Annotated in this window: 53 protein-coding genes and 1 tRNA gene (1 of these 54 running past the window's edge); 38 read left to right on the forward strand and 16 right to left on the reverse strand. The window is 56.8% G+C overall.

Going from position 1 to position 57671, the window contains the following annotated elements; translation table 11 throughout:
* Window positions 1–217, forward strand: a 217-nt coding sequence (locus tag VEG30_15620) for a hypothetical protein (GenBank protein ID HXZ81357.1), incomplete at its 5' end; no start/stop codon positions are given.
* Between the two features lie 26 nt (window positions 218–243).
* Here the strand turns inward: VEG30_15620 and VEG30_15625 are convergent.
* Window positions 244–816 (reverse strand): hypothetical protein, encoded by a 573-nt coding sequence (locus VEG30_15625; GenBank protein ID HXZ81358.1) that lies wholly within the window; start codon window positions 814–816, stop codon window positions 244–246.
* 876 nt (window positions 817–1692) lie between these two features.
* On the opposite strand from VEG30_15625, the gene VEG30_15630 reads away from it, so the two are divergent.
* The 4 genes from VEG30_15630 to VEG30_15645 are packed head-to-tail and all read left to right on the forward strand — an operon-like array spanning window position 1693 to window position 6524.
* A complete protein-coding gene (locus VEG30_15630; GenBank protein HXZ81359.1) occupies window positions 1693–2370 on the forward strand; it encodes a response regulator transcription factor in 678 nt (225 codons plus the stop codon).
* A gap of 32 nt (window positions 2371–2402) precedes the next feature.
* Window positions 2403–4184: an ATP-binding protein gene (locus tag VEG30_15635; protein HXZ81360.1), complete on the forward strand. Its 1782-nt coding sequence runs from the start codon at window positions 2403–2405 to the stop codon at window positions 4182–4184.
* Between the two features lie 22 nt (window positions 4185–4206).
* Window positions 4207–5778: a hypothetical protein gene (locus tag VEG30_15640; protein ID HXZ81361.1), complete on the forward strand. Its 1572-nt coding sequence runs from the start codon at window positions 4207–4209 to the stop codon at window positions 5776–5778.
* Window positions 5775–6524 (forward strand): carboxypeptidase regulatory-like domain-containing protein, encoded by a 750-nt coding sequence (locus tag VEG30_15645; protein ID HXZ81362.1) that lies wholly within the window; start codon window positions 5775–5777, stop codon window positions 6522–6524. The genes VEG30_15640 and VEG30_15645 overlap by 4 nt, the downstream gene beginning before the upstream one ends.
* Window positions 6525–6704: 180 nt before the next feature.
* Here the strand turns inward: VEG30_15645 and gluQRS are convergent, their stop codons facing one another.
* From gluQRS to VEG30_15660, 3 genes are all read right to left on the reverse strand, one after another.
* Window positions 6705–7550: a tRNA glutamyl-Q(34) synthetase GluQRS gene (gene gluQRS, locus VEG30_15650; GenBank protein ID HXZ81363.1), complete on the reverse strand. Its 846-nt coding sequence runs from the start codon at window positions 7548–7550 to the stop codon at window positions 6705–6707.
* 59 nt (window positions 7551–7609) lie between these two features.
* On the reverse strand, window positions 7610–8131 hold the full coding sequence (locus tag VEG30_15655) for a peroxiredoxin (GenBank protein ID HXZ81364.1): 522 nt from the start codon (window positions 8129–8131) through the stop codon (window positions 7610–7612).
* A gap of 133 nt (window positions 8132–8264) precedes the next feature.
* Window positions 8265–9206, reverse strand: coding sequence for a hypothetical protein (locus VEG30_15660; protein ID HXZ81365.1), 942 nt, complete (start codon window positions 9204–9206; stop codon window positions 8265–8267).
* Window positions 9207–9419: 213 nt separating this feature from the next.
* Between VEG30_15660 and VEG30_15665 the strand changes: the two genes are divergently transcribed.
* From VEG30_15665 to VEG30_15685, 5 genes are all read left to right on the forward strand, one after another.
* Complete coding sequence (locus VEG30_15665; GenBank protein HXZ81366.1) at window positions 9420–10295, forward strand: response regulator; 876 nt, start codon at window positions 9420–9422, stop codon at window positions 10293–10295.
* Window positions 10296–10323: 28 nt separating this feature from the next.
* Window positions 10324–11118 (forward strand): cyclase family protein, encoded by a 795-nt coding sequence (locus VEG30_15670; GenBank protein ID HXZ81367.1) that lies wholly within the window; start codon window positions 10324–10326, stop codon window positions 11116–11118.
* A gap of 208 nt (window positions 11119–11326) precedes the next feature.
* Window positions 11327–12934 (forward strand): bacillithiol biosynthesis cysteine-adding enzyme BshC, encoded by a 1608-nt coding sequence (bshC, locus tag VEG30_15675; protein ID HXZ81368.1) that lies wholly within the window; start codon window positions 11327–11329, stop codon window positions 12932–12934.
* A gap of 90 nt (window positions 12935–13024) precedes the next feature.
* On the forward strand, window positions 13025–14431 hold the full coding sequence (locus tag VEG30_15680) for an MFS transporter (GenBank protein HXZ81369.1): 1407 nt from the start codon (window positions 13025–13027) through the stop codon (window positions 14429–14431).
* A gap of 202 nt (window positions 14432–14633) precedes the next feature.
* On the forward strand, window positions 14634–14771 hold the full coding sequence (locus VEG30_15685) for a hypothetical protein (protein ID HXZ81370.1): 138 nt from the start codon (window positions 14634–14636) through the stop codon (window positions 14769–14771).
* A 49-nt stretch (window positions 14772–14820) separates the two neighbouring features.
* Here VEG30_15685 and dinB read toward each other — a convergent pair whose 3' ends face one another.
* Window positions 14821–16077, reverse strand: coding sequence for a DNA polymerase IV (dinB, locus tag VEG30_15690; GenBank protein ID HXZ81371.1), 1257 nt, complete (start codon window positions 16075–16077; stop codon window positions 14821–14823).
* Between the two features lie 235 nt (window positions 16078–16312).
* Between dinB and VEG30_15695 the strand changes: the two genes are divergently transcribed.
* The 3 genes from VEG30_15695 to VEG30_15705 all read left to right on the forward strand — a co-directional run bounded on the left by VEG30_15695 (window position 16313) and on the right by VEG30_15705 (window position 18060).
* Complete coding sequence (locus VEG30_15695; protein HXZ81372.1) at window positions 16313–16765, forward strand: antitoxin Xre/MbcA/ParS toxin-binding domain-containing protein; 453 nt, start codon at window positions 16313–16315, stop codon at window positions 16763–16765.
* Window positions 16765–17223 (forward strand): RES family NAD+ phosphorylase, encoded by a 459-nt coding sequence (locus VEG30_15700; GenBank protein HXZ81373.1) that lies wholly within the window; start codon window positions 16765–16767, stop codon window positions 17221–17223. Before VEG30_15695 ends, VEG30_15700 begins: the two co-directional genes overlap by 1 nt.
* A gap of 156 nt (window positions 17224–17379) precedes the next feature.
* Window positions 17380–18060, forward strand: coding sequence for a transglycosylase domain-containing protein (locus VEG30_15705; protein HXZ81374.1), 681 nt, complete (start codon window positions 17380–17382; stop codon window positions 18058–18060).
* 3 nt (window positions 18061–18063) lie between these two features.
* Here the strand turns inward: VEG30_15705 and VEG30_15710 are convergent, their stop codons facing one another.
* Together VEG30_15710 and VEG30_15715 are read right to left on the reverse strand one after the other, a co-directional pair.
* Complete coding sequence (locus VEG30_15710; protein ID HXZ81375.1) at window positions 18064–19524, reverse strand: hypothetical protein; 1461 nt, start codon at window positions 19522–19524, stop codon at window positions 18064–18066.
* Between the two features lie 131 nt (window positions 19525–19655).
* Complete coding sequence (locus tag VEG30_15715) at window positions 19656–21650, reverse strand: mechanosensitive ion channel domain-containing protein (protein ID HXZ81376.1); 1995 nt, start codon at window positions 21648–21650, stop codon at window positions 19656–19658.
* Window positions 21651–22071: 421 nt separating this feature from the next.
* Between VEG30_15715 and VEG30_15720 the strand changes: the two genes are divergently transcribed.
* On the forward strand, window positions 22072–24870 hold the full coding sequence (locus VEG30_15720) for a HEAT repeat domain-containing protein (protein HXZ81377.1): 2799 nt from the start codon (window positions 22072–22074) through the stop codon (window positions 24868–24870).
* Between the two features lie 439 nt (window positions 24871–25309).
* On the opposite strand, the gene VEG30_15725 is transcribed toward VEG30_15720, so the two are convergent.
* On the reverse strand, window positions 25310–26869 hold the full coding sequence (locus VEG30_15725; protein HXZ81378.1) for a M20/M25/M40 family metallo-hydrolase: 1560 nt from the start codon (window positions 26867–26869) through the stop codon (window positions 25310–25312).
* Window positions 26870–27085: 216 nt separating this feature from the next.
* Between VEG30_15725 and VEG30_15730 the strand changes: the two genes are divergently transcribed.
* Window positions 27086–27694: a DinB family protein gene (locus VEG30_15730; protein ID HXZ81379.1), complete on the forward strand. Its 609-nt coding sequence runs from the start codon at window positions 27086–27088 to the stop codon at window positions 27692–27694.
* Between the two features lie 79 nt (window positions 27695–27773).
* Here VEG30_15730 and VEG30_15735 read toward each other — a convergent pair whose 3' ends face one another.
* The gene (locus tag VEG30_15735) at window positions 27774–28199 is read right to left on the reverse strand and encodes a hypothetical protein (GenBank protein HXZ81380.1); all 426 of its coding nucleotides are present in this window, start codon (window positions 28197–28199) and stop codon (window positions 27774–27776) included.
* Between the two features lie 123 nt (window positions 28200–28322).
* Window positions 28323–29501 (reverse strand): tetratricopeptide repeat protein, encoded by a 1179-nt coding sequence (locus tag VEG30_15740; protein HXZ81381.1) that lies wholly within the window; start codon window positions 29499–29501, stop codon window positions 28323–28325.
* Between the two features lie 358 nt (window positions 29502–29859).
* On the opposite strand from VEG30_15740, the gene VEG30_15745 reads away from it, so the two are divergent.
* From VEG30_15745 to VEG30_15775, 7 genes are all read left to right on the forward strand, one after another.
* Entirely contained in the window at window positions 29860–30444 is a 585-nt protein-coding gene (locus VEG30_15745; GenBank protein HXZ81382.1) for a hypothetical protein, read from the forward strand.
* Between the two features lie 20 nt (window positions 30445–30464).
* A complete protein-coding gene (locus VEG30_15750) occupies window positions 30465–30647 on the forward strand; it encodes a hypothetical protein (GenBank protein ID HXZ81383.1) in 183 nt (60 codons plus the stop codon).
* Window positions 30648–30722: 75 nt separating this feature from the next.
* Window positions 30723–31232: a GNAT family N-acetyltransferase gene (locus VEG30_15755; protein HXZ81384.1), complete on the forward strand. Its 510-nt coding sequence runs from the start codon at window positions 30723–30725 to the stop codon at window positions 31230–31232.
* Between the two features lie 54 nt (window positions 31233–31286).
* Entirely contained in the window at window positions 31287–32264 is a 978-nt protein-coding gene (locus VEG30_15760; GenBank protein HXZ81385.1) for a glycosyltransferase family 2 protein, read from the forward strand.
* A 211-nt stretch (window positions 32265–32475) separates the two neighbouring features.
* Window positions 32476–33672, forward strand: a complete 1197-nt coding sequence (locus VEG30_15765) for a pyridoxal phosphate-dependent aminotransferase (protein HXZ81386.1) — start codon at window positions 32476–32478, stop codon at window positions 33670–33672.
* Between the two features lie 145 nt (window positions 33673–33817).
* Window positions 33818–34933 (forward strand): D-glycerate dehydrogenase, encoded by a 1116-nt coding sequence (locus tag VEG30_15770; protein ID HXZ81387.1) that lies wholly within the window; start codon window positions 33818–33820, stop codon window positions 34931–34933.
* A gap of 12 nt (window positions 34934–34945) precedes the next feature.
* Window positions 34946–35536, forward strand: coding sequence for a nicotinamidase (locus VEG30_15775; protein ID HXZ81388.1), 591 nt, complete (start codon window positions 34946–34948; stop codon window positions 35534–35536).
* A gap of 143 nt (window positions 35537–35679) precedes the next feature.
* Here VEG30_15775 and purQ read toward each other — a convergent pair whose 3' ends face one another.
* The 4 genes from purQ to VEG30_15795 all read right to left on the reverse strand — a co-directional run bounded on the left by purQ (window position 35680) and on the right by VEG30_15795 (window position 38171).
* Window positions 35680–36369 (reverse strand): phosphoribosylformylglycinamidine synthase subunit PurQ, encoded by a 690-nt coding sequence (gene purQ, locus VEG30_15780; protein HXZ81389.1) that lies wholly within the window; start codon window positions 36367–36369, stop codon window positions 35680–35682.
* 108 nt (window positions 36370–36477) lie between these two features.
* Complete coding sequence (locus VEG30_15785; GenBank protein HXZ81390.1) at window positions 36478–37080, reverse strand: periplasmic heavy metal sensor; 603 nt, start codon at window positions 37078–37080, stop codon at window positions 36478–36480.
* Window positions 37081–37101: 21 nt separating this feature from the next.
* Window positions 37102–37584: a hypothetical protein gene (locus VEG30_15790; protein ID HXZ81391.1), complete on the reverse strand. Its 483-nt coding sequence runs from the start codon at window positions 37582–37584 to the stop codon at window positions 37102–37104.
* A complete protein-coding gene (locus tag VEG30_15795; GenBank protein HXZ81392.1) occupies window positions 37581–38171 on the reverse strand; it encodes a sigma-70 family RNA polymerase sigma factor in 591 nt (196 codons plus the stop codon). The genes VEG30_15790 and VEG30_15795 overlap by 4 nt, the downstream gene beginning before the upstream one ends.
* A gap of 350 nt (window positions 38172–38521) precedes the next feature.
* Between VEG30_15795 and VEG30_15800 the strand changes: the two genes are divergently transcribed.
* The 12 genes from VEG30_15800 (at window position 38522) to VEG30_15855 (ending at window position 50100) form a co-directional block, all read left to right on the forward strand.
* On the forward strand, window positions 38522–40225 hold the full coding sequence (locus VEG30_15800; GenBank protein ID HXZ81393.1) for a nitrite/sulfite reductase: 1704 nt from the start codon (window positions 38522–38524) through the stop codon (window positions 40223–40225).
* A 13-nt stretch (window positions 40226–40238) separates the two neighbouring features.
* Window positions 40239–40856, forward strand: coding sequence for a bifunctional precorrin-2 dehydrogenase/sirohydrochlorin ferrochelatase (locus VEG30_15805; GenBank protein HXZ81394.1), 618 nt, complete (start codon window positions 40239–40241; stop codon window positions 40854–40856).
* Entirely contained in the window at window positions 40853–41629 is a 777-nt protein-coding gene (gene cobA / locus VEG30_15810) for a uroporphyrinogen-III C-methyltransferase (GenBank protein HXZ81395.1), read from the forward strand. The genes VEG30_15805 and cobA overlap by 4 nt, the downstream gene beginning before the upstream one ends.
* Before the next feature lie 2 nt (window positions 41630–41631).
* Window positions 41632–41707: transfer RNA gene (locus VEG30_15815), tRNA-Cys, on the forward strand.
* Between the two features lie 34 nt (window positions 41708–41741).
* A complete protein-coding gene (locus tag VEG30_15820) occupies window positions 41742–41870 on the forward strand; it encodes a hypothetical protein (GenBank protein ID HXZ81396.1) in 129 nt (42 codons plus the stop codon).
* A 31-nt stretch (window positions 41871–41901) separates the two neighbouring features.
* Complete coding sequence (locus VEG30_15825; GenBank protein ID HXZ81397.1) at window positions 41902–42987, forward strand: putative sulfate exporter family transporter; 1086 nt, start codon at window positions 41902–41904, stop codon at window positions 42985–42987.
* Window positions 42988–43201: 214 nt separating this feature from the next.
* Window positions 43202–44983, forward strand: coding sequence for a hypothetical protein (locus tag VEG30_15830; protein HXZ81398.1), 1782 nt, complete (start codon window positions 43202–43204; stop codon window positions 44981–44983).
* A 128-nt stretch (window positions 44984–45111) separates the two neighbouring features.
* Window positions 45112–45591 carry an AI-2E family transporter gene (locus VEG30_15835; GenBank protein HXZ81399.1) on the forward strand — a complete coding sequence of 160 codons (480 nt, stop codon included), beginning with the start codon at window positions 45112–45114 and terminating at the stop codon, window positions 45589–45591.
* A 369-nt stretch (window positions 45592–45960) separates the two neighbouring features.
* On the forward strand, window positions 45961–46707 hold the full coding sequence (locus VEG30_15840) for a YebC/PmpR family DNA-binding transcriptional regulator (protein ID HXZ81400.1): 747 nt from the start codon (window positions 45961–45963) through the stop codon (window positions 46705–46707).
* 137 nt (window positions 46708–46844) lie between these two features.
* Window positions 46845–47453: an acyloxyacyl hydrolase gene (locus VEG30_15845; protein ID HXZ81401.1), complete on the forward strand. Its 609-nt coding sequence runs from the start codon at window positions 46845–46847 to the stop codon at window positions 47451–47453.
* Window positions 47454–47483: 30 nt separating this feature from the next.
* Window positions 47484–48956: a glutamate formimidoyltransferase gene (ftcD, locus tag VEG30_15850; GenBank protein HXZ81402.1), complete on the forward strand. Its 1473-nt coding sequence runs from the start codon at window positions 47484–47486 to the stop codon at window positions 48954–48956.
* 208 nt (window positions 48957–49164) lie between these two features.
* Window positions 49165–50100, forward strand: coding sequence for a hypothetical protein (locus tag VEG30_15855; GenBank protein ID HXZ81403.1), 936 nt, complete (start codon window positions 49165–49167; stop codon window positions 50098–50100).
* A 91-nt stretch (window positions 50101–50191) separates the two neighbouring features.
* Here VEG30_15855 and VEG30_15860 read toward each other — a convergent pair whose 3' ends face one another.
* Window positions 50192–51331, reverse strand: a complete 1140-nt coding sequence (locus tag VEG30_15860) for a beta-propeller fold lactonase family protein (protein ID HXZ81404.1) — start codon at window positions 51329–51331, stop codon at window positions 50192–50194.
* Between the two features lie 31 nt (window positions 51332–51362).
* Complete coding sequence (gene aroF / locus VEG30_15865; GenBank protein ID HXZ81405.1) at window positions 51363–52439, reverse strand: 3-deoxy-7-phosphoheptulonate synthase; 1077 nt, start codon at window positions 52437–52439, stop codon at window positions 51363–51365.
* A 258-nt stretch (window positions 52440–52697) separates the two neighbouring features.
* Here aroF and VEG30_15870 point away from each other — a divergent pair, with 258 nt between their 5' ends.
* From VEG30_15870 to VEG30_15885, 4 genes are all read left to right on the forward strand, one after another.
* Window positions 52698–53681, forward strand: coding sequence for a deoxyribonuclease IV (locus tag VEG30_15870; GenBank protein ID HXZ81406.1), 984 nt, complete (start codon window positions 52698–52700; stop codon window positions 53679–53681).
* Window positions 53682–53813: 132 nt separating this feature from the next.
* A complete protein-coding gene (gene leuS, locus VEG30_15875; protein HXZ81407.1) occupies window positions 53814–56375 on the forward strand; it encodes a leucine--tRNA ligase in 2562 nt (853 codons plus the stop codon).
* Window positions 56376–56579: 204 nt separating this feature from the next.
* Window positions 56580–57272, forward strand: coding sequence for an anti-sigma factor antagonist (locus tag VEG30_15880; GenBank protein ID HXZ81408.1), 693 nt, complete (start codon window positions 56580–56582; stop codon window positions 57270–57272).
* 283 nt (window positions 57273–57555) lie between these two features.
* Window positions 57556–57671, forward strand: partial view of an MdtA/MuxA family multidrug efflux RND transporter periplasmic adaptor subunit gene (locus tag VEG30_15885; protein HXZ81409.1) — the beginning only. 1009 nt of this gene lie beyond the right edge of the window; only the first 116 of its 1125 coding nucleotides appear in the window; the start codon lies at window positions 57556–57558; the stop codon falls past the right edge of the window.

Consider the following 57671-nt stretch of genomic DNA (forward strand, 5'->3'; position numbering starts at 1 on the left):
AGACGGACAACCAACGCTCTGCGCATACCTCAACTTTGCTCCGATGTCTTCCCCTGGATATTTCTTCACGGAAATGGGTTGGGAACTGGCCGCGATGGTAAGCAGCAAAAAAAACAACCAGCCGGTGCGCATAGACTATCCTCCTTCGGCCATAGGTTTGGGTGGAGCTGTTTGCTCCCTGACCAGCCATGCTGAGATGAACTTCGTCTTGACTTAACTAATACGGGCGATGTTTGCACTGACTCAAAACACGTAATTCGGCCCAAAGGTAATCCTCAAATTGTGATTTGCTCCGTGGTTGAAGTACATCTCATCCCCAAGATCCAGTCTAAAGCCCCATTTTCCGGCATAGGCCTCAAAACCCGTTCCGGGATAGAAAACTGCGTTGCGATGCTGAGCCCGGATGTCGTTGACTTGGGTATTGGTGCTGCCGAACGGTGCAGTGGAACTGGGATTGATGTTTACCAGTCCGCCTTTGGCCGTTAGAAAGACACGCAGAGGCCCAGCCCCTACACTGTAAGCGGCCCCTCCAAGAATATGGAATGCGTGCAGACGTGATTGCACACTCGAGCTAGCTCCTGTGGCCGGGTCGACTACTGCTTCTCGGAACGTACGATTGAAGTCGTAGGCCGTTTCGCCTTCCACTGAAAGCCGCCTATTCACAAAGAATGCCCCGCGAAGGCCAACCCCTCCGAGCTTCGCCGGCGTGAAACCGAAGTACTGTCCGAAAATCCCGACCTCCAGGTTGGTTTGGGCAGAAGCGGCAGGAGAACAGAATGAGAGCAGGATTAACAGGTAAATTGACTTTCTAGCCATTGAGCGTTCTTACTCCTCTTTTTGAATGCACGACCGGATATTAGAGCGACCACGAATTATAGATGGCGGCCAAGCATTCAAGATGTGTGAGGAACGCCTCGCACTTTCGTTAACCGTAGTGGTTATTTGGCGTGCACTCGGGAATGACAACGACGACAGAGAACAATTAGATTTGATTCCGAATCATCTCCCGACTGCGCACGCGGCTTAAGGTGATGGACATCCAGATAAGAAAAGCTTCCGCAGTACTGACATCGCCAGCAATCCCGGTTTAGAACTTGCAGCCGCAATTGGCGATACGAATCAGGATCAAGCCTACGGCGAGAATTCTTGGTCAATCATTCGCTCATGATGCTAATTGCAGATGTTCAAGCAGTCTCATCTGTTGGGCAGCGGGTAAGAACTTTAAGAGGCGTCGTGTCGATGCCAAGAGTACATCAGAGTTATCGTCGTTAAGACTTGCCCCGGCCAGGAAGTCTGCACAAATCATCTCCAGGCAGTAGCCTCGAGACTTATCTGAGCGGAATAAAAGGTTTTTGGACCTTTCTTGCTCTGACCCAAAAAGAGAAACGCGAACCAAATGGGACCGAGGATTGTGCCAGTGCGCCCCCCGGTTCTTGACCTACAGTCAGAGTCGCGCCCTGCTGAGAACCGAATCTTGGCTTCCTAACTTTTGTCTCCAACTTGTAAAAGGATTCCCTCGCGGGGCAGCAGACTCATCGGGGGCTCGGGTGTAGATCCTATGTTTTCAATACGTTACACATCTGACGTCGTCGGGCGACATTGTCTCGGTGAAGCAAAGCATGCGACTGCCGTGAGTATTGCTCATCTATACTTCCAGCGTTGACTCTGCAGTCATCTACTGGCAGGCAGGTTATGGAAAAGATCCTGGTGATAGAAGATGATCGGACGGTTCAGAAGGCCCTGAAGAGGCTTTTTGAAGGGGCAGGCTACCGCGTAGACACGAGGTTCGATGGGTCCGAAGGTTTGGAAGCATTTCATGCGCTTCCTCCCTCGGCGGTGGTACTTGATCTGCGTCTGCCTGGGCGGCCAGGGCAGGAAGTTTGCCGGGAGATCAAGCAGCAGTCACCCGCCCTGCCCATCATTGTGCTGAGTGCGACCACGGATGTGACCGACAAGGTTCTGCTACTAGAGTTGGGGGCCGACGACTATGTCACCAAGCCCTTCAGCCCGCGCGAACTCTTGGCGCGAGTGCAGGCGGCCATCCGCAGGTCGAATCGGTCGGTGGTTAGCGACGTCTTTGGGTTTGGCGATGTGGCGGTGGACTTCGCCAAGATGGACGTAACGCGTGAAGGGCGCGCCGTGATTCTGACCGCCCAGGAATTCAAGCTGCTGAAGTTCCTGGTCAAGAACCAAGAGCGGGTGTTTTCGCGCGAGGAACTGCTTAATGAAGTCTGGGGTTACGAGAACTATCCTTCGACCCGCACCGTGGACAACCATGTGTTGCGATTGCGGCAGAAGCTGGAGAAGGAACCTGCCGATCCAATTCATTTCCGCACCGTACATGGTGTGGGCTACAAATTCGTGCCGTAAGATCTGAGTAGAAAGAGCGAGCGGGAAAACCGGTGAAACTGCGCACAAAGTTCCTTTTGTCTCTGCTGCTGGTTTCTTCGGCGCTCACCTGCGCCACCCTGTTAGTGGTTCGCCGGGCATTCCAGGTCCAGATCAGAAAGATGCTGGTTGAGGACCTCCACGGAGCGGTTCTCACTTTTCAGAATTTCGAGCACGATCGGCAGCAAAACCTCATCCGGTCGGCGGAACTGCTTGCCAGCCTGCCCAATCTCAAGGCTCTGATGACGACGCACCATGCCGCGACCATTCAGGACGCATCCGGCGAACTATGGCCGCTGGTGGGTAGCGACCTTTTCGTGCTTTCCGATCCCGAAGGGCATATCGTAGCTTTGCATAGCGCAGCCAGTGGAGTTAGCTCGCAAGCCGCCGAGGAATGGCTGCGCCGATCGTTGGTGAGTTCCCAGGAAGGGAACTGGTGGTTCATCGGAGGTCACCTGTTTGAGGTTTTCTTGCAGCCGATCTATTTCGGGTCGGCCACGGACTCGCATCTGTTGGGTATTCTTTCAGTAGGGTACGAGGTCAACGACCGGGTGGCGCGGGAAGTGGGCGCGATTGCAGCCAGTCAGGTAATTTTCAGGTATGGCGACACTCCCGCGGCGAGTACGCTCGGGGCGAGCGAGCGTGGCGAGGTGGTATCGGTTTTGGCCCGATATCGGTCGGGCGGTTCCGAGCCTTGTGACATAACGGTCGGTCGGGAGCGCTTTTTGTCGACCTCCGTAAACCTGGGGAAATCGTCGGTTCCGGTGAGCCTGGTGGTCCTGAAGTCATTCGACCAGGCGACGCAGTTTCTGCGCACCGTCAATCAACTCTTGTTAGGGTTGGGATTGGTAGCTATCCTGGTCGGCTCTGGCCTTGTGTTCTTTATCTCCCACACCTTCACGCAGCCGTTGGAGGATCTGGTCGGCGGTGTTCGTGCGCTGGAGAAGGGCGATTTCCATTACCCGCTAGGGACTGGCGGCAATGATGAAGTGGCAGAGCTTACCAGTGCTTTCGATCGGATGCGGCAAAGCATTCTAGTCGCGCAGCAGCGGCTGCTGGAAGCAGAGCGCCTGGCGACGATAGGACAGATGGCTAGCTCCATATCGCACGATCTGCGGCATCGATTGACCGCGATCGTCGCCAATGCCGAATTTTTGGCAGAGGCCGGACTGGATTCGGGCCAGCGCCAGGAACTGTATCAGGAGGTGAGCGCGGCGGTCCACCAGATGACCGACTTGTTGGAGTCGCTACTGGAGTTTTCACGAACTCCGGAATCGTTACATCCAGAATTGGTATCCATTGAGGATGTAGTCAGGCGTTCGATCGCGGCAATTCGAACCGATCCGGCATATCAACACGTGGTCATCACGGTGGAAGCCGCCGGTGAGGTCCAGGGTTGGTTCGACCCGAAGAAGCTGGAGCGTGTCTTTTACAACCTGCTGCTCAATGCCTGCGAGATGCTGCCGCATGACTCAGGGCGGATTGATGTGCGCATTGAGCGCCAAGCGGAGAGCGTTCAGATTTCCGTAGCCGACAATGGCCCAGGTATTCCGGCCCATTTGCAGGATAAAGTATTCCAGCCGTTTGTGAGCTATGGTAAGCAGAACGGCTCCGGTCTGGGCCTCGCCATCGTGCAGAAGATCTGCCAGGACCATGGCGGCGAGGTTTCACTGAAGAGCGCCGCGCCCGGCGGGACGACGTTCAAGATTGTGCTCCCGATCCAGGTGGGGCGATCTGGGGAACAGCCGCCCTCTGCCGTCCCCGTGTTGCGCGGGGAACGCCAGGCCCAATCCTAGTCTGGCTGTATGGAGGCGCCGAATGGATCAGAAGAATGCATTCGGGCTCGCCAGGAGTGTGTCGCTAACGCTGATGCTCCTGGGAGCTGCACTAACAGTGTGGGGCGAGAGTCCGGAAGCTCAGAGTGGGTCAGAGGCACCGACTTCGCTGACCAGCGCGATTCACGACCTGGAAGCGCAAATCCAACAGCTGCGGACGGATCTGCAAGAGGTGCGGCAAGATGCAGCCCGCTCCCATGCTGACACGGTGGAACTGCGCCGTGAGCTGGAGGCTACCAGGACCGAGTTGATCGCGATTTCTGCGCATCCGCAACCTAGCATTAGGGATCAGGAAGCTCGCTCCAGAGAAGCGGACGCCGCTGAGAGCAGCAGCTCTCTGGAGTCCGTGAAAGAAGACGTCCAGCTCCTGCGGGCTAAGGTCGACGAGCAGTATCAGACCAAGGTGGAGAGCGCTTCCAAGTACCGTGTGCGTCTATCAGGACTTGTGTTGCTGAACTTGTTCGGTAACGTGGGAACGGTGGATAACATCGAAAACCCGGCTCTGGCTGAGCCGCAGAGCATCGGGAAATCGAATGGAAGCTTCAGCGGGACGCTTCGCCAGACCCAGCTTGGACTGGAAGTGTTTGGGCCGACCATCGCCGGAGCACGGCTGAGCGGGAACGTCCAGATGGACTTCGCCGGCGAATTTGCGCCAGTTCCCGGGGGCATCAACATGGGCCTGATGCGGTTTCGAACGGGCTTCGCGCGTCTAGACTGGGCGCGCACATCGATCATAGCTGGACAAGACAGGTTGTTCTTTATTCCCGAGTCTCCGACATCCTTTGCCTCGCTGGAAACTCCTGCGCTGGCCTATTCGGGAAATCTCTGGGCTTGGACGCCTCAGGTCAGGGTAGAACATCGTTTCCGCGCCGGGTCGAGCTCCGACATCACGGTTTCAGCAGGACTCCTGGATCCTGTTACCGGCGAGCCGCCCGGTACGGGGTATACCCGTAAGCCGGAGCCGGGCGAAGCGAGTGGTATACCTGCCTTTGCTGGACATGTCGCCTGGTCACATTCTGTGTTTGACAGGCAGCTGACCATCGGAGGTGCGGGATATACGAGCCGGCAGGATTGGGGATTTGACCGCATTGTCCAGGCATGGATGGGTAGTGCGGATTGGAATCTTCCCCTGCGTCAATGGCTGGAACTGAGTGGATCGTTCTATCGCGGCAACTCCATCGGAGGCCTCAATGGGGGACTTGGACGGAGCGCGCTATGGAGCGGCTTCCTCTCCAACCCCGCAACGTATGTTGCCGGGTTGGACACGATTGGAGGGTGGGCGCAATTGAAAATTCGTCCGGCACCGAAGTGGGAGCTTAATACGGCTTTTGGCCAAGACAATCCATTTGCTTCCCAACTGCGCGCATATCCGGGGTCGCCGTCCTACCTGGATACTTCCTTGGCGAGGAATCGTACTGCCTTCACGAACGTGATTTACAGACCTCGCTCGGACCTGCTGTTTTCCGCAGAGTATCGCCACCTCACCAGCTTTCCAATACAGGGGGCAGCCGAATCGGCCAATCACATCAATCTAGCGATGGGAGTACTGTTTTGAGGGGGCGTAGAGCACCGCGATTTCTGACAATACTGGCATGGATGGGCATAGCCGGAACACTGCAAGTTTTGGCCCAACAGGTCACGGTGACGGGGCGCGTGGACGTGAGGGAAGAAGGCGTTGCCAGCGGGCGATCCGACAACTCGGGTGTCCTCGTGTGGCTGGAGACTGCCGGCAATACTAGTCTGCCAGGGAATGCCTGGAGTCAAGCGGGCGGCGACCGCCACCTACGCCTCACGCAACGGAACAAGACTTTCGAGCCACACCTGCTGATCGTGCCTGTAGGGGCGACAGTGGAGTTTCCCAACCGTGACCCTTTCTTTCACAACGTCTTCTCCTTGTTCGAAGGCAAGCGATTTGACCTTGGTCTCTACGAAGCCGGCACCTCGCGCAATGTGCATTTTGACAAGCCCGGCATATCGTACATCTTCTGCAACATCCACAGCCAGATGAGCGCGGTAGTGGTTGCGTTATCCACGCCCTACTATGCGATCTCCGATAAGAGCGGGCAGTTTGCCATCGCGAATGTATATCCGGGCCGATATGTGCTGAGGCTTTGGGCGGAAGGCGCTGCTCCGGAGGCGCTGGAGGGACTGTCCCGGGCAGTCAGGGTTGGCGACGAGAATCGTACTCTTGGAGTGCTTAAGCTGTCCGTCTCACCTCTGGTGACGCTGACGCACAAGAACAAGTACGGGCGCGACTACGATCCGCCTACACCCGATAGCCCTGCCTATACACAGCCCTAGTGCATCAATGCAGACTGCCGTAATCAGGCTGTGACGATCTTTTTACGTTCCTGTGACAATTGATTGCGGGCCGCTGGGTAGTATGAACATAATTTCCAGTTGTACAGGTGCACCTTAGGCCGCCGCGATGATTCGCCTCTCGCGGCGGTTCTGTTTTATTGAGACAGCAAAATCATTTTTCTATATTTTCCATTCGTTGCGAAGACTTTCTGGAGAGACGCCGCTCGCCCGCAGAGTTCTGAGACTGAGCGAATCGTGACGCTTTGCCAGGCGCTGTCCTCGTGCATCGGTCAGCAGATCGCAATGGTAGTAGTCAGGGGCGCGAAGATCCAAGGCGCTGAACAAGAGCAACTGTCGGGCGGTCGATTTCAGGAGGTCGCAGCCGCGCACGACCTCAGTGATTCCCATGGCCGAATCATCCACCACGACAGCCAATTGATAGGCGGGGACATCGTCGCGGCGCCAAACGACGAAATCTCCAAAATCCACGCCTGCCGTGAACTGCTGTTCATCCTGAAGGCCATCATTGAAACGAACCATTTGCCTGTCGGGAACCCGAAAGCGCCAATTTACGCCTGCCGGACCGCTGGCATCGGTCGTGTTGGAACGGCAGGTTCCAGGATAGAGTGCTTCATCATTGTCAGCGTGCGGAGCCTGAGCTGCCTCTGAGAGATCCTTGCGCGAGCATGTGCACGGATAGATTGCGTCCAGTTGGCGCAGCTTCTGCCAGGCCTTGAGGTACCAGGCTCGTCTTTCGCTCTGTGAATAGGGTGCAACCGGACCGCCGCAATCCGGACCTTCCTGCCAGCGGATCCCAAACCAGCGGAGATCTTCTAACATGGCGGTGGTGTACTCCCGCTTGGAGCGCTGAGGGTCGAGATCCTCATTCCTGAGGATCAAAGTTCCACGATTCGCGAGCGCCCTCTGGTAAGCGATCCAGAAAGTCCGAGCGTGTCCAAGATGAAGGTATCCGGTAGGGGAAGGGGCAAGTCGTCCGCGATACCTCGAGGACAGGGTGGGCTCCATTTTCCGATGAGGCGTTGTCGGCAATCGTGATGTTAGTACAGGCGCGCCAGCATGATCTCCTAGTGCGTGGGAGCACCTTGCAGTTGGGCTAATGCTGCCAGGACCTCGTCACTGTGCTTCCTGGGATCAACGCTGGTGAACACCTTTACGATCTTTCCTTGGGGATCGACGATAAAGGTGTTGCGGGAAGAGAATTTGATCACGGCGAGGTTGGTCAGTGAGCCGTACAGCTTGGAGACTTGCTTGTCCTTGTCAGACAGCAGCTTGAAGCTGAGGCCCTCCTTGGCACAGAAGCCCTTGTGCGAGTCGACGGAGTCCACGCTGATTCCGAGGACAACCGCATGCTTCTCCAGATATTTCTGCTGATCGCGCTGGAAATTGTGGGCTTCAATGGTGCAGCCGCTGGTGAAATCCTTGGGATAGAAGTACAGCACGACCCAACTTCCCCGGAACTGGTTCAGACTGGTGGGCTTGCCCTCCTGCGACATCAGGGTGAAACCGGGTGCGGTGGTGCCGGCTGCGGGTACAGAATCTGTAGAGAGAAAAAGAGGAAGCATAGCCAGAACTATAACGTGCATCATGATATTGGCATACGAGCAACCCGCGATTGGCAAACACGGGTTCGCTAATTCGCCCGCGTGCTTTACGTTTCCCTTTCGTCGCTGTGCGATCAGGGTGAGCCAACCCCTAAATCGAGTGGAGAGCCCGGCTTCGCTATTCCTTTTTTGCCGGGTGATAGCCGGCCTTGATCGCGTCAGCTTCGGTCATGAACTTGCCATTCTTGGTGTTGCCGTACCAGCGGCCTCCTTTGTGATAGACCCCACTGTCCAGGTTGACCCAAACCATGCCGGGCTGAGGCGGCGTTTGCGCCTGTGACGAAGCTGGCTTGGTCTTTGCGCTGGGCCCTGTCGAAGCGCCTCCAGTGGAGCCGGTCTGGGTAGAGGCTGCAGTTGCACTGGACTTGGGTGCAGGACTTGAAGTGGGCCGCGGTGTCGAGCTCGCTGGCGTGCTGGCAGTGCTAGAAGGAGTAGTGTCGCCTCCGGTGGTCTTTTTGGATTTCTTCTTGGACGTGGTAGTCGCCTGGTCATTAGAAGCGGGCTGATTGGAAGCAGCAGAGCTAGAACCAGTGCTACCAGCGGCTGCATTTTCGGCTGCAGCCGTCTTCTTGGACTTCTTCTTGGAGCCAGCGGTTTCGGCGGTGGTAGATTGAGTCGAAGCAGACGATGTGCTCGCGGCAGCGGTTGTGCCCGAAGAGGTCTCGCTCCCCGTAGTCTTCTTGGACTTCTTCTTCGAAGTGGTGGTAGCGGTCTGATCGGCCGTCGTCTGGCTGGAACCAGCAGACGTGGAAGCAGAAGTGCCGCTATCTTCACTCTTTGCCTTCTTGGAAGACTTCTTGCCGGTCGTTGACTCCGTCGCAGTTGGGCTGGTGGACGAACCCGATTGCGCACTGGTGTCGTCAGAGGCTTTCTTCTTTTTCTTCTTGCTGGTTGTTGCCGTGCCGGTATCGGTCGTGGATTGGGTAGTGCTGGATTGGGAAGCGGTCTGCGGATCAAGCACATTCGTGTTGCCGGACTTTCCGAGTGCAGGTGTGATTAGGAGGATCAGAGCCGAAACCATCACCACGGTCTTGGTCAGCATCTTCTTGAGAGGGGACATCCTGTGCCTCCTGGCAAAGATGATTTCGAAGCGCCTCGAAATGGCGCGGAAATTGGGTGCATATCTTAGTACGAGTATGATTTTCAGGCCAGTGCAAGCCTGAACGGCTATTTGTGTGATCTCCGTGCAAGCAAGCGTTTGCGGCTTGGCCGTCAAATACATATATTGTTTGGTTCGCTTGGCCGGACGCTCCCGTGTGCCCAAGGATAGACGATGAGCGGAAGTGAGAAGTCGCGCAATCGGATTCTGATTGCCGATGACGATGAAGCCATCCGCGATTTTGTTACGGCGGTATTGCAAGGCGACGGAGAGCTGGAAATTACGGTCTGCGCGACAGGGACAGAGGTTGAGGCGCAGCTGAAATCCAAAAGCTTCGACGTAGTGCTGCTCGACGTCTGGTTTGGTGATCGAAATGGCCTGGAGTTGCTGGCTGAGAATAAGGCTGACCTGGCAACATCACGTGTAATCATGATGACCGCAGACAGTACTTCGCAGACACTGCTTCGTGCTATCCGCGAAAATGCTTTCCAATACATCCGGAAGCCTTTCAGCCCGGATGAGCTGCGTGAAAAAGTGGAGGCAGCGCTGGCAGCAACGGCTCCCGACCGAATTGAAGTCATTTCGGCGCTCTCTGATTGGGTGGAGGTCCTGGTTCCTTGTTCACGTGTAGCGGCAGCGCGCATTCAGGACTTCATCATGCAGGTGAAGATGGATCTAAAGCCTGAGTTGCGCGAGATCGTGTCTTACGTGTTTCACGAACTGCTGCTGAACGCGATCGAATGGGGAGGCAAGCTTGATCCCACGCGCAAAGTGAGGATCGCGTTCCTTCACACACCGCGAATGGTGCTATACCGCATTCAGGATCCAGGGTCGGGCTTTAGTTTTGACAATATTCCGCACGCGGCGGTCAGCAACGAGCCGGATGATCCACTACGCCACTCGCGTGTTCGGGAAGAAGCGGGCATGCGTCCGGGCGGACTCGGACTGATGATGGTGAAGTCAATGGCTGACGAGTTGCTCTATAACGAGGCGCACAACGAAGTCGTGTTCGTGAAATACCTGGACAGGACGCCCGAAAGCACGAGCTGACGGGGGAGAGGGGGCGGGAAGCCAAATCATGCAGGACTATGGCAAAACTGCGGTTGCTTTTCTTCTGCTCCGCGTCATTGTGCTTGCCTTCTTAGTTCTGATTCCAAGCACCCCGGCTGAGGCGCAGCTCAACCAGAGAATTCCTTCGAGCGGTTGGATTGATGTCTCAGTAGCTGTCGATCCCGCGAAAATTCCGGTCTACGCTGGCGATCCGGAGCCGCAGTTCACGTTGGTTAAGTCGATGGCGAAAGGGGACAAGCTGAACCTCTCCGATTTGCATATGGGCGTGCACACCGGTACGCATATTGATGCTCCGCTGCATTTCATTGCCGATGGTGGGTCGGTCGATCGAATACCGCTGGAGAATCTGATTGGGCCGGCGCTGGTAATTGAATGCTCGCGAAGTGCAGCGATTGTGGATGCCGCGGAACTGAACCGACATGACTGGAGGGGCGCCAAGCGGCTCCTATTCAAGACTCGCAATTCCTATGACAATTTCTGGAACGACAAGACCTTCCACAAAGACTACGTGGCGTTTGCTCCTGATGCTGCTCAGTTGCTGGGGCAGGCCGGCGTGGAGTTGGTGGGTATCGACTACCTGTCGGCAGAAAAATTCGGATCGCCCGAACCGAAGGCGCATTTGGCGCTGCTGAGCCAAGGCGTGGTCATTGTGGAGGGTCTCGATCTGCGCCCGGTTATGGGCGGCAATTACGACATGATTGCGCTTCCGGTGAAACTCGCGGGCATTGAGGGATCTCCCACACGGGTAGTGCTGCGGAAGAGTGCAGGTGAGCGGAAAACGGCGCCAGCCGTCCGGAAATGAATAGATCCTTCGCCTCGCGCAGGGCGACCTAACACAATTGCTTACCGGGTGAGCAAAATCGAGTCTAACGAGGGTGCACAATTTTCTTGCATCGGCTTGTGGACCCGGACATCAAACTCCGCGTGAGCCTGAGGAATCTGCGGCAGTTTCGCTTGCGTTCCCCGCGAGCAGTGATGCTTGCGCCATGTCAAACAGCGGGGAGGCGCTAGTGCGTTCCGAGTGCTTGCCGTTCAGGCTTATCCCGCATAGCACTCCGCTATTCCTCGATTACCTTGATTACGGAGCCAAGATCCAACAGTTCTATCCCCGTCCGCCGCACTTGCTGGAGTGGGTTCAAGAAGAGGCCAGGCGGATCGAGTATGGGGCGGATCGCCGGGAAAGAGTGGCGAACGTCCTGGAGCGGCAGAACCGGCACTGGAATGGATCCAGTGAGACCCTAAAGAATATCGAGCGCCTGCGGGCGGGAGCTGCAGCAATAGTTACTGGCCAGCAAGTGGCTTTGTTCGGAGGACCGCTATTTTCCATCCTGAAGGCGTTGACCGCGGTTAGGCTGGCAGAAGAAGCCACAGCCGGAGGGATCGATTGCGTCCCGCTTTTTTGGCTAGCAACGGAAGATCACGATCTGGAAGAGGTGAACCATACCTGGATTCCCGGGGCCGGTGGGGTACTGCAGAGGATCAGATCCGACTCGCGTGGAGTTGAGGATGCGCCGGTGGGGAGTATCCGCTTCGGCGCGGAGATCGAGCAGGCAGTGGGGCAAGCAGCCGATCTTCTGGGCGAATCGGAAATGACGGACCTGCTGCGAGAATCGTACCGCCCCGGCGAGACCTTGGGCAGCGCATTCGCCCGGCTGTTTGCCGGGATTTTTCACAAATGGGGCGTCATTCAGGTGGACGCCTCCGATCCTGAGCTGCGCCGGATCGCGCAGCCGATCTATCTTGCTGCGATTGAGAATGCGGAGGAGCTGGACCGGAAAATTTTGGAACGGGGGAAGGAACTGGAGGAGGCCGGATATCACCAGCAGGTCAAGGTGACGCCATCCTCGACGCTGCTGTTTGAAATTCGGGACGGACGCCGGACCGCGATCAGGAGAGTGAATGGTGGCATGTTCCTTGCCGGCGAAGAGAAGGTCACGCGCGAACAGTTGCTCGACAAGATCGAGAACATGCCCGAGGGTTTCAGCCCCAACGTGCTACTGCGCCCAGTTGAAGAGGATTACCTGCTGCCGACGCTTGCATACACGGGAGGCCCAGCGGAAGTCGCCTACTTCGCACAGGCCGGAGTTGTATTCGAAAAGCTGCTGGGGCGGGTAACTCCGGTGCTGCCCAGGTTCAGCGCGACCTTGGTCGAAGCAAAACAGCAGAAATTACTGGATAAGTACAGGATCAAACTTTCGGATCTTTTCCATGGGCCAGAGGAAACGAGACGACGCTTGGCCGAGCGGGCGCTGGCTTCGGGTTTGCAAGAGAAGTTCGAGCGGGTCGCGAAGCAAATGCAAAACGAGTTGTACCAACTCCTGGGCGAACTGGAGCGCCTGGATCCAACTTTGGTGGACGCGGGCAAGCACGCGGAATCGAAAATCCAGCACCAACTGGAACAACTGCGAGCCCGGGCAGCACGGGCCGAGTTGCGGAAAGACGAGGATATTACCCGTCACGCGGATACCCTGAGTGCTGCTCTGTTTCCCGATAAGGGTCTGCAGGAAAGGGAAGTCGCTGGCGTATATTTTCTGGCGCGGCATGGCCTGAGCCTTGTGGAGCAACTTTACGAGGCGACCCAGACGCGATGCCCGGATCATCAAGTGATGTACCTTTAGCCCTCACGATTCAAGTCAAATTCTGGGTCAGACCAATCTCGAAGGAATCCATTAACATGGACGTGCCCGGTAGCTTTTCCCGCGGCATGAATGATGGCTTCTGATCCCTCCAATCTTTCTTCGGGGGTTGCCACGAAAGCGTCGCCCCGCTCGGCTAATCGCCTGCAGTCCACTTTTCGCGCATTAAGCCATCGCAATTTTCAATTGTTCTTCGGTGGACAGCTGATTTCGCTGATCGGGACGTGGATGCAGAACGTAGCGCAGGCGTGGTTGGTCTATCGCATGACGGGGTCGTCACTGCTGCTGGGAACGATCGGCTTTGCCAGCCAGTTTCCTGTCTTCCTTGTTGCTCCCATCGGAGGAACGGCCGCCGACCGCTACAACCGGCGCAAGCTGGTGCTCGGTACTCAGACGTCATCCATGTTGTTGGCTTTGATCCTGGCAGCACTGACGCTGGCGCACCGCGTGCAGGTGTGGCACATCTTCGTTCTGGCAGCGTTCTTGGGTGTGGTCAATGCTTTTGACATTCCAGCGCGCCAGGCGTTCATGGTGGAGATGGTTGGCAAGGAAGATCTGATAAACGCTATCGCCCTGAACTCTTCAATGTTCAACGGAGCGCGTATTCTGGGGCCGGCGATCGCGGGAATTCTGGTTGCCAGCATCGGCGAAGGATGGTGCTTCTTTGGCAATGGCGTGAGCTATGTGGCGGTCATTATCGGACTGCTGCTGATGCGAGTCGAGGAGCGCAAGGGACGAACCGCGGGGACGCCGCTGTCGCACATTGTCGAAGGTTTCCGTTACGTCCGCAGCACCGTGCCGATCCGCAACATCCTGCTCCTGCTGGGGCTTGTGAGCCTGGTGGCTATGCCGTACGCAGTGCTGATGCCGATCTTTGCCGATCGCATTTTGCACGGCGGCGCACGCGGGTTAGGCATTCTAATGGGCGCCACCGGAGTCGGAGCATTGCTTGCTGGATTAACTCTGGCGACCCGACAAAGGGTGCGCGGGCTGGGACGGATCATCGGGACAGCTGCGGTCGGTTTCAGCCTGAGCCTGATCGCCTTTGCCTGGTCACGATCGTTTGCGTTGTCAGTCGTATTGTTGGTGCCCGTGGGTTATTTCATGATGTTGGCGAGCACTGCGTCGAACACGTTGATCCAGGTGATGGTCGCTGACGAATTTCGCGGCCGGGTGATGGCCGTGTACTCCATGATGTTCATGGGCATGGCGCCCTTCGGATCCTTCTTTGCAGGAGCATTGGCTGGCAAGGTCGGCGCTCCTCTGACTCTTACGATCGGCGCGACAGCGTGCGTTGCCGGAGGAGCAGTATTTTTGATCCAACTTTCCGAAATGCGAGTTGAAGCGCGGAGGTTGATTGTAGCGCAGGGCCTTGGGGGAGGCGATCCAGCGCAGGAGATAACCAGTGCGGGTGTGACAACCGAGCCGTTTTCACTGGAGCAGCGGACGGTAAACCTGGATGAGGTGACGGGCGGGTAGCAGAAATAGGGACCCTCCTGTTATCCGATTTCCACATTTTCACCTAGAATTAAGGACCGGGAAGAAGTGATCTCTGCGGAATCCACCGCCAGACCTGCAGCAAGACGGCGCGTGGGGGCGGACTGGGGTTGATGACACTAGTCCCCGGCCGACAACCGAAAATGGCTCCGGAGAAGACACATTCGCAGTTTATCGGGGCCAGATGCAATATCCACTCGATAGCCCTCCAGCGTGGCGTTACACCGCCAAGGATGCGCTGCGCTCACCATCCGTACCTGCGGTGGCCAAATTCCGCAAGGCCATCGAAGACGCAGAGAAGCATCAGGGAAAGAAGCCGTAGAACGTTCAGGACGGACGTTCAACACAAACAACAAATGAGCATGCCTTCCCTAATCTTTATTTCCTGATTTGTTCTTGCCGGGCAGATTGGCGGGATTTTCGTGGACGCGCTCGCGGAAGCCGCCCTTCAGGCCACTAGCCAACGAGACGGCAGATTCGCCAAACTTGTCCCGCAGATGATCAACCGCACCGAGCGCCTTCCTCCAGCGAGTTTGCTTTTCTGACTCCAGCAAATCCATCTGACCTTCGGTGGGTTCGAGCGATGAGACCTGGACTCCCAGCAAGCGCACCATCTGGCCACGTCTCCAGTTTTTGCGGAAGAGAGTGCGAGCCTGCTCCAGAATCTCAGTGTCGAGTTGGGTGCGGGTGGGAAGGGAATGCTCCCGCGTAATGGTGGAAAAATCGTGGTAGCGTAGCTTGAGGCGGACCGTCCGAGCATGGAGACGATGCTCACGTAAGCGGCGGCCTACCATCTCGGAGAGGCGAGCGAGCGTCGCCTCGAGCTGGCACTCATCCGCAGTGTCCTGCGAGAAGGTGTGTTCGTGGCCGATAGACTTGGGGCCGACGTTGGCGCCGATATCCTCGTCGAACCAGCCGCCGGCATCGAGGCCGTGAGATTTACCTGCGAGTGCTAATCCCCAGGCGCCGAATCTCTCGCGAAGGAAGTCCTCGCCGAAACGCGCGAGGTCGCCGACCTTGCGAATGCCGAACTGATGCAGGTTCTGTTCGGTGACCTTGCCCACGCCCGGAATTTTGCGGACGTCCAGAGGCGCAAGGAAATTCGCTTCTTCACCAGGTGGCACCCAGAGGACGCCATTAGGCTTGGCTTGATCCGAGGCAACTTTAGCAACCACTCGCGAAGTGGCAATGCCGATCGAGCAGTTGAGATCGGTGTCGCGCTTCATCTTTTCGTGCAGCGAGTGGGCAGCAAGCAGCGGGGGGCCGTGCAGGCGTTCGGCTCCAGTCAGATCCAGGTAGGCTTCGTCGATGGATGCCATCTCCAGTTGCGGCGAGAAGCTCTCGAGTACACGATAAACCTTCTTGGAATACTCGCTGTAGCGCTCGGGATGGCCATCAATAAAGATGGCGTGGGGACATAGCTTGTAGGCGGCGCGCAGCGGCATGGCCGAATGCACACCAAATGTGCGCGCCTGGTAGGAGGCCGCGGCGCAGACGCCACGTTCGTTTGGCCGGCCGCCAACAACTACAGCTTTCCCTTTCAGCGAGGGGTCAAACAGCTCTTCGACCGAGACAAAAAAGGCATCCATGTCGACGTGAAATACAGTTCGTTGGACGGTAAGAGACATGGCAGCAAATAAAGATTTAACCACAAGGGACGCAGGTGCACCTGGCTCTTAATGCGGCGACAGGGTGGCAAGTTGGGGCGAAGTGGAAGTTAGAGATACAGAGTTCCTTGGGCCTGCGGCCTCAGGATGACCCTGAATGCGAGGTGTTACACATTAATCAGCCTGTTGGATCTTTTACCCAACCCCACCACCATCACGGTACAAAATGCCGTTAAGATTGTGGCATAATGTACCGGTGGCACATAGGACAATAAGGGCGGAAGCAAGCACGGCCAAGAGATTCAACCAGCATCTTTCGGAATGGCTGGGAACCAAAGCCACTTCCGAGCCGGAATTGGTCTCGCAGGTGGAGAAGGGCTTGCCGCTGGGAATCGTGGAAAGGTTAGTGGAACACGGGTTGACCAGGCAAGAGGTGTTCCACGTCATAATCCACGAGCGGACATTGAAACACCGGCGCAGCCGGCGGCAGCCGCTGTCCCGCGAGGAATCGGACCGGGCTCTGCGAACCGCGCGTTTGCTGGCGCGGGCGGAGACTGTGTTGGGCGCCAAGGAAGAGGCGCTGGCATGGCTACGGGGCCCGAAGCGGCGCTTTGGGGGGCGCTCGCCATTGCAGATGATGGCGACGGAAGCTGGTGGACGGCTGGTAGAGGAAATGCTGATCCAGATCGAAGAGGGCATGTTTGCCTGATGTTCTTGTGGCGCATCAGCAAGCATGCCGATCTGGAGGGCCGGGGCGGGCTTCTGGCGGCGGCGCGCTGGCACAGCCAGGGCCGAGCTATCGTTTACCTCGCTGAGAGCCCGGCGGGAGCGCTGGTGGAAGTGCTGGTACATCTTGAGCTAGAAGTCGCCAGTCTGCCCTCCCACTACCGCCTGCTGAAGGCAGAAGCTCCTCGCGATTTGAGGGTCGAATCCGCGCTGTTGGAGGGGCTTCCGAGTGATTGGACGCGACATCTGATGGCGAGCCGGAACGTTGGCGACGAATGGCTCGCGTCGGGAACGAGCGCGTTGCTGCGGGTGCCGTCGGCCATCCTGCCGGAAACATTCAATGTGCTTCTTAATCCTGAACATCCATCGGCGAAGCAGGTGCGGATTGTCTGGCATCGGGAGTATCCGTTTGATCCGCGGCTGGTGAGGAGAGGGCGATAGTGAGTGTCTTAGGATGGTGTGAACAGTGCCAGAGGACATGCCTCGTCGTTATCTTCGGACAATGTTGGCACGGCATCTAAGATCATGTCCGTGCTTAAGCGTTGGGCCGTGACCGGGCTCCGGATTCTTCTTGCTTTTGTAGCGCTCGCGACTGTCTTGAGTGCTGCATTAATTGGTTATCTATTCTTCTACTCAGCCGATCTGCCCGACACGAAAGAATTAGCCGCGTTCACTTCCGACGGCTACGGAAGGGCTGTCGACGTCAATATCTGCGGAGAAACCGCCCGGATCACCGTTGTTCCTGTAAGCCAGACTCCGACATTGCGTGCAGCGGTAATCGCGGCAGAAGGCGACCTGGATCCGAAAGGTGTGGTATCGCGCTTGTACGATGACCTTCACGATGGGTCCCCAACCCATCAGCGCTATGGGACTTACTCCTTCCAAATCGCTAGGCAGTTGTTCTGTAACGAACGAAGAGTGCACAAGCGGCAGCTAGGTGAGCTACGTGCCGCAACACAACTGGAACGCAAATTCAGCGGGGACGCGTTGTTGGATATTTACGTGAATAGCGTGTACTTCGGTCCAGGCATCTACGGAATTGAGAATGCCGCCCGTCACTATTTTAGAAAACCAGCTCCCGAACTGTCGATCGCAGAGGCAGCACTGCTTTCCGGTCTTATCAGAAGCCCGAAGCGGTTTTCGCCGAAGGAGCAGCCTGATAGAGCGTTTTCGCGGCGCAACGATGTAATTGATGCCATGTTGCAGCGGGGCAGCATAAGCGTGGCGGAAGCAGACGAAGCAAAGAGAACCTCGCTTGGAATTGTCAACGCACCATAGTCATCACCGTTCCTGCGTCTCAATTAGGTCAGCGAGCACTCGCAGTACCAGAGCAGCGGTGTCCGGGCCGGCAGAGTTGATCTCGCCGTAGTAGGGCTCGGGGCTGTTCTGGAGCCAGGGAGCGTGCTCGTCCCACTCTGCTTTAGGTATCAAGTAGCCGAGCTCGTCGTTTCCCAGTCCCAATAGGAATTGATATTTGCTTTTGAGCACGCTCCGGACTGGCATTTCGAAGGGAGCGTCGGGAAAATCTGCACCAGCATAGCGAGAGATGCCGCCATTCACCAGCTCGGGAAAGATCTCGCCGGGGATGGTGACGAATTCAGCGATCACGGTATTGCCTGATTTCAGTGTGATGTAGTCGACTTCGGTCTGCAGATCATGACCGTTGGCAGCGAGAGCTGACTGTCCGCCTTCCAGTGTGACTTTGTGGTTCGAGGAATCGGGCTTGCCGCTGGTGTATAGCGGTCTGCGGTCGCCGAATAGACCAGCGCCTTCAGCAATGCGAAAACGATCGTTCGCTAGAGGAATGAAAATCTCGGAGGACTTAAATGTCAGCGAGTCGGGAAAAATCGCTTCCGCGTGCAGCAATGCTTTTTCAGCTAATTGGCCGAGCAGGGTGCCCAGCAGTTCCGGCTTACGCCAGGCGCCATCTTCGGCGACCCTGCCGGTCCCAGGGTCGAGCAGCGCGACCTGGTTGCCGAGTGTGGATAGCTTTCCGACTGCGCCATTGAAGAAGAGCGCGATACCGCCGTAGCGCTGTTCCAGGTATCGGCGGAGCCAATTCGGATAGTCGGCGGTAATGACAGTGTTCTTCCGGTTCATGGTCTCAGGGTGATCGCTCCAGTTAACGAGAGTGGCGATAGTCCTCGCATCGCCCGTCGCCACGACTCGCATGACGAAGAGATGCGGGTCTTTCATGTAAGGCGGGCGATCCACGCTCTGAAGTTGGGCTAGCAGCGGATGATCGTCGCGCGCCAATTCGAGGCGGGCTGGCTGGAGTGTGTGGATGGCGTCGACGGCCGTGGCTGTGATTCGCTCTTCAACCCATTCCAAGTACCTTGGATCCACGCCGCTCTCTTTCGAGCTGGGGCCCCACAAGCCCAGAGTATCTGGACCTTCGTGGGTGTGGGTGCAGGCGACTACGAGTTGCGACCCGGCGGGCGACCGAGCCTGCACATTGCGGCGAATCTTCAGCACGTCTTCGTAGAACAGACCAATCAGGTCGGTGGAGCAGAAGACTACGGTTTTTCCACGAACTTCAAGTGCCAGGCAGCGTGCGGAAAGGGGATCGTGCACGGCGCTAGCGATGCGGTCATGGCCGAAGCCTGCGAGGTACACAGGAGTTTTGCCTAGCGCCGGGGTGATGACGCTGATGGCAGCGCCAGCGCGAATCTGGGCGGAGCAGGGCAGTGAAAAGACCCATGCTGCTGTCGCCAGCAGGATAATTACTTTCGATTGCCTCATGAGAGAAGTTGAAATGGAATAGGAGTGGCGGCCAAGAGTCAATCATAATCGAGCAGCTGATTGCCACCCTGTCGCTTCGCGATAAGGGGTGGGGCAGCCGCAATTTTTATTTGATACTGACAGGGGTGAAGCTATCTGACGGGTGCGACCTCGTTGTGAGTTTCTGGAACAGATTCGATGTTGGGTACGCCGGAGCCCACTAAACGGAAGCGAGGCGGGCGGCGGATTTCCTCGAGAAGCTCGCGCGAAACCCGATCGTCGATCTCGCCGGCGCTGCTGAGCTCAACCGGATAGCGGATGATGATCTCGATGCCGGTCTGGGTGAGTCGAATCCGGCTCTCCGGACCAAGCGACGCTACCGACAGGGGGCTGATAGCGCGCTCCATGGTGCGCCGCTGCAATTCCATTGTTTCCCGATATTCGTCAAAGACCTTCTTGACGGCTCCAAGCATGCGTTCCTCTACCTGGCGGTAGTCCGTATCCGGCGCCAGCGTCATTGTGATCTCGTGCCAGAGGAAATTGGTTCCAGGGATCTGCTTAAACAGCCCGGCGTTGGCCTGGAAGACGACAGCGTTGGAAAAAACTACAGCACGGCCGGTAGGACGGGCGTCTGAGCCGCCATTGCTGACCTCGACCAGGTGGATGCGCACCAGGCCAATGTCGACGACGTCGCCGGTTACTCCGGCAATCTGCACGCGGTCCCCGACGCGAACGCCATATTTTCCGATGAGGAAGAAGTAGCCGGCCACCGAGAGAATGACATTCTGCAGCGCGACGGCAATGCCGGCGGTGAGCAGCCCGGCAAAAGTTGCGAGCGAGCCGAGTTCGCTGGCGAAAGAGACCGCGATGACCACCGCCATGATGGCCCAGACTACGAATCGGCGTAACAACAGGAACTGGTAGCGACGCCGGGCGTCGTGGATGTAGCGGAAAGTCGCCCGCCGCCACAGCTCGGAGATGCCGAGAACGAGGGCGAGTATGATGGCAAGCGCGCCTAACCGCAGCGCGAGATTCTTGAGTCCGGCGACGTACTGGCTGTAAACCGAATTCCTCCAGTTAGCGAGGCTTCGCTTGTAGAGGTCAAGCAAGATCAGCTCTTTTCCTAACGGGAGCATGCTGCCCGATATCTGCTTAAATTGCGCAGTGAGCGAATCGATGTCCTTCTTCTGTTGCGCAAGAAAGTTAGGATCCTGCGACTCGGGCTGATCGGCCAGTTGGTCACCCCGTTGAATCAAGTTCTTCATGTTTGACCGCAGTGGCGTGCGAAGATCCTTGGCAGACTGCGTTAGGGCATCGGTATGTTTGATCAGATCGTCAAGAGCAGCAATCTTGCGATGCAGCTCAATGGTGTTGGAGACGATAGCGAGGATGCCGGAAGGCTCGGGCTTGTGGCTCGTCGCTGCCGCAGCTGCGACGCCTGTGGACATGTTCGACGAAGAATTCTGAGACGTAGCGCCCGCCTTTGGAGCCTCTAAAGCAGCAGCGGGCACAGTGCGGGCGAGTTCATCGATTTGCGCTTGCAAGCTGTTGTTTCCGGCGCCGGCGGTAGCACCGCTTGCAAATTCGAGCATGCTGCGCATGGAATCGCGGCGTGCCTGCAGCAGATTAACTTCACTTTCGGTCTCGGAGATGCTGGATTCCAACTCACGGCGCTTGCGGCCGCTAGCTGCATCGAGTTGGCGTTTCTGAGACTCCAGCTCAAGCTGAGTCTGCTTCAGCTTCTGGTCAATCCGGGCCACAGCGGCCGTCAGAGATTGGTTGGGTGCAGATGTGGAAGCAGCCTGTCCCGGTTGCGATGTCCCGCTTTGAATCTGATTCGCGGGAGTGCTCACCGCCTGGGACTGTGCTCGCGCGAAGTTGAACGATAGGCGGACTATCTGGTCGGCGAGCTGGCGGTTGTCATTGAGGGAAATAATGTCGTTCGGCTCAGTTGCGAGCTGCTGTTGCAACGCCAGCTGGCGATACCAAGTGATAGTCTGATTCAGAAATCCAAGTATGTCTTGCGTATTTAGGGTCTGGGCCGAGGAGTTATTTTGGGCGGAGGACAGGAATGGCAACAAAAATACCAATAGCAGCAGAACAGTAGCCCATAAACAGACCCAACTTCTTTCGCTTCGAAAATGCATGAGTCCTTCAGCCTAATAAAATCAAAGACTTATCAGCGACGCTGTATTCTCCGAGACTCCGGTACTTCTTAGGAGTCGAGGAGAATGACAGGAGTTGCCCTCATAAAATCAGGACACGTTTACTCTGTCGGAAGCGAAGGACGCAAAACAGGTAACTTCAGTACAAGCCTGCGGAGTGGCCCTGACATTATGCCAGAGAATGTTGCGCAACCGAGTCGCCATCCAAAGTTCAGCTGAGGAGATTCATCCGCTCAACGCTATCGCAAAGCACATCGTAAGAGAGGTTACTTTCGTACTCAAAAGTACCCGGAGTTTTGTTTGTGGATTGCCAATCTTCTTTATTATCGCGATATCGGATTTTGTGCAAAGTCAGCTATGGCTAGGAGCGGACCCTCGCAAGCCATGTCAGGGAATAGTTGCGATGCTCGATGCCAAACAACTGAAGGTACTCGGACTGCGTTTTGCCCGCGGTCTGCAACAGAGCCTCAGAACAGCGGTGATGTTTTCCGCCGAGCATCAGAGTGTCGAGCGTCCGATACAGCAGAGTTTTCAGTCCCTCAACAGCCTGCTTAAAGAGACGGGGCAGTTTACCTTTGGCTTTGTTGACAATCAAGTAGTACTCAACAACCTGATCACCACCGATCCCTCGCTGAAACAACTCGAAAAAGAACTTCTCAAGCGCGGCGTTGCCGCCATAACTTTTGAACCGGGATTGAGCCTGGGAAGATATCGCAAGCTCATTAGCCTCTTGTCAGTGCCGACCAAGGTGATAGAGGACGCCGGCGGACTACGGAACTACCTTGAGGCGAACGAGGTAGAGGGGGCGCGAATCATAGCTGCGGCGAAGAACCAGAAGAAAGACGAGCAGGGCGACACTATCCTGGATACGGACTCCGAAGCCTACATTATGTCGAAACAAATGGCGGAGGAGGAAGGTCCAAAAGATTTTCTGGATTCGATTGACGCACTGTTGGAGTCGGCCTGCCTTGATCCTGCTACTCGTACCAGCGTGCTCTCAGATTTCGCAGCCGTAGGCAGCGGCGGGGCCAATTACGGCGTACCGATTCCGATGCCCAACCTGGTAGTCGCAAAAGATGGAGCCGGCGCGGAGATGGGGAACGGCGGCGGAAGCAATCCTGGGGTTGGAAGCATTGGCCTGCCAAACAGTGGTAACGCAAGTGGTTCTGGCGCTCCCGGCGGAAGCGGCGGGCTGGCAGGATCGGGAGGAACAGGAACTGGATGGGCGGCGGGACATGCGACAGGTGGTGTTGGTGGTTCTGCGGGTGGGGCTCCAATTGGCGACATGACTCAAGCTCAAGGTGACGGCGCGGCATCGCCAGGAGGTAGTGGTATCGGAGCGAGCGGGCCAGGTCCAGGAATGCCATACGCGACAGGCGGAGGGACACAAGGGACCGCAGGTGGAATCGGCTGGGGATCGGGCGTGGGTTCGGGTATTGAAGTGGGAGCCGGAGGCGGATTCAAAGGCAGTGGCCGGCCAGGCGGGGCCTACTACAGCACGCAGCAACCGCCGCCGGGGGCCGCACCTGGGGGCGGAAAAGGCGGGCAATGGGGATATAACAGCTTCATCGAGTTGATGGAAAACTCGGTAGAGCGGTCACTGTTGGAGGAGAAGGGTAATCCGCGCAAATCTTACGTGGCGCTAGCGAGAATACTGAGGGACACCGGAGTCGAATCGGTACTAGCCCGCATGTCTCCCGAACGCCAGGACGAAGTAAGGACACTGCCGCCGGAGCAATTAGCCGCGGAATTTATCGAAGATACCGCGTTGCAGTGGGCGGGAAAGCGGCTTAAGGCTGTGGGCACTCAGTCGGACACAATATTGGTGGAGGAAGAAGTAGTGCGCGTCCTGGCGCGCAGCCTTCAGGCTACGCATATGGCGGACCGCCTCAGTGCGAAGCTCACCAAATTCATTCAGGACTTTGCCGTGCCTGCGAATGTCCAGGAGAAGATCCGGGACGAGCTGCGCTGGACATCACTGAGCAGCAACAAGAAATACGCGCGGCTGATGGAAATCTCGCACTATTCCAGCACTCAGTTCCGGCGGCTAATGGATCTGCTGCGGGAGCTAGTGAAAGAGCGGGAGGTTGAGCAAGCCGCCGCACTAGCGAATCACTATTTCGACTTTTTAGACCAGGAGGGAGTGGAAATTCAGCCTGACGAATTAAGTCGCGCGCCGGAACTGATTCGCAGCATGCCTCTGGCCCGCGTGGGCTTTGCGCCCAGAGCAGTGGAGCGGCTCAGCCGCGTGGTATTGCGGGATGACGTATCAGAGTTCGTGCATTTCCAGGCTGCGAATGCCTTAACGGTACTGGCGCAATCGATCGCCACTTTCGAAGATTTCGAGCAGGTGCAAATCATCGGGCTGGCGTTGGAGAGATCGAAGAATCGGAATCCTGGTGAACACAAGAAATGCTGCGTAACCGGCATGAGCCGATTACTTCCCGCGGCCAGCCTGGAACGAATCGTGGAATTATGCCTGCTGCAGCGGGGAGATTCGAACTGGGCCCGGATCGCGGCCATGCTGCTGCGCTTGGCCGCGCCGGCGAGCGTAGAAGTCGTATTCAGCCATTTGATCAAAGAGCAGGACGCAAAAAACCGATTGGCGTTGTTGCGCCTGATTACGCAGCTGGGTCCGGCAGCTCTTCAGGTGGCCTGCAAGTACCTGGAAGACGAACGCTGGTACGTTGTGCGCAACATGTGCGGGGTCCTGTCGGAGCTGCGCGATCCCGACTTGGAAGCCCACATGGCGGGGGCGCTGCAACATTCGGATCCACGGGTGCAGCAGGCGGCATTCACTGCTCTGTGCAAAAACCGCAGCCGTGGACGGGGACCGGTCATGGCAGCTTCTTTAGCCAAGCTGGCTCCCGACGTTCTAGACCAGGTGTTGGATGAGCTGTTGTTTGTGAAGGATCCCGCCACCATTCCTGACTTGGAACGATTTGTTCTGGATGGGTGCGTGAATCCAGGAGTGGTGAGAAAGTCGATCCAGGTACTGACCTGCATTCCCGGTGACGAAACCCCACAGGTGCTCGCACGGCTGCTACGCTCGAGCAAGCTGGCCCTCGGCCCACGGCGAATGGCCATGGGTGCCCTGGCCAAAAATCAATCCCCGCTGGCGCGCCAACTGTTGGAAGAATTTGCCGGTCGGCAGGAACAACTTTCCGACGAGGCGCGCTTGGTTTTGGGAAAGCCTTCGTAAGAAGCAGTTCGCAATCAGAACCACCTTCCGGGCTTGTTCGAGCGCTTTTCGAGGCTCGGCCAGCTCTGCTTTTCCCACGCCGTCAGCAGCAAGAATTGCGATTTTCATTCTTGCCAGATTTTGATTCGGCATAATCACTCCATTGCGGGAATTTACAACGGTTGTTGTGTAGAGGATGCTGCTTGCAGCGCATCCGGTGGCTAAGCCGAATGCTGGAATTGGCACGGGCTGGCGACCTGGAAACACGTCAGGGTCGGGCTTGGGGTCGTCATTTGGTTTGGGTTCGGGAATTACATCGGGATCAGAGCCGGGCAGAGGCTCTGGATCAGGATGGGGCAGAGGTTGCTCCGGAGGGGAAGGGCCTCGAGAGCGTAGAGGATCGACGCAAGCTGCCATGCCTCCTTCGGATGCAATTCGCTATACCGCGCTGCCTGAAGATCTATTGCGATGTCCCTGTCGATGCGGCCGGAGGTTTGCTCGAATCGCGGCCGAGGTCGCCAAATGTCCATAGGCCGAAGGCCTTCAGGCTTTCGTCTTTCTTCTTTCGAATCAGCATTCGGGCGGTTCTTTCCGGGGGCCAGGGTGTGGCAAGGCGCTCCGGGCGGTCGGCGATCCAGTAGCTAGTCAGGGCCATCACCGCCGTATTGCGAAGCAGAATGTCCGGCTGCACCTTATCGAGGGTATCTACGGCAGAGTGATGGGTGAATTTGTACTCTGGCGAATCCTGATCGAGGTTGATTCCTGGAAGGCCGGCCAGGACGAAGGGGCCGACATCGGTGCCGAATTCAACGCCATCATCAGTCTTGAAAGTCCCAAAGGCACTAATTGACTGGGCGAACTTCTCAACGGCCGGGATCAGATCGTCGCGGCCTCCAAGGTTAAAGCTAACAACGGGCCCTTGACCGTTGTCGAGAACGATGGCCGCCACGTGGTTCGGCATCTCGTTCTTATGCATCTTCACGTAGGCCAGGGACCCTAACAGTCCCTGTTCTTCGCCGGTGAACAGCACAAAGCGGATCGTTCGTTTGGGACGGACTTTGGCGTTGAGAATTGCTTCCGCTGATCCAAGGGTAGTCGCTACGCCGACTCCATCATCGGTCGCGCCCTGAGCGAGGTCCCAGGAATCAAGATGCCCGCCCACTACTACGATCTGCTCCGGATGTACTGACCCAGGAATTTCGCCGACAACGTTCGCTGTCTCCACCGGCCCGTCAATCACTCGGTTCTGAACATCGAGTTTCACGTGTACCGCTTTGCCCTGCTTGAGAAAGCGCTCCAATTGCTGCTGATCTTCGGCCGCCATGCTGACAACTGGGATCTCGAAATACTCATCGAAGCCGAGAGCGCCGGTATGAGTGAGATCCATCCCTCGCGCCTTCGTCCCACCTTGTCCGCCAATCACGGCGACAGCATGGGCGGCATAGGCAGCACGGAGAAACGGACCGAACTTGACGTACAATTTTTCGCGCTGCTCGCGCGAGAGTTCGTCCTTCTGCTGCATCATCAGGATCTTGCCCGACCAATGCCCGGAGTTCTCTTTCACTTCACGATCAAGCTCGGTGAGATCGACAGTCACTACTTCAGCTTCAGCGCCACCCTTTGGCGTCGAGCCCACCCAACCGAGAGAATCGATGTGAAGGTGGCGATGGATTGGGGAAACCAGTTCCGCGTCGGCGGAGACGCGGGTCCATCCACGCGAGAGGCTCCACTTCTCCGCCCTTACGTTCGAGAGGCCGATCGATCGCATTTTTGCCAGGCCCCACTCAATTGCCTGAGCTGCCTGTGGAGAACCGGTCACGCGTCCGCCTATGTCATCGCTGAGCTCTTCCAGGTAGTCGTAGGAATGAGAGTTCATGGTGGCTTGTCCAGCGATTGCCGTCAGCGCGGGCAAAGTGCCATCCGTGGCGGGAACTGGTGGTTCGAAGTTGGCATCGGCAGCGCGGAGGGTCAGAGAGCTTGCGATCAGCAGAAGAGTAGAGGCGAGTGCGATTGGTTTCAAGAATTCCCCCGAAAGTGCGGGCGCTCAAAACATCATAACAAGAGCTCTGCCGCGCCGCTCACGGCGACAAGGCGGGTGGCGTGAGGCTGCTCCTTTTGGTAGCATCGCGCAACCGTGAAAGGGTGGGACCTGAAATCCCAAGACGAGCTGCATTTTTTCTTATGGACCGGCTGTCCGACTAACATCTTCTCGATTAGAGCACTGAGCTAGCGTCTTATGAAATACGATTTCCTGATAGAGACGTATGCCACCGAGCGACTGAAGGTGGTGAGTGTGTGGAGTGAGTTCAGGGATGAGGATATGCAAGTGCGTCCGCGCGCCCAGGATCCGCGAGGGCGGAGTGTCCATGAACAAATGGTGCATCAGTGTATGAGCGAGGACATCTGGTTTCGGACAATGCTAGGAATCGACGTGGGCGCGCCTCCTCTGCCATCGCCAGAGAAGCGTTTGGAGTTCATCCGGCGATATGTAGAGGACAGTGGAAAGCGGCTAACAGTTTTGCGCGATAAGGGCGAATCCTGGTGGGAAGAGGAGGTGCAGTTCTTTGACGTGCGGCGCTCGCGCGCCTGGGTGATGACTCGCAGACTCACGCACACCGCGCATCATCGCGGGCAGCAAATGGCGATGCTACGCATGCTGGGAAGAGACTTGCACAGCAATTACGGTCCAACGGCTGATACCGGCGGATTGATGCAGAACCACGCTCCGACCATTTACGCCTACTCCACCCTGGAGGCGCTGCTCGCGGGGGAGGCGACCGGCGGGGAGAAGACCGCTCTGCCGAAGCCTGCGGGCAAACCCGTCACAGAGCGGCCGGGAGAGTAAAGGGCAAAGATGTGCCGCGGGACACGCTGTCGCTTAGCACGGCGTTCCAAAGAGTGGGCAGCAATCGCAGCGCAGAGACCTACGGGATAGCGTAATTACGGGCGGCAGATGCGGTAATCACAGCGAAGTGAATATAGGAAGTGGCGCGTTCCAATTTGTGATGCCCGGCCCGGTGAAATAGGTAAGCGGCACCCACATTGGCTCCGACCATTCCCAGGCTGAAGGCCACAAATCCTGGCCGGCTATTCACCAGGGCTTGTGGTAATTCTGCTTCGGGATAACCAAGACGCATGTTGCGATAGGTGGAGTGGACGTCAGCCAGCCGACTCATAGTGATTGCGCCGAACAAGGCGACATTCTCGCGATCGACAAAATGATGAGGCGGGACCCTGGGAGCCTCAGCTTTGGGCTCAACCAGCATCTCGTGGTCGGCGTCGCTATCTGCAGCCTGAGCCAGCGATGCAAACCAGCAAATCAGCACTATGGTGAGTACTTTCTTCAGCATACTTCCACTTCTAAATCGGCCCCCACAAGCAGAACTTGAGGCCAATCAGGAGTGAAAGCAACTTACGAAAGCAGTTGGACGCTTACTCTCTTGGTTCTTGATCTTTGGGATGCGAGCCGGAGTCTACTGTTTCACTCCGGCTGCATTCATCTGCTCCATCTTTGCGAGATCGGTTTTAGCGCGCTCAGACTGTTCTCCTTCGGGCACCAATCCCACAAATAAGCGCAGATGTTTTGCGGCAAGTGTGTAATCGCCCTTGGCAGCATAGATCTTCCCCAGCAGGAATTGGATCCGTGGTTCTTGATGCTGGGTATCCAGCTCTTCGGCCTTCAGAGCTGCCTTTTCGGCGTCGGCTAATTTCTGTGAATTAAAACTGGCGGCTGCACTGTAGAAGTAAGCGATAGGGTAGGCGGTAGGGCTGAGTTCAATGACCTTGTCGGCATACTGAATGACGTCGGTCCAGTGCTTATTCACAGCCGCGAGTTGGGCCAAACGCAAGTATGGTGGTGCATACTTGGGATCGGCAGCGGCAGCTTTCAGATAAGACTCGCGTGCCTGATCCAGGTGATTTTCGTTTTGCTGCACTTCTCCGAGAAGCAGCCAGGCGGAAGCATACTTGTCATAGAGCTGTACTGCCTTGACAAGGCGCTTCTCGGCATCAGGCAGCTTGTTTTTCTTCAGGTCGTCGCGAGCCTTGTCATACTCCTTCGTGGCTCCGGGAGGGGCCTGCAGGCTGGTCACGCTGATGCTGCCGGATTCGCTCTTGCCAGCTTTCTTCAGAACGATAGTGCCTACGTTGGGATCGTCCATGAACCTGTGGCCGGCGAGGGCGATGCTGGATGAGGTGTAGCCAGGCAAATCCGCCCGGAGTTCGCACGCCCAGAGCTGGCGCTCGGAGACTCGTGTGCCGTTGTTAATTGTGTTGATGAAGTCTCGGCCTTCAGAGGCGTCCGGCACCATGGTGTTAGCCCGGCTTCCCAAAAGAATGCTGAACTGGCCGTGGGAGTCGGTATAAGCCTCGCGGCGAATGTTGGCATTGCAAACGCGCACGATGGTAACCGGCTCCGGGGGCTCACCGCCTTCTTCCATTACTACTTTTCCCGTAAGGTAGGCACCCGTAGTGGTGTTGTCAGGAAATTGTCCAACGGGTGGAATATTTGGATTAGTGCCACGCCCAGGCGTCGAGGTCCCTGCACTGCCACCGGTACTTCCGCCTCCAGACTTAGCTTGTGCTCCTGCAAGAGGCAGAATGGTTAAGACGGCCAAAAGAGTAAGTAGGGAGGCGGTAAGGGTGGAAGTCATGGAGAACCCCCTAAGCAAGTGCCTGGGATACAAAAAAAGGTGGAGAGAGCACCCTTTGTGCAGAGCATTTTACTCCCCTTTTGGAGCGCACAGCATTCTTTCTCCCAGGCTCATGTGCGACGATTGATCGCCCGATCGAACGCCGCCAGTTGGTGAGGTAACACCCGAATAGCGCTTGAACAGAGGACTCCCTTAGCACCTCTGCCGATGGCAGGCTCGGCCAAGTGTGCAGTCCCTTCCGTAATCCATCGCAGCTGCGAATCCCCACATCAAATCAGTGGGTTGCGATAGGTTGAACATAGGTTGAACGTGGGAGCGCTGGTCCGTGAAATGGTTGCCCAAGGTAAGGGGTTTCCGCGTGGCACGAAATGAAGCCCTCATAGTGAGCGACATAGGGGTTTCCCGTCCGACACGTTTTAAGCTGAAGACACCCTTACGCTACCGCGGCTCGAGTGAATTCCAGTGGCATGATGGGATCACAGAGAACATCAGTTGCACCGGGGTATTGTTTCGTGCTGAGGGGCCGGTTGAACCTCGAACGCCCATCGCCATCCGTTTTACTCTGCCCCAGGCAATTGCCGGGCAGACTCCGATTGAGGTCACCTGCGACGCATACGTGGTGCGCCGCGCCAGCATTAGTGCGCCTGAGGACGGAGGCTTTTCGATTGCGGCCGCGATCCTCAACTACCATCTGCCGACCGAGAGGCAGGCCTATGAACCTGCAGTGGGAGTTGTGGTTCCAGAAGGAACGGGATCCGTAGACCCAATGCAGGTTATCCATCAACTCAACGGACAACTTGCGGTGGTGATTGGGAACTGCGACCTAATTCTCAGCCACGCCGAGTTGGACGAAAACTTACAAAAGAGCGTTGACAATATTCGGAACGCGGGACTGCGAATTGCGACGCTGATCCGTGAACGAATTGTTAAGGCTAGTCACTAAATGCAAAAGGAGTAGCAGTAATGCAACCGTCGGGCAACACACTCCCCCATCCCACGGCGGATGCATCCTCGAAGCGAGACAGTCTGGTATGGATCGATCGCTATATCAGGCTCGTGGATGTGCTGCTGGAGAATGCTGAGACTGATAAGCAAGATCCTCTGGGCCTGCAAGCACTATGCCGGACCAGCACGCGGTCACAGTAGAAACCCTAACCTTCTTCCAGCCGGTCCGGCGGAACATGGCCGGGCCGGCTTATCTTTGCTTTGTACAATGTCTGCATGCTTTCCATCCGGTGTGCCACCGCTGATGACGTTGAACTGATTCTGCAATTCATTCACGATTTGGCGGAATACGAGCGCGAGCCACAGGCCGTGGTGGCCACGCGAGAAGATCTGATCCGCGACGGCTTCAGCGATCGTCCCAAGTTCCACGTTCTGATCGCAGATTGGAACAAACAGCCTGCAGGCTTCGCGTTTTATTTCTTCAATTACTCCACCTGGCGAGGCAAGTCAGGGCTCCATCTCGAGGATTTATTCGTTCAGCCTGAATATCGAGAAAAGGGAATTGGCAAGGCGCTGCTGGCGGAACTGGCAGAAATTGCGGTGCAGGAGAACTGCTATGGGCTGCGCTGGGAAGTTTTGGATTGGAACACTCCGGCCATTGATTTCTATGAACGAGTAGGAGGAGAGGTTCTCAGACACTGGCTCCCAGTACGATTGACGGGCCAACCGCTACTGCGTTTAGCAGAAGCAGCGAGCGGGGGCCGAGGGAATCCGACTGGTTGCTAGAGTTGGCAGAATTGTTATTCGCATCTTATGCGAGGCATTTATAATCAAAATATCGTGCTTAAGTATTCGATCGTAGTTCCCTTTCATAACGAAGCGGAGAACGTTACCGAACTCTATGACCGGCTCAAGGATGTCATGGAGACGACGGGAGAAGGGTTCGAACTTGTTTTTGTGGACGACGGCAGTTCCGACGCCACTTTCGAACTGTTGCGCGAGATCGCCGAGATTGACAGCCGAGTGACGGTGGTGAAACTGCGCCGCAATTTTGGTCAGACTTCGGCTTTGGCGGCGGGTTTTGATCACGCTCGCGGCGAATACGTGATCGCGATGGACGGTGACCTCCAGCACGATCCGAGCGAAATTCCGGACTTCATTGCCAAGGTCAACGAGGGCTATGACATTGTCAGTGGCTGGCGCAAACAGCGAATCGATCATCTTTTGCTGCGCCGCATCCCATCCCGTGCCGCGAACTGGATGATGGCGCGATTGAGCGGCGTGGATATTCACGACTTCGGAACAACCTATAAGGCCTACCGACGGGAATTGCTGACCCAGATTCCGCTGTATGGTGAACTGCACCGTTTCATTCCTGCCCTGGCATCCTGGTATGGGGCGTCAATCTGCGAGATTCCCATCAGCAACCTCAATCGTGAACGGGGAAATTCACATTATGGAATCGGGCGCACACTGCGCGTGTTCTTCGACCTGATCACGATTCGCTTTCTACTTCGCTACCTGCAGCGGCCACTGCATTTCTTTGGGTCGGTAGGGATGTTGAGTGCCTCAGCAGGATGCGCGATTGGCATATGGCTGGCGATTCTGAAGATCGTGCGGAATGCCGACGTGATGACGGCACACGGTCCGCTGATTATTTTTGCTGCCGTACTGATCCTGGCGGGTGTACAGATGCTCGCCCTGGGTCTGCTGGGAGAGATGCATGTGCGCCATTATCACGATTCGGTGCGCCATGCGCCGTACTCGGTGGATCGCATCCTGCGCTCGAAGAACGAACAGTCCACTATCGCCGACTAAGGTTCTCCACAGTAGTTCGGGGCTCACCTCCGCCACCCCTGTGATTCCCATCACCGCTTACGTTTGACCAGTTGCTGCAGACTAATTGCGCCCCCAGAGCCGTTTTTGGCCTAGCGGCTGCGGGGATTCATTGGCTGACCGCACCTTAGGCTCCCGGGCACAAGGGCCCGCGAACAAAAGTCCGACTCACATATAATGCGTAGGTCGTCATATGCCAACCATGGATAAAGTCACACATGAACTTCGTCTGGCCAGGCGCATGGCCCGGCTGGGAACAGAAACCGCGTTCGAGGTCCTGGTGCGCGCTAAGGCTTTGGAGCGCCAGGGCAAGGAGATTATTCACCTGGAAATCGGTGAGCCGGATTTTGATACCCCGGCCAACATCGTCGAAGCTGGCGCTGATGCTCTCCGTCACGGGTGGACGCATTACGGCCCGTCTGCCGGTTTGCCCGAACTGCGCGAGACCATCGCCCAATATGTGAGCAGGACTAGGGGAGTAAGAGTCGGACCCGAGGAAGTGGTGGTTGTTCCGGGCGGCAAGCCGATCATTTTCTTCAGCATATTGGCACTGGTTGAAGAAGGGGATGAAGTCATCTATCCCAATCCTGGTTTCCCCATCTACGAGTCGATGATCAACTTCCTGGACGCGACGGCGGTACCAATTCGTCTGCGCGAGGAATTGGATTTCCGGCTCGATGTGAACGAGTTGGCGGATCTGATTAGCGAGCGCACCAAGCTGATTATTCTGAATTCACCCCAAAATCCCACGGGGGGAGTGCTCACCGAAAAGGATGTGCGCGACATTGCTGCTGCGATCGGGGATCGCGACATCATGGTGCTGTCAGACGAAATCTACAGTCGGCTAATCTTCGAAGGTAAACATCACTCGATCCTCTCGCTGGACGATTGGAAGGATCGGACAATCCTGCTGGACGGCTTTTCCAAGACCTATGCCATGACGGGCTGGCGCATGGGATATGGCGTGATGCGCGCCGACCTGGCAGCGCACATAGCGCGCCTGATGACGAACTCCAATTCCTGTACTGCCAGTTTCACTCAGGTAGCTGGCATTGAGGCACTCACGGGGGATCAGTCGCCCGTGGAGGGCATGGATGCGGAATTCAAACGCCGCCGGGATATGTTTGTCGGGCGCATCAATCGGATCAAAGGCTTCTCTTGCCGTTTGCCAAAGGGCGCGTTTTACACCTTCCCCAATATCACGGGAACGGGCTGGTCGTCGAAGAAGCTCGCCGATGCATTGCTGGAAGAGGCTGGCGTAGCGGCGCTTTCCGGAACGGCATTTGGTAGGTTCGGGGAAGGCTATCTCCGGTTTAGCGTGGCCAATTCGTACGAAAACCTGGAAAAGGCAGCAGACAGAATCGAGGAATGGGTAAAGGCCCGTCTATAGTGATAAACCGGCTCTGCCGCCAGTTCCAGGCACAAAAACGCCCGCATTGTGCGGGCGTTTTGCATTGGGCTGTTGTCAAAGCCTTTCCGGAAGGCAGTCCACTGGTTCATACTCGTACGAGGTTCGGGGCGAGGATGGAACGACAATGCCGGATAAACACTTTCGTGTGTTTGCCACTGCTTCGATCGGGGAGGAAGCGGAGAACGAGTTACGACGCCGTGGCTACGAGTTAGAGGTCTACCCCGAGCCAGAGCCACCCCCGAAACAGCTGATCATTGAGAAGGTGAAATCGGGTATTGATGGCCTGATTACAACCTTGCGCGATCCGATCGATGCCGAAGTGTTCGAGGCGGGGAAGGGAAGGCTGAAAGTTGTCTCCCAGTACGCGGTGGGCTTCGACAATATCAACCGCGAAGACGCCAACCGTTACAAGATCCCTTTCACGCACACTCCCGACGTTCTGACGGAGGCGACCGCCGAATTCGCCTTCTTCATCATGGGGGCTCTGGCACGTAAGCTGTGGAGCAGCGAGAGGCTGGTGCGTGAAAACAAGTGGGGGTATTGGCATCCGTTCCTGCCATTTCTTGGAGACGAGGTCACTGGCAAAGCCATCGCTGTGATCGGCACAGGACGAATTGGACTGGCGATGATCAAGAAGTGCACCGGGTTCGACATGAACATCCTCTGCTATGACCCGGTCTATCAAAATCATCGGTTCGTCGAAGCCATCCAGGATTTGATGGATTTCCGTCACGCTCATGGTATTCAGAAGGATAAGAGCTGGATCAAGTACGTGGCGTTCGAAGAAGCGCTTCGCCAGGCAGATTTTGTCAGCGTGCATGTTCCTTTGCTGCGGCAGGGCGAGTCAGCGACTCCCACGTTCCACCTGTTCAATGAACGAACCCTGAAACTCATGAAGCCGACGGCCTATCTGGTGAATACTTCACGTGGACCTGTCGTTGACGAAGCTGCGCTGGCGCTAGCATTGAAAGAGAAGTGGATTGGAGGCGCGGCGTTGGATGTCTTCGAAAAGGAGCCGTTAGCGGCGGATTCTCCGCTGCGCGATCCCGCGCTGGAAGACCGCTGCCGACTGTTTTCGCACTTCGCCAGCGCCGGCAGAATTACCCGCTTGTCCATCGATCCCGACAAAGGCATGGCGGGGCGAACGGTGCAGGCACTCATCGATGTACTCGAGGGCAATCACAATGGTGATCCCTGCAAAATGCCGTTCGTGGTCAATAAAGAAGCGTTTTGCCCCTAAGGACTGCGTGCGATGGTTGGCTTGCTCGTCATCGATGTACAAAATGATTTTGTCGAGGGCGGCGCACTAGCTGTGAAGGGTGGCAAGAAGGTTGTGCCGCGCATAAACCGGCTTATCGAACGCCTGGGAGAAGACGCATTCGTCGTGTACACGATGGATTGGCATCCGCCGAAACATTCTCAATTCCGCCAGCACGGAGGCCCCTGGCCAGTGCACTGCATACAAGGAAGTGTGGGCGCAGAACTGGTTCGGGAATTGCACAAGCCGGGCACGCTGGGAAAGCATCATGAAGTGTTGCGCAAAGGACAGCACCCGCACCGGGACGGCTATTCGGGATTTGAGGCGGTCAACGCAGCAGGCGAAAGCCTGGAACAGGTCTTGAAGAAAAAAGCCCTCAACACTGTTGTTGTCTGCGGGCTCACTACAGACTACTGCGTGCGCGCTACAGCGCTCGATGCGGCCGAAGCCGGCTTCCGTGTGCACCTGGTGCTCGATGCGGTCGCGGGTGTCGAACCGGAGACGACGAACAAGGCGCTGGCGGAAATGAAGGCAGCGGGGGTCGAGTTCCACGAGAGCGTGGAGACGGTGCAAGTGGCAGCGTGAGCCGAGTGCCGGTGGCAGTTGAGACTGTGTTTTGAACTCCCCATTTAAGGCCCAGAAGCAGGCGTGAACCCCGCATCAAGAACTACCCCGCCCAAGCTTCGCTTGAACGGGGGCGCCTCAGGTTCTTTGATGGGAGAATCGGGCTAGCGGGCCGCCATCACACCTACCAGCGACTGAAACACTTTGAAGCCGTCGGTGCCACCCAGTAGGCCCTCGCTGGAGCGTTCGGGATGGGGCATCATGCCGAGAACGTTGCGACCTTCGTTGCAAATCCCCGCAATGTTATCGAGTGATCCGTTGGGATTGGCTGCCGTTGTGACCTCGCCCTGTTCGGTGCAGTAGCGAAAGACGATCCGCCTGCGCAGTGCGCGCAAGGTCTCCTCGTTGCAGAAGTAGTTTCCTTCCATATGGCCGATCGGGATCTGAAGTACCTCACCCTCTTTGCACGAGTTGGTGAACGGGGTGTCAGGGTTTTCAACGCGGACATGCACAGCTCGGCACACGTACTTTAGCCCCGCATTCACCAAGAGCGCGCCCGGCAACATGTGAGACTCGCAAAGAATTTGGAAGCCGTTGCAGATGCCGAGGACTATTCCACCGCTATCGGCAAATTTCTTGACTGACTCCATCACGGGCGAGAAGCGGGCGATGGCGCCGGTGCGCAAGTAGTCACCGTAGGCGAAACCGCCGGGAATGATGACCACGTCGCAGTTTTCCAGATCATGAGACTCGTGCCAGAGAAAAGTGACGGGTTGGTGAGCGACCGACTCGAGAACCCAGTAGGGATCGTGATCGCAGTTGGAGCCGGGGAACCTGATCACGCCGAATTTCATGATGCCAGTCTAGCATGCGGTCAGGAGGCCCTCCCGACACCTAGGAAAACACGGGAGCGCGGACAGGAGCGTCCGCGCACACACGTCCGCGCTACCCGGAATCGGAAATTACCTGGGGGGTGGTTCGGGGCCATCCAGGTCCAGGGATGGTGGTGGAGGCGGAACACCGGGTGGGAACGGTGCTGTCATCGAGCCTGGTGGCCCAACCCTTCTAATAAACATTTGTTGGGTTCGGGTGTGGATGGCTTGTAACTGCTTCCACTGCTCCAGGCTGAGGACCTTGCGGAAGTCGAGAGTCATAAGCGTGAACTCGCGCTCCAGTTTGCCTCGCGCGGCGAGCAGCTGGTCGACCTGCGCGGTCACCTGTTTCTCGTCGGGATAATCTGCATGCATCAACTGCTCCAGCTTCAAATCCTGTTTTTGAGTTTCGGCGCCATAGTCGATCAGCTTAAGGCGATGCTGGTAGAAACTGTCTTCGAGTTGCTTGATCTGATTGTCAGTCAGATGCAGCTTGCTCACGATTTCGGAGTTTTTCCACCAGTTGCCGAGCTCTCCCTTGTAAAACATGACGTTGCCGCCGCCCATCGGGCCGCCGGAAACTGCCACACCGCCGACGGCTCCGCCGATTGGGCCGCCAGTGGTGACCGAGACTTGGGCGAGCATTAGATTAGGAATAACAAGCAGCCAAAACCAAGCGAATTTGATTTGCATAGCGTTCTCCTCCAGAGAGTGCTATTTGGACTTTGTCAGGGCAGTACGATTCATCTCGTACGCCAAAAGGGTTGCTGGGGCCAGGGCATCGGGCACCTGGCTGTTTACGGTATGTTCCACTTCCACAAGCAAGGCGAAATCCTGGTCCTGACTACGAATGGATTGGCTGTACGTGGGCGCCGGAACAGCTGGGGGCTTCGCGGGTTTCAGAAGAAACACCCCAAGAACAATCAAACCTACGACCATGCTCCAGGCCAGACCTGGAATGCCTTGGCTTGAGCGTGCGGCAATCTGGCTTTCAATGCGCGCGCGCTGCGCGGACCAGAAGAACTCATCGCGGGCAGCAAGCTGCTGTGAGTCGTCGCGGAAAGCCGCGAGCGGTGCTGCGATCAGGTCGCGCTCACGGCGGCAATCGGCGCAAGATGCGAGGTGGCCGGCAACGCTGCCGGATGGCTCCTCCCACAGCGATGCGTTCAACTCAAATTCACTCAGATGGGGATTCACTGACCTGCTCCTTTTAGCCGGGTTCGGATGCCACTCAGGGCGCGAGAGAGATGCGCCTTAACGGTTCCAATTTCAACGTCGAGGGTGGCGGCAATTTCCTGCAGAGTCATATCTTCGGCAAAGCGCAGCAGGAAGACTTCACGTTGATTAGGAGATAAGCGGTTGGCGGCTTTCCAGATGGCCGCTACCCGCTCCCGCTCCACGAGTTGTGCTTCCGACGAAAGCTTGCCATCGGGTATTTGCTCGGCGATATCACTCAACTCTTGCCGGTCTGGCGCGTGAAACAGTTTTTGCCAGAAGCCGCGACGCTTGCTGCGGAAGTAATCGCGAGTCAGGTTGATGGCGATTCTGGTCAGCCAGGTCTCGACCGCAGCTTCTCCGCGGAAGCTGGCACGCTTCCGGTAAGCCCGCAGGAAGCATTCCTGAGTGAGATTGTCGGCCGCGTCCGGATCCTTCAGCACGCACAGCAGAATCCGGTAGATGCGCCGCTGATGGAGGCGGACGATCTGGTTGAAGTCCTGCTCTGCGAGAGACTTAGCATCCGGTACGGCCTCGATGGGCAACATTCCGGTGACGATGTCGGCCAACCCTTTTGTCTCCTACACCAAAATTGACGAATCCAGGGGGCGGAGGTTTACATCCACTGACAATAGCTTGGATTCGATCTATCGCGCTTTTGAATCGCAATTATCGAGATTTTTAACCCGCTGGGTGATTGACGGACGTGAATAATCCGGGCTAGGCTCTAGATCACTTTATGATTTCCTCGTGCCAGATTGTGGGTTCTGGAGTCGCGTGCAATACGTGTTGTTGTACGACCCCATCTTCTGGCGCTGGGAGGAGACTCGAGTAGTCATTCCTTAGACTAAAAAGTTGCAAAGAGGCCCACGCGCTAGAAGTAAAGCACGTGGGCCTTTTTGTTTTTGGGACTGAACTTATGCCGGAAGCTACCAAAGAGACAAAAGCCGCGAGGATCGAGCGGCTCAAACGCGCCAAAAATGCGTGGGAGAGCCTGCACGAAATCCGGGAATTCGCCCGCCAGGGATGGCAGTCAATCCCTCCGGAGTGGCTGGGGACCTATTTCCGATTCTGGGGTGTGTACACTCAGGGCGACGGTGTTGGAGCGGTAGGCGGAACAGGCGGGGAAGGCAAAGCGCTTCCCTATTTCATGGTGCGGATTCGGATTCCCAATGGCTTGCTCCGGAGCCATCAATTGCGCACCATCGCCGATCTGGCAGCGAAATATGCAAGGGGAGTCGCCGACATCACCGTTCGACAGAATATTCAGCTGCACTGGGTTCGAATTGAGGATCTCCCCGATCTGCTGGAGCAACTATGGCGGGCCGGACTGACCACGATGGGCTCCTGTGGCGATGACACGCGCAACATTACTGGCTGCCCCCTGGCTGGAATTGATGCTGATGAAATCTGCGATGCGTCGCCACTGGCGTTGGACGTGAATCGCTTTTTCGTTGGCAACTCGGAATTCTACAACCTCCCACGGAAATTCAAGATCAGCATCACCGGCTGCCGGGTATGGTGCTCCTATCCAGAGATTAATGACATTGGATTGACCGCAATCTCTCGCACACGAAACGGCAGCGAGGAGGTCGGTTTTTCGCTGCGGGTGGGAGGCGGGCTCTCAACAGATCCGTACTTTGCCCAGCGCTTGAATGCTTTTGTTGCCTGGAATCAGGTCCAGGCGGTGGTGAAGGGGATTGCGGAGATTTTTCGTGACAGCTCGATGTTGCGCACCAGCCGAGAGCAGGCTCGTCTGAAGTTCCTTTTCCTGAAGCACGGTTGGACAGCGCAGAGCTTCCTGCAAGAGTTGCACAGCCGAATCGGATTCAAGCTGGATCCCGCGGAACTGGAAGAGCCTCCGTTGGACGTCTATCGGGACCACGTGGGAATTCATCCGCAAAAGCAGCATGGGTATTCCTACATAGGGGCTGCGGTGCTGCGCGGGAGAATTTCAGCCGAGCAGTTGTTGGCTGCCGCAGAGTTGGCCGAAGGCTTTGCGGCAGGTGAGCTGCGAACCACCAACATGCAAAACCTGGTGATCGTGAATGTGCGCAAGGAACGGGCGGAGGCGCTGGCGCGGGAGTTGGAAGCAATTGGGCTGCGAACGAGCGCGTCGCCGTTCTGGCGGGGCGCGATTGCCTGCACGGGGTCGGAGTTCTGCAAATTGGCGATCACCGAGACCAAGAGTTTTACGCGGTGGTTGGTAGAAGAACTGGAAGAACGACTACCTGGCTTCGATCAGCAGTTAAAGCTGAACGTCACGGGCTGCCCGAACAGTTGCGGACAGCACTGGATCGCGGACATCGGTCTGGAGGGAAAGAAGATCAAGGTGAATGGTCAGCTGGTGGATGCCTATTACTTCTGTGTCGGCGGGGCAGTGGGTAAGCAGCAGTCGATAGCGCGTGCGGTTGGATATCGCTGCCTCGCTTCAGAGGTTCCGGACGCAATGGAACGCCTGCTGAGTAGCTATCAGGCGCTGCGGCACGAGGGCGAGAATCTGCGGCAGTTTTTTGCCAGGCACACCAATGACGAACTGCGAACTTTCCTGGCAGGAGGTCTGATTGCTGCGGTCGCACGGGATATGGCAATGGGCACAGTCCCGCCCGGAATCGAGGGATAACTCGAATATGAGCATGAACCTGTTTCCGATTTTTCTGAAGCTTGAGGGTCGCGAGGTCGTGGTGATCGGCGGCGGCGCGATCGCCGAATCCAAGCTGGAGGGATTGCTGTCGGCTGGAGCTCGCCTGCGGCTAGTCGCGCCTGAATTGACACCGGGGATCGCGAAGATCATCGCTCGGGGCCGGATCGGCTGGCGTCAGGGGACATTTGAGCCTGCTGATTTAAACGGGGCGTTCATGGTGATCGCCGCTACCGACGAGCGATCAGTAAACGAGGCTGTATTCCAGGTTGCGCAAGAGAAAGGCGTGCTCTGCAATGCCGTAGATGATCCCGATCATTGCCACTTCTACTATCCGGCAGTGGTGAGGCGGGGCAAGCTGCAGATCGCAATTTCCACTGCAGGCCTGAGTCCAGCCCTGGCGCAGCGGCTCCGAAAGCAGTTAGAAGCGCAATTTGGCGAGGAATATGGTGCATGGCTGGATTGGCTCGGCGCGGTCAGGCACAACCTGTTTGCCAGCCAGATGAATTCTGAGGAACGAAAGAAAATTCTGCATCGTGTTGCCAGCCACACGAGCTTCGAGACCTTTGCCAGCTGCAAATCTCATCATCAAGTGCAGGAAGGGACGCAATGAGAGGAACTGTGTATCTGGTGGGCGCCGGGCCGGGCAATGTGGAGCTGCTTACAGTGAAAGCTACGCGGGTGCTGCAGCAGGCGAACGTCGTGCTGCACGATTCCTTGGTCAGCAGTGAAGTGTTGGAGCTTATCTCGCCTGTCGCAAGGGTGATCGATGTCGGCAAGCGCTGCGGGCTCAAACTGCTGACTCAGGACGAAATCAACGGACTGCTGATTTCGTTTGCAGAGACGGATCGAACCGTAGTGAGGTTGAAGGGCGGAGATCCACTGGTCTTCGGCCGTGCGGGCGAGGAGATCGAAGCGCTTCGCGAAGCGGGAGTGAAATACGAAGTCGTTCCTGGGGTCACGGCTGCAAGTGGGGCAGCAGCCGCAGCGGGAATTTCACTCACCGATCGGCGTTGCGCTTCGAGTCTCCTCATTACTACGGGCCATCGGGGAGTGGAGAACCTGGGAGGTGACTGGCTAAGGCTGGCGCGCGGCGACACGACGCTCGTCGTCTACATGCCGGGTAAGGACTACCTGAAAATTGCAGAATTGCTAATGGAGGCTGGGCTTGAGACGCAGACCCCGTGCGTGGTGGTGTCATCGGCCAGCCGTAGCAATGAGCAGGTCCGTTTTACGAATCTGGGGGATTTGTTGAGGATTGCCACGCCCCCCGCTCCTGCGGTGTTGATCGTGGGCTGGGTGGCGGGGTCGGTGGAAGAGTTCCGTTCGATGATGACGCGGCCAGAGTTGCAGCGAGAACTGTCTCTCCCGCGATTTGAAGTTTGAGGGCACCGGTGGTGAAGAGGCAAACACGGTGGTCTGCAAAACCGCTATTCGCGGGTTCGAATCCCGCCCGGTGCTCCAGGATTTAAGCAGTGCAATTTAACAAGGAGGGGTCATGAGTGCACAAACAGAGGCAGGTAGCAAGTCGAAGTTCCGTCTTTCACTGGATGCCTGGGCAGTGCTGATTGCGTTGGCTTCAGCGGTACTGGTGCGAGCGGGAATCTTGAAGCACGTGCCCTGGTAAATGGGGCAGAAAAATACAGGGGGAGATATTTATGGCCGGGTCCATTGCTTTACCGCGAGTAGAACCACTCAGTTCCACTTGGAAGGTGCTGCGCCTGTTGCCGGGGGTGCTGCTGCTGGGCGCAATCGGCTATGCCGGAAAAGTGCTGGAGCAGACGATCAATACCTATTCCAAAGCCCATCACCTGACCGTGCCCAACATCGAGTACGTGCTCTGGGCGATCGCGATCGGGTTAGTGATTTCGAACACCCTGACCATTCCGGAATTTTTTCGGCCTGGGATCGCAACTTACGAATTCTGGCTGAAGGCGGGCATCGTGCTGCTGGGATCCAGGTTCCTGCTGGGAGATGTCGCGAGGCTGGGTGGTATCAGTCTGGCGTTGGTGGGGATCGAGCTGGTGGTTGCGATCACGCTCATGACCCTTTTGGGGAAGGCATTTAAGCTTCGTCCTAAGCTGACTTCGCTATTGGCGGTGGGCTCGGCGGTGTGCGGAGTATCAGCAATCATCGCGACCAGAGGCGCGATCGATGCAGACGACGAGGATTCCTCGTTGGCGATTGCCGCCATCCTGGCATTAGGAGCGCTAGCGCTATTCACGTTTCCGCTGATCGGGCACAGCTTGCACATGAGCGATCACGCATATGGCATGTGGGCCGGGTTAGCAGTCGACAATACTGCCGAAGCCACCGCCGCCGGTGCGCTTTATTCGGATACTGCCAGCAAGATCGCGGTCCTGGCAAAAACCACACGCAATGCCATGATCGGATTTGTGGTGCTGGCCTACGCTATCTACTGGGCAGGACTTGGGCAGGCCAGGCAAGTGCGAAACAAGGGCTGGTTCCTATGGCAGAAGTTTCCCAAGTTTGTTCTGGGCTTTCTTCTGATTTCGGTTCTCGCTACGTATCACGCGTTTAATAAGGCACAGCTCGGTAATTTGGCGAACCTATCACGATGGGCATTTCTGCTGACCTTCGCCGGCGTGGGCTTGCGGACCAACTTTCGGGAGATGCGCAAGCAGGGGCTACGGCCGTTTGTGGTGGGCGCTCTGGGAGAGATCGCAATCGCGGTTGTAACCCTGGGCCTGGTAGTTGGAGCCAATGCCTTGTTCCATTTGTAGAGGAATTCCACCGGCCGAGAGACGGACTTAGGCAGAAATCACGTCCTTTCGGCCGGTTTTTCCCTGGCCTGGCTGGCTGCGCTTGTCCGGTTACCCTGCCTTTCCCCTTTGTAACTTGCCTGGATCCTTCTGAGGAACAAAACTAAACGGCACGGTCCCGATGGGGATCGGTGCGCCCGAGCGCACATAACGGTTGTGGTGTGAGAGAGTCCCCATGAGTGCGACGCTAACCCGCGCCCCTGAGAGTGCCGTGCCGGCTGATCTGGCTAAGTTGCTTTCGATCTACACCCAATTTGCCGACCACTTCGGTCTGGAGCCCGCACCCGCGCACGATGCGTCAGCGGCGGCACGGGCTTTGCCGCAGGTCGAGCAGTGGATGGATCGCCTCGACCAGAGCGTTCAAACCTACCAGCTCCGCCTATTGACGCAGAGTTCGGCATTGGGAGATTCCAGCGAAAAAATACGTGTCCTGCTGGGCCGCTATCTGGACAAGCGGGTAAAGAGTGCGGCGGATCGCGGCAAGATCGACTTTCTGCTAGCACATTACTTCGGAGCGCAAGCGCCAAAGGAATTTCATACGCGAGAGGTATCGCTGGCCGACGTGGCCGAGGTATTGCTGCCGATCATCGGGAGAGTTCCACGAAGCGAACTGGAGCAAAACCCGAAGCTGGAGGATCTGGTCACGGCCTTAGCCGAGTCCAAGAGTCTGGAGGAGTTGAAGGAGCGGGCGATCATGGATCGCGCGAGGTCCTTCAAGGCGGGATTAGGCAATGAATACCTGCTACCAGCAAACCTGGTGGCCTGCACGCGTCTCAACTACCTGCTGCGCCGCCGCTGCTCAGAGCTGATGAAGAGCGACCTGGCGGCAATCGAAGCTGATCTTGATCAGCTGGCGATGATGGGGGAAGAGTGCGTAGATTGCACGGCAGCAAACTTGTCCGCGATTGAACCGATCTCCAGCGTAAAGGAAATCTGCCAGCGCTGGCAGGCACCACGCGTGTCCGAATATGGCACGGAGACGCCGTATGCTCAGGTGCTGGCGCTGAAGAAGGCCGTGACGCGAGCCGTGCGGAAAGCGGAATCGGCTGCCAGGGGATCCGCGGAGGAATCAGGGGTCATGAACACTAACTCGGAAGCGAAATCAGCCGGCGCTAGCGAAGATGGTAGCGGCCCGGTAATGGACACTGCCGCAGTCCGCCGCATGCTAGAGGCAGCCTGGGAGCAGAAGGCGTCGCAGTTGCAGGCGACCTTGGTCTCGGCAGAGGCGCGTCAAGCAGAGCTCGCGGAAAAGGTTAGAACGCTCGAAAGCGAAATCGAAGTTCTTAAAGCGGAGCTTGAACTGCGGCCGGAAATACCGAACCTGCCACTGGGTACGACGGATGCTGCCTTGGAACAGCTAGGGAAAGCGGTTCAGACGACTGCGGTAGAGAAGGCTTCTGTAGAAGATCATTCTGCTGAGAATACTTCCGCTATCAACGGCTCGGCTGGGAGTCCTGCTATCGAGGATGCTTCCGCGGGGCACGATCTTGACGCCCAGGAACCCGCAGAGAGTGCGTCGAAGAAGCCGGCTAATGGCTTCAACCCGAGTCCGCAACTGCCGGAGCCGGTCCGTCGCAGCCTGGATCTCTGCATCAAGCAGATCGAGGCAGGACTGGCGCACCTCGAGAAATCGAAACCGAGCATTGGCCCGATTAACCTGACTTTCGGGACGCTTCCAGTTCCGTTGTCGGCGCCGGAAGTGAAGGCTTTCCTGGAACCCGATATTCCGTTTTCCTCGTTGATTCGCGACGCTGCCGCGGCAAAGACTTACATACTGTATGCGGCCACTCAGAAGGCTAAGGACAAGGGGCAGAACTTAGCTAGTGCAGTAGGAGCGGCGCAAACACTCGCTAATACGATCGAAAGCTGGCTCAATGCCGCGAGTGGAGGAGACGCCACAATGCTCGCGCAGGTGCGAAGCGAACTCTCTTCCGTTGTGCAACAAAACCACAGCTGACGCGATCGGCAAGAGCATATTCCCCGCCCTTGGGCTGAATGACAAGGCTGAGCTGGGCTTGTGAACCGGGCCATCCGAGCGTAACTTCCTTGCCCTTCTGACTGCCCCAATAAGGCATCATAGATCGCATGGAGTTCTGGGAACACGTTCATATCACCGGAGGCGCACTAAAGCGCTGGCTGATCGCGCAAACCTATGACGCTTTGGCAGTGGCTGGGTTATGGCTGGTGGGATTATCCATCATTCGAATCCCCTGGGCTCCGCTGTGGGCGATTCTGGGAGGTTTGTTCCAGTTCGTGCCTAATGTGGGTGGTGTGCTTACCATAATCGGACCAGCCACAGTTGCAGGCCTGACGGGCGTTTTCAGTGGCAACTGGCAGAAACTGCTCTACCTGCTGATCCTGTATGCCGTGGTGGTTGTGGTGGACGGACTCGTATTGCAGCCGGTGATCATGAAGCGGACGGCAAAGGTGCCCATCTGGGCCTCGCTCACCGTTCCCATCGTTCTGGGACTATTTCTAGGCTTTTGGGGAGTGCTCATCTCAGCCCCTCTGCTGGCGGTGTTCTTTACCTATCGGGCGAAAAAGCGGGAGAGTGCGGCACAGTAGGGATTTTGGGTGAAGGAAAAACATGGATGCTTCGCCCGACAACCGGGCTCAGCATGCCCCCCTTCGGTAGGCCCGGAGTTCAGTGCAAAACAAGCGGGGACACGGATGCGAATTCTCCTTATGCCGCCGAAGATGCGGCGCTGGCGAATGCCGCCTAAGCACAGTCTTTTGTCGCAGTCAGCGATCCGACGGTATTTCGAGTGGTCTCTGACGATATCCGATCGAGGAACAAGCACTGTCCAAATGGTATAATCATCAGCTGGTTCGGTCGGTTTCTGGCAGCCAAGATCGGGGCGCATCATGAACGGCGCTCGCCGGCTTCTCGAATCAGACTCCCTCAAGTTATCGATTACGTAACGAGGTCGCACTATGTCTGGCCATTCAAAGTGGGCCACCATTAAGCATAAAAAGGGCGCTTTGGACGCCAAGCGCGGCAAGATTTTTACTCGCCTAATTAAGGAAATCACCATTGCAGCCAAGAGCGGCGGTGATCCCGACAAGAACCCCCGTCTGCGCAAGGCGGTGGCCGATGCCAAGGCGGAGAATATGCCCGCAGACAATATCAAACGGGCCATACAGCGCGGAACCGGCGAGCTGCCTGGCGTCTCTTACGAAGAATTCACACTTGAGGGATATGGCCCGGGTGGCGTGGCGTTGCTGGTGGAGATCTCCAGCGATAACCGCAATCGCACCGTGAGTGAGATTCGCCATGTTTTTACCAAGAACGGTGGCAACATGGCCGAAGCTGGTGCGGTGGCCTGGATGTTCCACAAGAAGGGTGACATTGTCGTTCCGAAATCTGCGGCCAAAGAAGACGATCTGATGAACATCGTGCTGGAGAATGGCGGCGAGGACTTGAAGGACGACGGGGAGACCTGGGAAGTCCTGACCGATCCCTCGAGTTTTGAAAGCGTTTTGGAGGCGATCAAGAAAGCTAAAATTACCCCGACTACTGCAGAAGTTGGGATGGTGCCGCAGAATTACATCAAACTGGAGGGCCAGGCCGCCAACACGATGATCCGCCTGATTGAGGCCTTAGACGATCATGATGATGTGCAGCACGTGTGGTCGAACTTCGACGTGGACATCAAGCAACTGGAGGAAGTGGCCGGGTAGGCTTCGACCGAATTCGACAGTGGGCCGCCGAAGTGGCGGCCTTTTCTTTTGTCAGCTGGATGCGAGTAGGACTCGATTCCTATCGTGCTCGCCTGATACATTCTTTATCTGGTCAGCAAGAGATTAGCAGAGGGTCGATGAGGATTGCCGGGATTGTCCTGTTGCTGTTGATCGCAAATCCGTGCGGGAAAGCACAAAATTCGGCAGAGAGTCCGCTGCATCAACCGGTCTGGGAATTTGGACCCTGGGTCGGCGGTGGCACAGGGCTTGGCAGTGCATCGGAGTTCAAATTCATTAGTGCAGGCGCCCGCATCGGCCGCGTGCTGACCAACGAGATCGGCACCGGCGGATTTCGGGGGACGTTTGAATGGGCTGCCGATCTGATGCCTATTTACGAAGTCCGGCAGTCTTTGTTTTACACGTCCGGACCGAGTGAATGGATCTACGGCGGGGCATTCAATCCCATAGTGCTTAAATGGAATTGGACCGCCAATCCGCGGATTATTCCTCATTTTGAAGCCGAGGGCGGAGTTCTGTTCACTACCAAGGAGGTGCCGCCTGGGGATACGTCGCGGGTGAATTTTCTGCCAGGAGGAGCATTTGGGATTTACGTTATGCGCTCCAATCGGCAGGCAGTAGATCTGTCAGTTCATATCACCCATATTTCCAATGCCAGCATGGGAGACCACAATCCGGGAATCAATGCCACCATGCAGTTTCGTGTGGGATATACCTGGTTCAAGTAAGATTCTGATTTGTTAGAGCGTCGGTCAGACATGTCCACCATTGTTGAATGCGTCCCCAATTTTTCCGAAGGCCGCGACGCCGGCAAAGTGGATGCAATTGTTGCAGCCATGAAGGTGCCAGGCGTTTATCTGTTGGACCGAGAAATGGACGCCGATCACAACCGCTGCGTGATCACGCTTGCGGGCGACCGCGTGGCTATCGCAGAGGCAGCCATCCGCGGGGTTGGGAAAGCCGCCGAGTTGATCGATCTCAATCGCCACCAGGGGGCGCATCCCCGCATGGGGGCGGCCGACGTCGTGCCCTTTATTCCGATTGAAGGCGTGAGTCTGGAAGATTGCGTGCAAATCGCTCGAGGCGTGGGCGACGAGATCTGGAAGCGTTATCAGATTCCGGTTTATTTCTACGAAGCGGCGGCAACCACGCCGGAGCGGCAGAATCTCGAGAATATCAGGCGCGGGCAATTTGAAGGTATTCGCGATGAAATCGCCACCAATCCAGTGCGGAAACCAGATGTGGGCGAAGCCCGCGTGCATCCGACGGCTGGAGCGACAGTGGTGGGAGCGCGGAAGTTTCTTATCGCTTATAACGTTTTCCTGAACACGCCCGATGTTGAGATAGCGAAGAAAGTGGCGAAGGCAGTGCGGTTCTCGTCCGGTGGTTTGCGTTATGTGAAGGGGGCGGGTTTCTTGGTACGTGGGCTGGCGCAAGTCTCGATGAACCTAACCGATTTTGACCAGACTCCGATTGGCCGCGTCTTTGAATTCGTGCGCAGGGAAGCTGCGCGGTACGGCGTGGCTCCGGTAAGCAGTGAGATTGTCGGCCTGATCCCCAAGAAAGCCCTGGAAGATGCGGCTGAATGGTTCCTGCAGGTAGAGAACTTTGATTCCTCTCTGATTCTGGAAAACCGGCTGGCCGCGATCATGGGTGGAAAAATGGCAGTGGGGGGCTTGCGCGCAGGGGTTGAGCCGTTCGTGGAGCAACTGGCAGCTCCTACTGCGACACCGGGAGGAGGCAGCGCCGCCGCAGCGGCAGGCGCGATGGCCGCTGGACTGGCGCACATGGTGGCAGCCATGTCGCGGGGGAAGAAGAATTATGTACAGAATGAGCGCGAGCTAAGCGAAGCCATCGCGCGGCTTTCATGGCTGCGCGAGGAGTTGAAAGCTGCCATAGATGCGGATGCTGCCTCTTACGACAATGTAGTCAAGGCCTTCAAACAGGCGCGAGAATCTGGAAACGAGACCGGCGTGATTACAGATGCCTTGAAAGGCGCAACCAGCGTCCCCTTGAAAGTGGCGCAGCAAGCACGGGAAGTGGTTGAGATCGCTGTGAAATTGGGCCCGATCACGAACCCCAAGATGTCTTCCGACTTGACGGTAGCCAAGGCGCTCGCCGAGGCTGCCGTGAAGGGAGCGTTGGCAAATGTTGAGATCAATCTGGGAGAGTTGGAAGACGAGGCCTTCGTAAAAGAGGTTCGAAACAAAGTGGCAGCGCTCACCAGCTAGACGGGCAATTTTGGCGCTCCTCGGCTTAATCTTGGCAATGGAAGCTTGTACGCCAAGCTGCGCGCGGGTCCATGCGGGCATGTCCGGACGGGTTCGCTTCGAGGAATCAGTCCTAAAATCCATACCCAATTTCGGATAGAATGTTTCTGCAATCTCTCCGCTAGACAGGAAACCGCATCTTAGTCTGTACCAGCACCTGAGAGGTCGTATGAGGCGTTTTGGGTATCTCTTCGCGCTATTGCTGAGCGGAAGCCTGAGTTTCGGGGCTGCTATGGGTACTTCCACGCGAACCGTCATTCCGGCGCGCATCCAACAGATTATTTCAGTGGATTACCGCGCGCTGCACAATTCGCCCACCGCGATGGCGCTAAAGGAACGCGTGCTGCCTGATAATCTCAAGCAATTCGAAGCTTCGCTGAGAAGTTTTGGATTGAATCCGGACCAGGATGTCGAGCAGTTGGTGTTTGCCGCCTTCCGAGTCAAAGATAACGCCACGCCTCATCTGGTGGGCATCGCGCAGGGGCCGATTCCCAGCAGCAAACTGCTGCAGCGGATAAAGCTCAAGAAGATCACGCCCGAGAAGTACCGCACCTCGCGCATTTATCCAATGAGCAATGGCATGGCAATGACTTTCCTAGATGCTTACACCATGCTCTTTGGGGAACGGACTGCTGTGAAGAGCGCGCTGGATGCGCGCGATGGGGAGGCCGACAACCTGAGCAGCAACCCGGAGATTAGCGACATGATCGCCAGCGTGGAGTCAGGCGATGTGTGGAGTGTACTGGATGCGGTGGGAACCCAGAACATGATGCGCTCCACCCTGGGCGATGCGGCGCAGCTGACGGATTACAACGCGGTAAAGAAGCGCCTGCTGGGTTCCCGTTACACAATGGATTTCACCGGCGGGGTCAACTTCGATCTGGGTGTGCTCACCTCCGACAACATGACAGCCGCAACCCTCTCGTCCTTGATCAAGGCGGGTGTACTCTACAAGAAAATGACCGCCAGCTCGGTTGAAAAAGTGGCGCTGGATAACGTCACCGTCGATTCCGACAGTTCCTTGCTGCGGCTGCATTTCAAGACTGATGACAAGCAATTCCAGTCCCTGCTGCAATCGCCATTGTTTGCGGCCGTATCACGCTAGACGATCTGCCTTAGATCAAAGGGCGGCAAATTGCTGCCCCTTCTTTTTTTGAACAAGTGGAGATCACACGACAGGCAATTGCCCTCAGCGCTCACTCTGTCTGAAATGCCTTGATAGCAATCGCATTCGGCTGGACGCCTACGGGAATCATAGTGAAGAGGGCGCGTTCAGCGCTGATCTTCGAACCGGTGGGAAGCTTGGTCGTTCGTACCACCGCAACGTCGTTGGACTGGGTGTCGAGCGCCAGTAGGAAGTTCTCATCAGGAGTGAGCGCCAGGCCATCGGGTTGGCTTCCGACCGGGATGGTTCCCACCAGCCTGCCCATGTCGATGGCATAAACTGAAACGGTATTTGATCCGAAGTTGGCGACATAGAGCAGAGAGTTATCGCTGCTGACCACTGCCCGCACCGGGTTATTACCGATCAGGAAGGTGTTGCCGATTTCATTCGCGGTAGTTTCGATTGCGGACACGCTGGAAGAATGAAAATTGCAGACAAAGATCTCACCGCCATCGGGCTTTAAGGCAAGGTGGATGGGTGTTTTTCCGACATCGAGCACGGCCAGGAGCTGAGCAGACTTCAAATCGATTGATGCCACCTGATCGGATCCTGTACAGGCAACGAAGGCCTTGCTCGAATCTGGAAGAATCGCGATGTCTTCTGGCTGCTTGCAAACTGCGATAGCGCCGCGGACTTGAAGGGTCCCGGCATCGATTAGCGAGACGGTGTTGTCGCCGCGATTGGAGACCACGACCACATTTCCGTCTGGGGAAACCTTCGCCAGTCCGGGCGCAGCGCCCACGCGGATGTTGGCAACCAATTTGCGATTAATGAGGTCGAGAACCGACACATTAGCAGATCCGGAATTGGCTATGTAACCGCGCCGGCCGTCCTTGCTCACATCGATGAAGTAAGGCGCACGATGAACGCCAATCGTAGCGACCACTTCGTTTCGTTCGGCATCGATCACGCTGACATTGTTAGATTCGGTATTGACGACATACACCTCATTTCGCGTGAGGCTGGCGCGAACACCAGTGGGATTGCGTCCTACCGTCAGGACTTTGACACTGCGAAATGCAAGCAGATCCAGCACCGAGACACTGTCACTCTTGCCGTTGCTGACGTAGGCGAATTCATGGTAGCCAGCGGGGATCGTTCGATGATGCCGCTGACATCCTGAAAGAACAAGGGCGAGCAGTGATATCAGAGTTGTAATCTTGCCGATCAAGCTCTGAGAGTATACAGGTCAGCTTTGGCGCTCAGCGCGAGCTCCGGGACACCTGCGGTAAAACTGTTTTTGGCAAACTTGGCGCAGTGCCGACAGAACGATGAACGATTGGCGCGATTTGCCGGATCTCGCTCATCAGAAGATCAAATTGATCGGGGAAGATGGACTGCATGCCGTCAGAGAGAGCGCGGTCGGGATCGTGGTGAACCTCGATGATCAGACCGTCGGCGCCCACGGCCACGGCTGCACGAGAGAGTGGCGTCACCTTGTTGCGTTTACCGGTACCGTGGCTCGGATCAACAACGATGGGCAGATGGCTTAGCCGCTGGACGGCTGGAACCAGACTGAGATCTAGAGTGTTACGAGTGTGGTCGGCGAAGGTGCGCACTCCGCGCTCGCACAGGATCACGTTGTAATTGCCTTCGCTCATGATGTATTCCGCCGCCATCAAGAGTTCTTCCAAGGTGGCGGACATACCGCGCTTGAGCAGCACCGGGTGGCGGGCACGGCCGGCGCGTTTGAGCAGTGAGAAGTTCTGCATGTTGCGAGCGCCAATTTGGATGACGTCGGCGTATTCGTCGACCAGATCGAGGGATTCGTTATCGATGGCCTCGGTGACGATGAGTAGGCCAAATTGATCGCGGATCTCGGCCATGATACGCAGGCCATCGAGGCCCAGGCCCTGAAAGGAATAGGGTGAGGTGCGCGGCTTATAAGCGCCACCGCGGAAAAAACGTGCTCCGGCGCGGCTTATGCGTTCGGCAATGGCAAAGGCCTGCTCGCGATTTTCGATGGCACAAGGACCGGCGATCACGGCCAGTTCCGGGCCGCCGATGCTGGCTTCAGTACCGGCAAAACGGATGACGCTGCGGTCGTCCTTAACGTCGCGGCTGACCAGCTTGTAGGGCTTGGAGACGGGAATGATCTCCGCCACGCCAGCCATTTCTTCCAACGCGCCGACTTCTACCACACCCTGGTTACCGGTGATGCCGATCGCCGTGCGTTGTGCCCCAGGGATAGGATGAGCGCGATAGCCAAGTTTTTCAATCCGCTCGCAAACCGCGCGCACGTCCTCGTCGGTGGCGTGCGCCTTCATCACGACCAGCATAGAGACCTCGGAAAGCCTCAGTTTACTTGGGTTCTGGCGTCCCCGCAAATGAACTGCAGTATTTCACCAAGCCCCTGAGGTAATCAGCCGTTTGGTGTAGCCATCCGGGTCAAATAAAAGCCAGGCGATGCAGAGATCTCGCGGATGAACGCAGTTGCCTTTATTGCGAGGAATTCTGAGCTTTGAGCGGAGGACCTTCCTTTGACGTTTCAGCGGGAACCCTATCCGAAGAAAAGCCCAGGATGCTACAGTCGAAGCATGGTTAGGCTTGCAATTAAGGAACGAGACGTGCTGCGGCAACCGCCACCCAAGGAGCCTCCGTGGTACACGTCACGACGCATCGGAATCCACACATCCACTGCCGGCGGGGTGGAACTGGCCGCCGAACGTGCTTATCGGCTGGGGTGCAACACGTTCCAGATCTTTTCCACCAGCCCGCGCCAGTGGAAGCCCTACGAAATATCGGTCCGGCAGGCAGCCGCGATAGCGGCATTGCGCGAAAAATATGAGCTGAAACCGCTGGTCGTCCATGCCAACTACCTGATCAACCTGGCGGCAGTCAACCCCGAATTCCATCGCATGTCAGTAGAGGCTTTTCGAGGAGAGGTGTTACGGTCTCTGTTGCTGAACGCTGAGTACCTAGTGGTGCATCCCGGTTCTTTTCGCGGGATGAGCCGGGAAGCAGGACTGGAAGAGGTGGCAGCGAGTATTGCTGAGGCTACCCGCGGCCTGAATCTGGAGAGCAGAGACCTGACTATATTGTTGGAAAACACTGCGGGAGCGGAATTCTCGCTAGGAGGGTCGTTCGAACAGGTAGCTGAGTTGAGGCAAAAGTTGTATGGAATCGTTCCGGTGGCTGTCTGCATCGATACATGTCACACGCACGTAGCGGGATATGACATTCTCAGCCAAGCTGGGTTTGAAGCCACACTAGCCCGGCTGGACGCAACCGTGGGCTTGAAGAATGTGCGAGTCTGGCATTGCAATGACGCCAAGACGACCCGGGGATCGCGTTTAGATCGCCACCAGCACATAGGGGAGGGCACGATTGGACTGGAGCCATTTCGCCGCTTGTTGAACGATCAGCGAACGGCGCATGCGGCATTCATTGCCGAGACTCCGATCGATGAACCGGGAGACGATCGTCGCAATGTGGGAATATTGAAGAGGCTGGTGCGGGACAAGTCACTGCAAGAACGGCGCGGTAGCACCGGGAAAGTTGTAAAATCGAAAGCATCTTGAAGACCCGAATCATCTCGTTCGTACCTGCCGGCGGCAAGACCCGACTTACCGAGCTGCAATAGAGCGCCCTCTTGCCACAATGATGCTGGAAAAATTTCAAAATTGACTGGTAGAGAGATCAGGAATCATAAAATGCCTGAGAGTAGCTCATCCAAAGTGCAGATTGAGAAGCAGGAATACCGTTACGATCCGCAGCGTATAGAGGAGAAGTGGTCGGCGCGCTGGCAGGCAGACCCCGACTTGTACAAGGCGGAGCGCGGCACCGATCGAAAGAAATATTACGTGTTGGAGATGTTGCCCTATCCCTCGGGGGCACTGCACATGGGGCACGTGCGTAACTACGCGATCGGCGATGCGCTGGCCCGCTATATGTGGATGAAGGGCTACAACGTGCTGCATCCCATGGGTTGGGATTCTTTTGGTTTGCCGGCAGAGAATGCGGCGCTAAAGAACAATACTCCTCCCAAAGAGTGGACGCTGGCCAATATTGCCGCCATGAAGGCGCAGATGAGGCGCCTGGGCTTCTCCTATGATTGGTCCACCGAAGTCACTACCTGTCTGCCGGAGTACTACCGCTGGAACCAATGGTTCTTCCTAAGGTTCTACGAGCGTGGCCTGGCTTACCGCAAAAAGAGCAAAGTGAACTGGTGTCCGGAGTGCCAGACAGTTTTGGCAAACGAGCAGGTAGTCAACGGCTGCTGCTGGCGTCATGAAGAGACGCCGGTGGAGCAACGCGAGCTGGAACAGTGGTTCCTGCGCACCACCAACTACGCGCAGCAGTTGCTGGAGGATTTGGAGAAGCTGGATGGGTGGCCGGAAAAAGTGCGGACCATGCAACGCAACTGGATCGGCCGTAGCGAAGGCGCTCTTGTGGATTTCAAGCTGGATGGTCCGGCCGGGCCGGCCGGCGACAACATCGCTGTATTCACTACGCGCATCGACACGATCTACGGAGCGACGTCGGTGCAGCTGGCGCCCGAGCATCCCATGGTGGCGGACTTTACGGCGCATGATCCCGAGTTGCGGGCCACCGTCGAATTTCTGCTTAACGAACAGCGGAAGGCAAAAGAAGCTGGAGACGTTGGCGAGATCGAAAAGCACGGCATATTTACCGGCCGTTACGCCATCAATCCGTTCAACCAGGAGCGGGTACCGATCTGGGTCGCCAACTACGTGCTGATGGACTATGGCACGGGCGCGATTATGTCCGTTCCCGCGCATGACGACCGTGACTACGATTTCGCCAAGAAATATGGGCTGGAGATCCGCATAGTGATCTTGCCGCGGCGTAAGGGAGAACCGCCAGAATCAGGCGAGGAAGAGGCGCATTCACTCTTGCCGTTTACTGCGAAAGACAGCTTGTTGATCAACTCCGGCCCGTTTGACGGCATGGGCAACGAAGAGGCGATCCGCAAAATGGCGGAATATGCGGCCGAGAAGGGTTTTGGCAAGCCGGCCGTGACATACCGCTTGAAGGACTGGGGGATTTCTCGACAGCGTTATTGGGGAACGCCTATTCCGATGGTGTATTGCCCGACTGATGGAATTGTGTCAGTGCCCGAGAAGGACTTGCCCGTGTTGTTGCCGGACAACGTGGAGATCACACTGACCGGCGGGTCGCCATTAGCCAAGGTGCCTGAGTTCGTCAACACAACCTGCCCGAAGTGTGGCGGACCGGCCCGTCGGGAAACCGACACGATGGATACCTTTGTCGATTCCTCCTGGTACTTTTACCGCTATACGGATTCTAGAGACGACAAGGCTCCCTTTGCCAAACAGATCGCTGACTACTGGTTTTCCATCGACCAGTACATCGGTGGAGTGGAACATGCCATCCTGCACCTGATTTACTCACGTTTCTGGACTATGGTTATGCACGACATGGGTCTGGTGAGCGTGACCGAGCCGGTGGAACGCCTGTTTACGCAAGGGATGGTGATCAAGGGTGGGGCCAAGATGTCCAAGAGTCTGGGGAATACCGTCGCCCCCGACGAAATGGTGGCACGGTATGGCGCTGACAGTACCCGCATGTACACGCTGTTCGCCGCACCTCCGGACCGCGATCTGGATTGGCAGGACGCCGGGGTGGAGGGCGTCCATCGTTTTCTAGGCCGGGTGTACCGATTCGTGACCCGCTTTGCCAGGGCGGGAGCCATACCGGTCGCAACAGATGGCCGGCCCCTTTCTGGGGAAGCGCGGCATCTGCAGCGCAAACTGCACCAGACCATTAAGCGCGTGAGCGATGACTTTCAAGGCCGCTGGCATTTCAATACCTGCGTGGCGGCGATCATGGAGCTGGTGAATGAGCTCTATGCGGCGGAAGGGGCAATAGCGAAAGGCGCTGTCCCGAAAGCACTCTTGTTTGACCTCGAGCGGAGTTTGGTGCTGTTGCTGGCCCCGTTTGCTCCTTACCTGGCGCACGAACTGTGGGAGGTCTTGGGGCAGAAGGGATCGCTCTTGCGGCAAAAATGGCCGGAGTTCGACCCCAAACTGGCAGCAGAGGAAGAAATCGAAATTCCCGTGCAGATCAACGGCAAGCTGCGCAGTCGGATTGTGATTCCAGCGTCAGCTACTGACGATACGGTGCGGCAGTCGGCGTTGGCGGATCCAAAGACCCAATCGGCGCTGGAAGGAAAGAAGATCGTAAGAGTCGTAGTGGTGCCGAAGAAGTTGGTGAACATTGTGATTACGTAGCGGGGCTCAGCGTCCCGAGCCGGGCCGCACAGCCGTCCCTTCTGGGGTAATCCATGGTGTTTTCGCTCATCTTGTTGACACAAAAGATCGGGCGTAGACCGATGTTCGGGAAGCGAGTACTATTTGCTCCGGCTGAACGAGGGCCGGCCTTCCACTGACGGTGCCAATCAGTGTTGATGAGCTCAGTACTTGCGAGGATGACAAGTGCCCCTATTGCTCAAAAATCGTCGGGTCGGTGAGGTCACGATTGTGACTTGCAGCGGACGAATTGTGGAAGGGGTCGAAGCCAGCAGCCTGCTTGATCACGTCAAGAGTCTGCTTCCCGGCCAGCGGGATATTGTCCTTCACTTGGGCGAAGTGCAATTTGTCGACAGCAGTGGCCTGGGAGCCATGGTCAGGTTGCTCACTAGCTTCCGCGCTGCTCGGGGCGACTTGAAGCTGTGCAACGTAACTCCGGAAGTACGGAAGACGTTGAAGCTAACCAGCCTGAACTGCATATTCGATATCCACGACTCGGAATCGGATTCGATTTCCGCTTTCTATCGGGGGACTACCGCCGGGATAGGGCAACAGGCAGCGGAGAAGAAGGTTTTGTGCGTACATCCGTCAGCCGATGTCCTAGCGTATCTTCGGCAGGTGCTGCGCCAAGCGGGATATAGCCCACTGACAAGTTGTAGCCTGGCAGACTCACTCATCCTAATGAAGGCGGCCAAGCCAGGCCTGGTGATCCTGGATCCCGCTCTTTTGGCAGCGGCGAATCCACGCGCAGCGGAGGCCTTCCGGAGTTCCAGCGCCGGCATTCCTGCGGTCGAATTGGGTAGCGACTTTTCCACGGTTGAGGCAGGCCAAGCCGCGAGCCATCTGCTCGACCGAGTGCAAGCCCAATTCGCAAGCTGAGAAATAACATCCCTAGCCCAGTCCGAACCCTGCGCGGCCGTAGTCCTGGGGACTTTACCAAGAACTTACGAAAAATCAGTAGCGGAAGAGGCCTTTTTCGCGTCTCATTACTCTAGCTCCTAGGGGCGAGGGAGAGCTACGCCTGTTCAATCCCACTGCTCAAACCGGGGCAAACTTATAGGGAATCTAAGTGTTTAATTGCATAGTGAGACTCTTGACAGATGGAGGAAGGCTGCGGATATGGCTACGCGGCCTATTGCTAGTCAGCTCCTTGTCGGCAGTGGTGGCATTGGGTGGCTGCGGCAGGGCTCAATCGAAGTCCGCGAGAGCAAACGCCGGACCGCAAGCCGTACCCGTGGGTGTGGCTACGGCGCAGCTCCGCGACATGCCAGTGTACCT

Source organism: Terriglobales bacterium (assembly GCA_035624455.1).
Lineage (GTDB): Bacteria > Acidobacteriota > Terriglobia > Terriglobales > Acidobacteriaceae > DASPRM01.

Excerpts from the sequence above, each read along its gene's own strand:
- VEG30_15625 (HXZ81358.1), bottom strand. The coding sequence starts at position 816 with ATGGCTAGAAAGTCAATTTACCTGTTAATCCTGCTCTCATTCTGTTCT.
- VEG30_15630 (HXZ81359.1), top strand. The coding sequence starts at position 1,693 with ATGGAAAAGATCCTGGTGATAGAAGATGATCGGACGGTTCAGAAGGCC.
- VEG30_15640 (HXZ81361.1), top strand. The coding sequence starts at position 4,207 with ATGGATCAGAAGAATGCATTCGGGCTCGCCAGGAGTGTGTCGCTAACG.
- gluQRS (HXZ81363.1), bottom strand. The coding sequence starts at position 7,550 with ATGGAGCCCACCCTGTCCTCGAGGTATCGCGGACGACTTGCCCCTTCC.
- VEG30_15655 (HXZ81364.1), bottom strand. The coding sequence starts at position 8,131 with ATGATGCACGTTATAGTTCTGGCTATGCTTCCTCTTTTTCTCTCTACA.
- VEG30_15660 (HXZ81365.1), bottom strand. The coding sequence starts at position 9,206 with ATGTCCCCTCTCAAGAAGATGCTGACCAAGACCGTGGTGATGGTTTCG.
- VEG30_15665 (HXZ81366.1), top strand. The coding sequence starts at position 9,420 with ATGAGCGGAAGTGAGAAGTCGCGCAATCGGATTCTGATTGCCGATGAC.
- VEG30_15670 (HXZ81367.1), top strand. The coding sequence starts at position 10,324 with ATGCAGGACTATGGCAAAACTGCGGTTGCTTTTCTTCTGCTCCGCGTC.
- VEG30_15680 (HXZ81369.1), top strand. The coding sequence starts at position 13,025 with ATGATGGCTTCTGATCCCTCCAATCTTTCTTCGGGGGTTGCCACGAAA.
- VEG30_15685 (HXZ81370.1), top strand. The coding sequence starts at position 14,634 with ATGCAATATCCACTCGATAGCCCTCCAGCGTGGCGTTACACCGCCAAG.
- dinB (HXZ81371.1), bottom strand. The coding sequence starts at position 16,077 with ATGTCTCTTACCGTCCAACGAACTGTATTTCACGTCGACATGGATGCC.
- VEG30_15700 (HXZ81373.1), top strand. The coding sequence starts at position 16,765 with ATGTTCTTGTGGCGCATCAGCAAGCATGCCGATCTGGAGGGCCGGGGC.
- VEG30_15710 (HXZ81375.1), bottom strand. The coding sequence starts at position 19,524 with ATGAGGCAATCGAAAGTAATTATCCTGCTGGCGACAGCAGCATGGGTC.
- VEG30_15715 (HXZ81376.1), bottom strand. The coding sequence starts at position 21,650 with ATGCATTTTCGAAGCGAAAGAAGTTGGGTCTGTTTATGGGCTACTGTT.
- VEG30_15720 (HXZ81377.1), top strand. The coding sequence starts at position 22,072 with ATGCTCGATGCCAAACAACTGAAGGTACTCGGACTGCGTTTTGCCCGC.
- VEG30_15730 (HXZ81379.1), top strand. The coding sequence starts at position 27,086 with ATGAAATACGATTTCCTGATAGAGACGTATGCCACCGAGCGACTGAAG.
- VEG30_15735 (HXZ81380.1), bottom strand. The coding sequence starts at position 28,199 with ATGCTGAAGAAAGTACTCACCATAGTGCTGATTTGCTGGTTTGCATCG.
- VEG30_15740 (HXZ81381.1), bottom strand. The coding sequence starts at position 29,501 with ATGACTTCCACCCTTACCGCCTCCCTACTTACTCTTTTGGCCGTCTTA.
- VEG30_15750 (HXZ81383.1), top strand. The coding sequence starts at position 30,465 with ATGCAACCGTCGGGCAACACACTCCCCCATCCCACGGCGGATGCATCC.
- VEG30_15755 (HXZ81384.1), top strand. The coding sequence starts at position 30,723 with ATGCTTTCCATCCGGTGTGCCACCGCTGATGACGTTGAACTGATTCTG.
- VEG30_15765 (HXZ81386.1), top strand. The coding sequence starts at position 32,476 with ATGCCAACCATGGATAAAGTCACACATGAACTTCGTCTGGCCAGGCGC.
- VEG30_15770 (HXZ81387.1), top strand. The coding sequence starts at position 33,818 with ATGCCGGATAAACACTTTCGTGTGTTTGCCACTGCTTCGATCGGGGAG.
- VEG30_15775 (HXZ81388.1), top strand. The coding sequence starts at position 34,946 with ATGGTTGGCTTGCTCGTCATCGATGTACAAAATGATTTTGTCGAGGGC.
- purQ (HXZ81389.1), bottom strand. The coding sequence starts at position 36,369 with ATGAAATTCGGCGTGATCAGGTTCCCCGGCTCCAACTGCGATCACGAT.
- VEG30_15785 (HXZ81390.1), bottom strand. The coding sequence starts at position 37,080 with ATGCAAATCAAATTCGCTTGGTTTTGGCTGCTTGTTATTCCTAATCTA.
- VEG30_15800 (HXZ81393.1), top strand. The coding sequence starts at position 38,522 with ATGCCGGAAGCTACCAAAGAGACAAAAGCCGCGAGGATCGAGCGGCTC.
- VEG30_15805 (HXZ81394.1), top strand. The coding sequence starts at position 40,239 with ATGAACCTGTTTCCGATTTTTCTGAAGCTTGAGGGTCGCGAGGTCGTG.
- cobA (HXZ81395.1), top strand. The coding sequence starts at position 40,853 with ATGAGAGGAACTGTGTATCTGGTGGGCGCCGGGCCGGGCAATGTGGAG.
- VEG30_15820 (HXZ81396.1), top strand. The coding sequence starts at position 41,742 with ATGAGTGCACAAACAGAGGCAGGTAGCAAGTCGAAGTTCCGTCTTTCA.
- VEG30_15825 (HXZ81397.1), top strand. The coding sequence starts at position 41,902 with ATGGCCGGGTCCATTGCTTTACCGCGAGTAGAACCACTCAGTTCCACT.
- VEG30_15830 (HXZ81398.1), top strand. The coding sequence starts at position 43,202 with ATGAGTGCGACGCTAACCCGCGCCCCTGAGAGTGCCGTGCCGGCTGAT.
- VEG30_15835 (HXZ81399.1), top strand. The coding sequence starts at position 45,112 with ATGGAGTTCTGGGAACACGTTCATATCACCGGAGGCGCACTAAAGCGC.
- VEG30_15840 (HXZ81400.1), top strand. The coding sequence starts at position 45,961 with ATGTCTGGCCATTCAAAGTGGGCCACCATTAAGCATAAAAAGGGCGCT.
- VEG30_15845 (HXZ81401.1), top strand. The coding sequence starts at position 46,845 with ATGAGGATTGCCGGGATTGTCCTGTTGCTGTTGATCGCAAATCCGTGC.
- ftcD (HXZ81402.1), top strand. The coding sequence starts at position 47,484 with ATGTCCACCATTGTTGAATGCGTCCCCAATTTTTCCGAAGGCCGCGAC.
- VEG30_15855 (HXZ81403.1), top strand. The coding sequence starts at position 49,165 with ATGAGGCGTTTTGGGTATCTCTTCGCGCTATTGCTGAGCGGAAGCCTG.
- aroF (HXZ81405.1), bottom strand. The coding sequence starts at position 52,439 with ATGCTGGTCGTGATGAAGGCGCACGCCACCGACGAGGACGTGCGCGCG.
- VEG30_15870 (HXZ81406.1), top strand. The coding sequence starts at position 52,698 with ATGGTTAGGCTTGCAATTAAGGAACGAGACGTGCTGCGGCAACCGCCA.
- leuS (HXZ81407.1), top strand. The coding sequence starts at position 53,814 with ATGCCTGAGAGTAGCTCATCCAAAGTGCAGATTGAGAAGCAGGAATAC.